This window comes from Achromobacter sp. 10T422 (assembly GCF_056394065.1).
The window spans coordinates 54,996-111,699 of sequence record NZ_JBFTHD010000011.1; the positions used below are offsets into that span (position 1 = coordinate 54,996).

Here is a 56,704-nt window from a genome sequence, read left to right on the forward strand (position 1 = left end):
CTCGTCGAATTTTCATGAAATGCGGCACACGCTTGCACGCACGATGCCGCTAGAGAATTCTAGGCAGCGGCACGCTGAAAACGATGAAGCCGCGTAAACATCGCGTAAATCTGTGTCCCCGATTTGTGAAGCTGCGTAAAGCGGCGCCCTGCCCCAAACGCCGACATCGGTAAAATGCGCCCAGATTTTGTTTTCACAGGTTGTCATGCAATACCGAGTCCGCCCTATGCTGGCCAGCGACGTGGACGGCATTTTGGATGCCCAGACCCTGGCCTACCCCGACTTTCTGCTGGAAAGCGCGGCCTTCTTCCTGAACCGCCTGGCACTGGCGCCTGCTTATTGCTGGGTGGCCAGAACGCAGGACGACGACACCCTGCTGGGTTATCTGATTTCCTACCCCTGGGATGCCGGGCTGCCGCCCGCCTTGGACGTGGCGCTGACCACGTTGCCCGCGCAGGCCGACCACTGGTTCCTGCATGACTGCGCCGTGGTGCCCGCGGCGCAAGGCCTGGGCGTGGGCCAGGCGTTACTGCGGACCGCGGCGTCGGCAGCGATGGATCACGGCTTGCGTCGCGCGAGCCTCGTGTCGCTGGAATCCGCCGTGAGCTATTGGCTGCGCCAGGGTTACCACCCGGTCGCAGAACAGGGCGAGCGCTTGGCCGCCGAGCTGGCCGACAAGCTGGCGGGCTACGGTCCGCAGGCCCGCTACATGGGCCGGGCCATTCCGCTTTAACCCCTTCAATTACGCGGCTCCCGCCACGCGGGAGCACGCGCGTTGCCCCGTCCCTATACATTGCGGCCTGCGTGGCCGTAAGATAGGCGCACATTTCGAATGATGTGGCGGCAACGGTTCCGATAGTCTGAATTGCGGCGCCCTGTCTGGGGCGCGAAGGCCCATATGATTTCGCTTTCGCCCGTTCAATCCCTGCTGGCTTGCTGCCTGGTACTCGTCGTTGGACGCGTGCTGACCACCAAGATCGGTATCCTGGCCCGCTACAGCATTCCCGACCCCATCGTGGGCGGCCTGCTATTCGCCGTCATTGCGTATCTGCTGTCGAACTGGGGCGGCGTCTCGGTCTCGCTGGAGACCAGCATCCGGCCCACGCTGCTGCTACTGTTCTTCGGCAGCATCGGGCTTACCGCCAACCTGAAGCTGCTTGCCAAAGGCGGCCCGCGCCTGATCGCATTCCTGCTGGCGCTGATTCCCTTCCTTGTCTTGCAGAATGCCGTGGGTCTGGGCATGGCCTGGCTGCTGGACATGCATCCGCTCATGGGCTTGCTGGGGGGCACGATCACCTTGGTGGGCGGACACGGCACCGGTGCGGCCTATGCCACGCGCTTTGCCGACTTCAACAATATTCAGGATGTGATGGCGCTGGCGATGACGTCCGCCACGCTGGGGCTGGTGCTGGGCGGCGTTGTCGGAGGCCCGGTGGCCGAATGGCTGATGCGCCGGCACAAGCTCGCCGGCAGCCTGGACCATCAAGCCCAGGCGGCGCAATCGGGGCAAGCCCCCGCCGCCCTGGCAGAGGAAGCTGCGCCGTCCACCGCCGGCTCGTACATCGTGTCGCTGACGGCGGCGTTCGTGTGCCTGGTGTTCGGCGGTTATCTTGCGATGCTGGTTGAAGACGCGCCTGTCAGCCTGCCGAACTTCCTGTGGTGCCTGGCCACCGGCGTGATCATCCGCAATGGCGGTGCGCGCCTGGGGCTGAAACTGGATGACCGCGCAACCGAGATCATCGGCACGATTTCACTGTCGCTATTCCTGGGCATGACGATGATGACGCTGGACTTATCCAGCGTTGCCCGCCTGGCAGGTCCGCTGGCGCTGATGCTTGTCGTGCAGACCTTGTTCTGCGCGCTGTACGCAGCTTGGGTGGTGTTCCGCATTCTCAAGAGCGATTACGAAGCGGCCATCATGTCGGCGGCATTCTGCGGCTTCGGCCTGGGCGCAACCGCCACCGCGATTGCCAACATGCAGGCGCTGACACGCCGGCACGGTCCCGCGCCGGAAGCGTTCATCGTGGTGCCGGTCACGGGCGCATTCCTCGTCGACATCCTGAACGTGATCGTGCTGACGTCCTTGATCTCCTTGCCGTTCGTGGGAGGGATGTGAGCATGGTCCACTTCAAACGCTATCTGCTGATTGCGCTGTGCCTGCTGCTGGCCGCCTGCGGCCGCGCACCAGACACGGATGCGTTGCGCGCCGATGTCGAGCGCGTGCTTGCCTCCACTTACGGCGACGGCCTGTTCCGCATCACCGAACTCAAACGCATGGGCTCGGCGTCCGACAGCACCGCGCCCGCTGGCGAAACCCGCCGCGTGGTCTATTACGACGTCGAGCTGGGCGTGGGCCGGGATATCGCGTTGGGCGCCTGGGACCAGCCGGGTGCGGCGTCGCTGGTGACCTTGCTGGGCGCAGGCCCGCGCAGCATCAGTGGCGTGAAGTCTGGCGGCAATCAGGCGGGTGACCGTATCGTTGCGCACGCCAGCGCCATCTACCGGCAGGAAGGCGATGACTGGAAGCTGGTGACGCCGGCCGGCTTCAAGGCGGCCGAAGCCCCCTCGCTGGATACCGGTGCCCCCCCGCCCGTCACCAAGCGGCTGCTGGACACGCTGGATCAGATCACCCATTCGGTCGCCTACAGCGCCTCCAGCACCGCGCAACACGTGGTGCAGCAGGAGCTGGAGCGCTCGGTGGCGCGTATCAATGGCCGGCTGGCCCGATTGCAACAGGGCTACCCGCTGGCGGGCGGACCGGACCGCGGCGAGTACTTGGCCTTTGCCCGCGCATTGAGCGCGGTGGCGCGCACCCATCAGATCCGTGTGGCGCCATTGATTACCAGCGGCGGCGCCGAGAATATTGCGCTGCTGCGTAGCGGCGACGCCGTGGTCGGGCTGGCCCAAGGCGACACCGCGCGCATGGCTTACGAAGGCCGTGGCCCGTTCGCGTCGGAAGGCCCGTTCACCGGGCTGCGTGCTCTGGGCAGCCTGTATCCCGAACTTGTCCACGTCGTCGTGCGCGACGATCCGGCGCTGCGCACCATCCGCGACCTGAAGGGCAAGACCATTGCGCTGGGGCCGGAAGGGTCCGCCGTGCGCGCCACGCTGGAAAACGTGCTGGCGGCCCATGGCCTGCAAGCAGGGCGCGACTACAAGATCGCGGACACGCCCTTCGCGGCGTCGCTGCCAGCCTTGCAAGCGGGCACGGTGGATGCCGCCGCGCAGGTCATCGGCGTACCCGCCACGCCCCTGCGCGACGCGCTGACCCAGGCGAAATTGAAGCTGCTGCCGCTGGACCCGGCCGCCATCAAATCGCTGACGAAGGCCGATGCCGACCTGATGCCGCTGGAAATTGCGGCGGGCACGTATCCGAATCAACCGGAACCGATTCCCACCATCGGCACCGCGGCGCTGCTGCTGACCACGGCCAACCTGACCCGCGACGAAGCGCTGATGGTGGTGCGCGCCGTCTACCAGACCGGCCAGGACCTGCTGGCTGCCGGCTCGACGCAAGGCGCGCAGGTCTCGGTGACCAATGCCCGGCGTGGGCTGACCGTGCCGTTGCACGACGGCGCCGAGGAAGGTTTGGCCGCGCTGGAGCACGCCAAACCGAGTTGATGCCGGATGCGCTTATGATTGCGCTCCTAATCAGGAATTCCCATGAATAAATTTGATCTCCAAAAGAACCAGGCCCTGAAGCTGGCCAGCCAGTTGAAGCAGTCCTCCACGCCCGACCGCTTCGGCACCGCCTCGCAAGCCCCCGACCGCCGCGAACAGCGCAAGCTGGATCAAGCCGCCGGCCTGGTGCCGTTTCCGCTGAAAGTGTCGCAAGCCCATGCTGACAAGCTGCGCGCCCTGGCCGCCGAACGCGGTGTGTCCACCAACGACATCGTGGCCGAGCTGCTGCAGAAGTCGCTGGGCGAATAAGCGCAATGCACATCTGGGTCGATGCCGACGCCTGCCCCGGGGTCATTAAAGACATCCTGTTTCGCGCCTCGCAGCGCTGGCAGGTACCGCTGACCCTGGTCGCCAACCAGATGCTCTTCACGCCGCCTTCCCCGCTCATCCGCGCTGTGCAGGTGCCACGCGGCTTTGATGTCGCCGATGCGCATATCGTCGAGCGCGCGGAGCCGGGCGATCTCGTGATCACTGGCGATATTCCGCTGGCGGCTGAAGTGCTGGAAAAAGGCGCGATGGCGCTCAACCCGCGCGGCGAACGTTATTCGCCAGAGACCATCCGGGAACGGCTGGCGGTGCGGGACATGATGGAAGAATTGCGCGCAAGCGGCGTGGACACGGGCGGCCCGCCGTCATTCAGCCAGGCCGACCGCAAGGCGTTCGCCAATCAGCTGGACTCGCTGCTCGCGCGGCTCAATAAAAAGTGATGTAGGCCTTGTACAGGATGGTGCCGAGGGCCGTAATCAGGCCCACGCCCATCAGGCCCATCCCCAGATTGCGGTCTCGCAGCCCGAAACCGACCAGCATCAGCGCCACGCCCGTGACGACAATGATCAACATGGTATTGGTGTGGGCATCCATGGAGGTCTCCTGTTGGCCATTCTTTTGGCCATTCTTTTGGCCACGCACTGTCTTCGTTATCACCATGATAGGCAGGGTGATCGTCCAATGACATGCGCTGCGACGCAATCGCGAAAGCTCGGTTTGCGCCACATCAAGAGATGAGCCCGCGATGACCCCGAGATGATCCCGCGATGACCCCGGAATCAATCCGAAGAAGGCTCCGGAAAACAAAAAAGCCAACCGATTAAGGTTGGCTTGATTGCTTTGCACCCCCGGTGCGGCTTGTCGACAACCCATGGCGCTCGTTTCAGTTCATTCATACAACCCGTGCTCTTTCGAACACGCTTATACAAACTTAACTTCACTACACCTGCGTTGTCTTCCAAGGGTCTTTGGTGGGTGGTACAAGTTTCGAACTTGTGACCCCTGCCGTGTGAAGGCAGTGCTCTACCACTGAGCTAACCACCCTGAAAGAGGCGAAATAATAGCATGTTTTTTAAAACGTGCGCAAGTCGCCTTAGAAAATTATTTATGCCGCCGCGACCGGCGCATCCATCTTGCGCCACACGCACTCGCCGCCCACCGATTTGTCCAACGCCGCCAGATAGGTTTCGTGCTCGGCGAGCTCGGCGTCGCTGGCCTTCAGCACCACCAGGCCCGACGCATCGAACTTGGCCAGCACTATGCCATTGCTGCCTGCGCCATCGTTGTCGTCCACATCGATCAGCAGCGCGTCTTGCCCGCGCGTCATGGCCAGCCAGACTTCCGCCAGCAACTGCGAGTCAAGCAATGCGCCGTGCAACGTACGGTGCGCATTGGAAATCCCGAAGCGGTCGCACAGCGCGTCCAGCGAATTGCGCTTGCCCGGGAACAGCGAACGGGCGTGCAGCAGCGAATCAGTGACCGTCTCGCAGTAGTCGGTGATCGGGCCGCGGCCCGTCTTCGCCAATTCGGCGTTGAAGAACTTCACGTCGAACGCGGCATTGTGCGCGATGAGTTCCGCGCCCTGGATGAACTTGACGAATTCGTCCGCCACATCAGCGAAGCGGGGCTTGTCGGACAGGAATTCCGTCGTCAGCCCGTGCACCGCCAAGGCCTCGGGGTCGCTGTCTCGGTCCGGGTTCAGGTAGATGTGCAGGTTGTTGCCCGTGGACATCCGGTTGACCATTTCCACACAACCGATCTCAACGATGCGATGACCCTGGGCAGGGTCCAGTCCGGTGGTTTCCGTGTCAAAGATGATCTGGCGCATGACTTATTCCGACGCTGCATTGGCCGAAGCCGGCGGCGTGTGGGCGCCCGGCGGGTGGGCCGGGGGATGCTCTGCGCTGCCGGCATGGCCGGGTTTCTTGCGTGCGGTGGCAATCAGCGTGTAGGCCACCGGCACGACGAACAAGGTCAGTAGTGTACCCAGCATCAGCCCGCCGACCAGAACCCAGCCGATCTGCTGGCGAGATTCCGCCCCCGCGCCCGTGGAGAGCGCCAGCGGCACCGTGCCCAGCACCATGGCGCCCGTCGTCATCAGAATCGGGCGCAGGCGCAGCACGCTGGCCTCGGTGACGGCGGCGAACAGCTCACGGCCCTCGTCGCGCAATTGATTCGTGAATTCCACGATCAGAATGCCGTGCTTGGTGATCAGCCCCACCAGCGTGATGAGCCCGATCTGGCTATAGATGGACAGCGTGCCGCCCGTGAGCCACAGCGCCAGCAGCGCGCCCGTCATGGACAGCGGCACGGACAGCATGATGATGAACGGGTTGCGCCAGCTTTCGAACTGCGCGGCCAGCACCAGGTAGATGAAGGCCAGCGCCATGCCGAAAACCAGATAGATGCTGCCGGATGAATCGCGGAATTCGCGCGACTGCCCGTCCAGGTCGGTAATGATGGTGTTGGGCAAGACATCACGCGCCACCTGATGCATGTGCGTCAGCACTTCACCCAGCGCGTAGCCCGGCGCAACGGCGGCGTCGATCTTCACTGCGCGCAGGCGGTTGAAGTGGTTCAGCGACTGCGGCGACACGCCTTCATGCACGCCCAGCAGGTTATCCAGCTGCACCATGCTGCCATCACGCGCCCGCACGTAGATGCCCGAAATATCGGTGGGGTTGGCGCGGTCGCGCGGCGTCACCTGCACGATCACGTCGTACTGCTCCCCCTCGTCCTTGTAGCGCGTGACCTGACGGCCGCCCAGCATCGACTCCAGCGTGCGGCCCACGGTATCCACATTGGCGCCCACGTCGGCCATCTTGTCGCGGTCCACCCGCACGCGCAGCTCAGGCGTGTTCAAGCGCAGGTCCGTGTCCAGGTTGAGCAAGCCGGGATATTTGCGCAGCTCGGTCAGGAATACTTCGGTCAGGCGCGACAGTTCCGCATACGACGCCTGGCTCATGATGATGAATTCCACCGGCTTGGATCGCGCAGACTGCCCCAGCGACGGCGGGTTCGTCGGGAAGGCGCGCACGCCTGGCAGCGACGCAAATTGCGGCTGGAGTTGCTGGGTGATGGCCTGCTGCTTGCGGTCGCGTTCTTCCCACGGCTTCAAGCGCAGGATGGCGGTGCCGTCCGTCACGGTCGGAAAACCCACCGTGACCTGGCTGCCGCTGGCTTCCGGAATTTGCGAATAGAACTTTTCGATGCCCAGCATGCTGTCCAGCGTGTAGTTCAAGGTGGCGCCTTCGGGCGAGCTGACAATGCCGAACACCACACCGCGGTCTTCGATAGGCGCCAGTTCGCTCTTGACCACCTTGAACAGCACGCCGCTGCCGGCCGCCACGGCCAGGCCGATCACCACCACCAGCCAGCGATGGCGCAACGACGCGCCCAGCAGGCGGCGGTAGCCGTTGCTCAGTGCATTGAGCCAGCCTTCGATCAGGTTGTACCAGCGGCTATGGCTGCTTTCATGGCGCAGCAGCACGGAACACATCATGGGCGTCAGCGTCAGCGCCACAAAGCCCGACACCAACACCGCGCCCGCCAGCGCCAGCGCAAATTCGATGAACAGCCGCCCCGTGCGCCCGGTGGCAAACGCCAGCGGGGCGTACACGGTGACAAGCGTCATCGTCATGGCGACCACCGCAAAGCCGATTTCCTTGGAGCCGCGCAGCGCCGCTTCCTTGCGCGGCATGCCCTCTTCGATGTGCCGGTAGATGTTCTCCAGCACCACGATGGCGTCATCCACCACCAGGCCAATGGCAAGCACCATCGCCAGCAGGGTCAACGTGTTGATCGAAAAACCGAAGAAGTACATCAGCGCACACGCGCCCACCAGCGACACCGGAATCGTGACGATGGGGATGATGCTGGCGCGCAGGTTGCGCAGGAAAAAGAAGATCACCAGCACCACCAGAATGATGGCTTCGCCGATGGTGTGGAAGACGGAATCAATGGAGCGTTCGATGAACACCGACGAGTCATAGGCAATGGTCAGCTTCATGCCGGCCGGCAGCGTCTCGTTCAAGCGCTCGACTTCCTGGCGCGCGGCCTTCGACAATTCCAGCGGGTTGGCGGTGGACTGCCGGGTCACGCCGATGTTGATGGCGGGCTTGCCGTTAAAGCGCGACAGCACGCGGTCGCTGGCGGCGGCGATTTCCACTTTGGACACGTCACGCAGCCGGACCGGATAGCCCTTCACGTTGGCCACGATCACGTCTTCGAATTGCGCGGGCGTTTGCAGGTCGGTGGATGACACCACCGAAAATTCCCGAGCGCGCGATTCAATGCGGCCCGCCGGAATTTCCACGTTCTGGCTGCGCAGCGCCGCTTCCACGTCCTGCACGGTCAGGCCGTAAGCGGCCAGCTTGTCGCGGTCGACATAGATGCGCATGGACGGCAGGCGTTCACCAAACACGCGGACTTCTGCCGCGCCCGGCAACACGGACAACCGGGTCTTGATGTAGCGGTTGATGTAGTCAGACGTCTGGATGGCCGAGAACGATCCCGATTCCACCGCGATGTAGATGATGGGCTGGGAATCGGCTTCGACCTTGCCGATGATGGGCTCGTCGATTTCGTCGGGCAGGAAACGCCGGGCGCGCGAAACCTTGTCGCGCACTTCGGCCGCCGCCGCGTCCGGGTTGCGCGACAGGTTGAACTTGATGTTGATCAGGCTGCGTTCGGAACGGCTGCGGGACGTCATCACGTCCACGCCCTCGATGCCCGCCAGCTGGTCTTCCAGCGGCTTGGTCACCTGGGACTCGATCACCTCGGGCGAGGCGCCCTTGTAAGTGGTGTCCACCGACACGATGGGCTCGTCGATCTTCGGATATTCGCGCACCGTCAGCCGCGAGTACGAGATCAGGCCGATCAGCACGATGATCAGCGATAGCACCGACGCAAACACCGGCCGCTTGATGCAAGTTTCCGAGATACGCATTGCGTCACCGCCAAGAAAAAATGTGAGCCGGCCTCACGTGCCGCTGCCGACGACGTTCACGGCCGCGCCGTCCGTCACGCGCTGTATGCCCGCCACCACGAGCTGATCGCCCGCCGCCACGCCGGTCAAGATTTCGACGCGGCCTTCACGGCGTTCGCCGATGGTCACTTCGCGCCGTTCGGCGCGGCCATCCTTGACCCGGTACACGTACTGGGTCTCGCCCGAGGGCGACAACGCCGCTTCCGGCACCACCAGCGCCTTGTCCTGATTGAACAGCAATTGCACGCGCGCGAACATGCCCGGACGCAGCACCGAATCCTTGTTGTCGACGGTGGCGCGCAGCAAAATCGAGCGGCCGCCCGCATCCACCAGCGGGCTGACGGCGTAAACAAGGCCCTGGCGTTCCTGGCCCGGCAGCGCGTCCAGACGCAGCGTCAGCTGCTGGCCAACGCCCACCTTGCTCAAATACATTTCCGGCACGCGGAAGTCCACTTTCAGCGGGTCGATGGCTTCCAACGGCGCCAGGTCCTGCCCTTGGTTCACGTAGTCGCCCACGGACACGCTGCGCAGCCCGGCGATGCCGCCGAACGGCGCCGAAATCGTCATCTTGTCCAGCCGCGCCTGCGCCAGCGCCACGGCGGCTTCCTGAACTTTCAGCGTGCTGGCGGATTCGTCGCGGGCCTGCTGGCTGACGAACCCTTTGCCCTGCAATTCCACGGCGCGCCGGTAATGGCTCTGCGCCAGCGTCAGGTTGGCGCGCGCCTGTGCGAGTTCGGCGCGCGGCACGGAGTCGTCCAGCCGGATCAGGGTCTGGCCGCGGGTAACCGGCTGGCCTTCCTTGAATTCAATCGACTGGATGCGGCCCGCCACTTCCGGGCGCAACACGACGGACTCGTCGGAACGCAGGCTGCCCACGGCCGACAGGCCGCGCGCAAACGGAATTTCTTTGACGGAAGCCACTTCGACCCGGACGGGAGCGGCGGGGGTGACCTGGGTTTTGGCGGCAGTTTGGGCAGGAGCTGCCCCGGGCGCGAGCCATCGCGGCACAAAAACGCCCAATGCGGCCCCCGCGGCCAACCCGGCCGCAACGGCGGCCAGCAGTACAGCTTTTTTCATGCGCGAATGTGGCGGTGATGCGGCGCGGACCGGATTTCCCCACTAGGACGACGCCGCAGGAACTGGAATGAGGGATGGCACTGTAGCACCCGAATTTACATACTGGAACAATCCAGAAGCCGGATGAAAGAACTAAATCCGCCCCTCAAGGCGGATTTCAGGGTATATCCCGATGCCGTCAGGCCCGCCGGGCCACTTCCACGCCCATATTGGCCAACTGATCCGCGCGTTCGTTGCCGGGGTCGCCGGTATGCCCGCGCACCCAGCGCCAGGACACCTGATGACGCTGGACTTGATCGTCCAGCGCTTGCCAAAGCTCGGCATTCTTGACCGGCTTTTTATCGGCCGTCATCCAGCCGCGGCGCTTCCAGTTCGCCAGCCATTCCATCATGCCCTTCATGACGTACTGGGAGTCGGTGTGGATGGTGACGACGCAGGGGCGTTTCAACGCGCGCAGGCCTTCGATAACCGCCAGCAGCTCCATGCGGTTGTTGGTGGTCTGGAGTTCGCCGCCGTGCAGGGTTTTCTCGTGGCCGCCGGCACGCAGCAGCACGCCCCAACCGCCCGGACCCGGGTTGCCCTTGCAGGCCCCGTCGGTCCACATTTCCACTTTCTGGTCGTTCGGTTTGTTGTCCTGCATGGTGCTGCTTTGTAATCCTTGTTCGTGCAAAGTAAATATCCGGGCGCAACGCCCATCAGGGGAATGCCGGGCCGGCCCGCAAGAGGGTTACTGGCCCGCCCTTCATGACTGGCCCGCCCTTCATGACGGGTCGACAGCGTCATCCGCCTGGCGGTTGACCACCACCGATGCGGCGCGCGCCCGTTTGGGCTTGGTCTTCCAGGCGGGGCCGATGATACGCATGCTGGCCACGCGCTTGACGGCCGACACCATATAGACCGCCCCGCCCACGCTCCACCAGCGTGCGCCGGCCGACTCCAGAAAGCCCCAGCGCTGCAACCATTTTTCGCTGCGGCAGGCGGGCGCGTAGCAGCCAAAACTGCTTTCCTCGACTTCCAGCGACAGCAGCTTGAACCAGTCTTTCAGACGCGGCAGCGACACCTGGGCCGATGGCGGCTGGGGCAGCCAGGGTTCCATGCCGGGCATGCGCGTGCGCGCGCCCCACATGCTCCAGGGGTTGAAACCCGAAATCACCACCCGCCCTTCGGGCACCAGCACGCGTTCGACTTCGCGCAGCACGTTGTGCGGGTCCTGTGTGCATTCAAAGGCATGCGGCAGGATCAGCAGGTCGACGCTTTGGGATTCGAACGGCAGCGCTTCGGGTTCGGCCAGCACCACGCGAGACTGCCAGTTGGCGATGCTTTCCGCCGTCGGGGTCTCGGTGCCTACATAGCCCTTGAAAGGCATGCGGTTGGCGCGCAGCAGGTTCATGTCGGCCATCCCGACCTGCCAGGCGTAATATCCGAAGACATCCGCGACAGCCGCGTCAAACTGGGCCCGTTCCCAGGCCAGGGCGTACTGCCCCGGTGGCGTCTGGAACCATTCGGCCAGTTCTACAATCGGCGGTGTTTCTTCTGCCACGTTCTATTCCTTCGAATCTCATGCAAGCCTTGACCGCCCCCGCAGGCGGCCGCGAGCGCCATGCCGCGGTCTTGCCTCTACCCGCTTTCTCTGACAACTACATCTGGGCCATCGTCCACGGTGAAAACGCCGCCGTGGTGGACCCGGGCGAAGCCGGTCCGGTACTGAAATGGCTCGAGCAAGAAGGCTTGAGGCTGCGCGCCATTCTACTCACGCACCATCACGGCGACCATGTGGGCGGTGTGCATGAATTGTCACGCATCGGGGACCTTACCGTATACGGTCCGGCGCGGGAACGGCTGCCGCGCTGCGACGTGCCGCTCTCGGAAGGCGACCGCGTGCTGCTGCCTGAACTGGACCTGGACTTGGGCGTGCTGGACGTGCCGGGCCACACCGCCGGCCACATCGCGTACACCGGCCGGGCGGCCGGAATAGAACCCGTTTTATTCTGTGGCGACACCCTGTTTGCGGGCGGCTGCGGCCGGCTTTTCGAGGGAACTCCTGCGCAAATGCATGATTCCTTGGAAAAATTTTCCGTTTTACCGCCAGATACACAGGTTTTTTGCGCACACGAGTACACTCTAGCGAACTTGCGCTGGGCATTGGCTGTGGACCCCGCCAACCGCACCCTGCAACAGTGGTATCAGCGAGCCCAGCAACTACGAGCAGAAAGTCTTCCCACGCTTCCGTCGACCATCGGTCAGGAACGCGAGACGAACCCGTTTTTGCGCACGCAGCAAGTCGACGTCATCCGAGCCGCAGCCAGCTGGGCCGGACGCAATCAACCTACGCCGGTAGAGGTCTTCGCCTCCCTGCGTGAATGGAAGAACGATTTCAAGTGACCGCCTGATGAATCTATCCCGACTCCTTCTGCCACTCATGTTGGCAGTCCTCGCCGGTTGCGCAGGAACMAAAGCCCCCGATAGCAAGAACCTCACCACCAATTCCCAAGGGCGTTACATCGCCCGGGATACGTCCCGAACGGTTGACCTGACCAACCCGCCGAGCGACGCCTGGGACCGCATCCGCCGCGGTTTCGCCATCCCCAACCTGAACACCGACCTCTCGCAGCAGTGGACCGACTATTACGCGTCCCACCCCGAGGCCGTTCAGCGCATGGCCGAACGCGCAGGCAAATACCTGTACTTCATCGTTGACGAGATCAACCGCCGCGGCCTGCCGACGGAACTGGCGCTGCTGCCCTTTGTGGAAAGCGCCTATAACCCGACCGCCCTGTCGCGCGCCCAGGCCTCCGGCCTGTGGCAATTCGTGCCGGCCACCGGCACGCACTTCAATCTGAAGCAAGACTGGTGGCGCGACGAACGCCGCGACCCCATCGCGTCGACCAACGCCGCGCTGGACTATCTGGAAAAGCTGTTCGAGATGCAGGGCGACTGGTACCTGGCGCTGGCGTCCTACAACTGGGGCGAAGGCTCGGTGCAGCGCGCCATGGCCAAGAACGAAGCGGCCGGCCAGAACACCGACTACCTGTCGCTGAACATGCCGGATGAAACCCGCAACTATGTGCCCAAGTTGCAGGCCATCAAGAACATCATTGCCGACCCGCAGCGTTACGCGGTGGCGCTGCCCCCGGTGGGCAACACGCCGTACTTCGTGACGGTGCAGAAGAACAGCGACATCGACCTGGAAATTGCCGCCAAGCTGGCCGAAATGCCGCTGGACGAATTCAAGGCGCTGAACCCCTCGTTCAACCGCCCGGTCATCCGTGGCGATCACGGCCCGACCCTGCTGCTGCCGGCCGACCGCGTCGAAATCTTCAACGCGAACCTTACGAACTACAAGGGCGACCTGAGCGCCTGGAAGATCTACCACTCGCGCCGTGGCGAATCCTACGCGTCGATCGCCAAGCGTTTTGGCGTGACGGAGTCCAAGCTGCGTGAAACCAACGACATCGGCTCGCGCCAGAAGGCGGCCTCGGGCCAAGCGCTGCTGGTGCCGGGCGAACCGGGCACCGGTGGCGTGCAACTGGCGTCGCTGGCGGCTCCGGTGGGCGCTCTGGAGCAGGCGCCTTCCGACAACAAGGCCGTGGCCCCGCGTGGCCGCGCCGCGCCGGCGCCCGCCGCCCGCGTGGCCAGCGCCCGCCCGAACGTGCGCACCCACAAGGTCCGCCAGGGCGACACGCTGTTCTCGCTGGCCAAGCAGTACGGCACCACGGTTGACGCGCTGCGCTCGCTGAACAACCTGAAGGGCAGCGCGCTGAAGGTCGGCACGGCCTTGCGCGTGCCGGGCACCAACGCCCGCGGCTGACAGACCCGACTGACGGGCGCGGCTGACAGGCTCGACTGACAGCAGCCGCCTGCACGAACTCGACGGCGCCCCACCCGGGCGCCGTTTTTCCAAGCACGCGAAGCCGCCAAACTCCTTAAAATAGGCGGTCTTTTCGCAGGAAAAAAATCAAAGGAACAAACATGGGCTTTCTCGCCGGCAAGCGCATCCTGGTCACCGGGGTGCTTTCGAACCGATCCATCGCCTACGGCATTGCGCGCGCCTGTCACCAGCAAGGCGCCGAACTGGCGTTCACCTATGTGGGCGACCGCTTCAAAGACCGTGTGAGCGAATTCGCCGCCGAATTCGGCAGCAAGATCGTGCTGCCCTGCGATGTGGCCGAAGACAGCCAGATCGAAGGCGCGTTCACCGAACTGGCCCAGCACTGGGACGGCCTGGACGGCCTGGTGCACTCGATCGGCTTCGCCCCGCGCGAAGCCATCGCCGGCAACTTCCTGGACGGCCTGTCGCGCGAAGGCTTCCGCATCGCCCACGACATCTCGGCCTACAGCTTCGCCGCCATGGCCAAGGCTGCGCTGCCGCTGATGGAAGGCCGCAATGGCTCGGTACTGACGCTGACCTATCTGGGCGCCGAGCGCGTGGTCCCCAACTACAACACGATGGGCTTGGCCAAGGCGTCGCTGGAAGCCAGCGTGCGCTACCTGGCCACGGCGCTGGGCCCGCGCGGCATTCGCGCCAACGGCATTTCGGCCGGCCCCATCAAGACGCTGGCTGCTAGCGGCATCAAGGACTTCTCGGCCATCCTGAAGTTCGTGGAATCGCAAGCGCCGCTGCGCCGCAACGTCACGATTGACGATGTCGGCAACGTCGCCGCCTTCATGCTGTCGGATCTGGCCGCCGGCGTGACGGGCGAAATCACCCATGTGGACGCCGGTTTCTCGACCATCGTCCCGGGCATGGAAGACTGATCGCCTGGCGAGGCGGGGCGCCAAACGCCCCGCCTCGCCGTTCTTTCCAGCGGTTCTTTACAGCCGTTCTTTACAGCCGTTCCTTCCAGCAGTTCCTTCCAGCCGTTCCTTCCAGCCGTTCCTTCCAGCCGTTCCTTCCGGCCGTTCTTCCCCGCCGGTCTTTCCCGGCCGTCTTCCCAGCCAGGCTGCTCAGGCCGGCCGCACGATCAGCGTGGACACCTGCACATCCACCGCCGTCATCAGTTTGTGGATCGGGCATTTCTCTGCAATCCCCAGCAGCTCGTCGATCTGCGCATCAGACAGCTCGCCGTGCAGCGTCAGCTTGGCCGTCAGCCGGTAGATGCCCTTGCGTTCCTCGCCGGCGTCGCGCACCACTTCCACCCCCACCGATTCCAGCGGCAACCCCTTGCGCTGCGCGTAGACCATCAGGGTCATCGCCTTGCAGCCGCCCAGCGCGGTGTCGAAATAATCATGCGGATCAGGGCCTTCGCCTTGCGGCTGCGGCATCGCCAGCGGCAAGTCGTGGCCTTCGGCCGTCGCCGTGAATTGCAGGGTATTGGGCGCATTCTGACGGACGCGGATGCTCATGGATCACTCTCCTTGGGTGGACGCCCGGCGCGGGCGCCCCAGCCCCCGTTGTAGCACCCGCCGACGGGTTTGCTTACTGACAGAAACCTGAACTTATCGCGATGATGGGTGTCGGATATCCCTATCCGCATTCATGCACACATAAAGAGGGACTCATGAGCGCCAGACAACTACTGGATCAACTACTGCAATCGGGCCAAGGCCTGCTTTCCGACGCCACCAACCGCGTGCAAAGCGCAACCGGCGGTGCAGGCAATGGCGGCAAAGGTTCCTTTCTGACCGGTTTGGGCGGCGGCGCCTTGGGCGCGGGCGCGTTAGGCCTGTTGATGGGCAGCAAGAAGGCCCGCAAGATCGGCGGCAAAGTCGCCATGTATGGCGGCATGGCCGCACTCGGCGCGCTGGCGTATCGCGCCTACGGCGACTGGCAACGCAATCAGGCAGGCGGTGCGCCGGCCACCCCGCCCCAAACGCTGGACCGCCTGCCCGCGCCCGAGGCCGAACAGCACAGCACCGCGGTGCTTACCGCCATGATCGGCGCGGCCAAGGCCGATGGACATATCGGCCCCGAAGAACGCGCCTTGTTGGAAACGGAATTGTCCAAACTGTCGTCCGACGCCCAGGACCAGCGTTGGCTGGAAACCGAACTATCGCGTCCGCTGGACCCCGCTGCAGTGGCGAAGTCAGCGCGCACCCCGGAAATGGCGGCCGAGATGTACCTGGCCAGCCTGCTCGTCGTGGACGAGGAAAGCTATATGGAACGCGCCTACCTGGACGAACTGGCGCGCCAGCTCAAGCTGGAACCCGGCCTGAAGGAAAAGCTGGAACAGCACGCCAAGACGGCCGTGGCCTGACGGGCCTGGGCGGGCCACGCCTTACCGGCAGCAACTCACCGGCCGCACCTGGCCGGTCGCGCCTGGCGGGTCGCACTTGACTGGTCACGCCTCGCCAGCCACACCTGGCCCGCCGCGCCTCGCCGGCCGCACCTGCCCGCCGTCCCCCCATCAGTCCGCCCGCAACCCAATCGCGTCGGTCAATGCCGTATACCGGTCGATGTCGGCATTGATCATCGACTGGAATTCCCGCGGCGTGCTGCTGGCCGGCGTGAAGCCCTGTTCCCGCAATGACGCCTGCACATCTGGCCGACGCACGATCTTCGCCACGGCGGCATTCAGTTTTTCGACGACGGCAGGCGGTGTGGCGGCCGGCGCCAGCAGGCCATGCCACTGATCCAGCGCAACTCCCGCAATACCTTGTTCGGCCACGGTGGGCACGGTCGGCATCAGCGGCGAACGTGCAGGGGAAGTCACTGCCAAAGCGCGCAGCTTGCCAGCGGCAATCAGCGGTGCGGCGCTTGATGCCGTCACGATGCCCATCCCCACCTGCCCCGCCGTGACATCAGTCAGCGCCGGCCCGCAGCCCTTGTACGGCACGTGCTGCAACACCGCGCCGCTGGATCTCGCCAACATCTCGCCCGCCAAATGCTGCGGCGTACCGTTGCCGCAGGAGGCGAACGGCAAGGGCTTGCCCGGCAGCGCCGCCGCCAGCGCATCATCCAGCTGCACCAGCGGCGACGCCGCAGGCACCACAAAAACGGAAGGCACGAACGCCACGTTGATGACTGCGGTGAAATCCCGCTTGGGCGAAAAGCCCAGGTTCCGATACACGCCGGGGTTGATCGCAAACGAGCTGTTCACCATCAACAGCGTATAGCCGTCAGGCGGCGCTTCCGCGACGATGCGCGCGCCGATGTTGCCACTGGCGCCGGGGCGATTTTCCACCACCACGGGCTGGCCCAGTTGCTCTTGCAGCGAGGCGCCAATACGCCGCGCCAGCAGATCGGTGCCGCCGCCAGGTGGAAAGGTCACGACGATTGTGATCGGATGCGTGGGGAAGGATGCATCGGCAACCGCTTCACCCGACGGCGAATTGCCGCAAGCCGCCAGGGACAGCGCCGATAGTGCAAGAGACGATCGAAGCAGACGTTTCATGATGGTTCAGGCATCCAGGCCGATATCGAGCACCTTGGCGCTGTGGGTCAGCCACCCCACGGCGATCTGATCCACGCCGGTGGCGGCGACAGCGGCGGCCGTATCCGGCGTGATGCGGCCCGAGGCCTCAGTGATCGCGCGGCCGCGCGACATGGCCACGGCACGGCGCAGATCGTCCAGGCTCATGTTGTCCAGCAACACCACATCCACGCCCAGCGACAGCGCCACCTCAAGCTGCGCCAGCGTGTCCACTTCAAGCTCGATCTTGACCATGTGGCCAACGCCCGCGCGCGCACGCTGCACGGCGGTGGCGACATCCCCCGCCAGCGCGATGTGGTTGTCCTTGATCAGCACCGCGTCATCCAGGCCGTAGCGGTGATTGCTGCCGCCGCCCACGCGCACCGCGTACTTCTGCACAGCCCGCAGGCCCGGCATCGTCTTGCGGGTGCAGGTCACGCGCGCACCGTAGCTGGAGATCGCCCGCGCAATCGACGCGGTGGCGCTCGCCACGCCGCTCAGGTGGCACAGGAAGTTCAGCGCCACGCGCTCGGCAGTCAGCATGGCGCGGGCGTTGCCGCGAATACGCGCAATTTCCGTCCCCGGCGCCAGATCGCAGCCATCACGCTGCGACACGATGAATTCCAGGCTCGGGTCCATGGCGCGAAAGGCCAGCCGGGCCAGATCCAATCCGGCCAGCACCCCTTCCTGCCGCGAAACCAACCGCGTTTGCGCGATCGCGTCCGCCGGCACGATGGCGTCCGTCGTCAGGTCTCCCGCACGCCCCAAGTCTTCCAGCAGGGCCGCGCGCACCAGCGGCTCCAACATGACGTCGGGCAAGGGCGGAACAGCCAGACGGGAGGCGGTCGAGGGCGCTTCGGCTTTAATGCTCATTTTGAGTATTTGTGAGTTAAAAAAAGGCGCGCAAGGATTGCGCACCACTTATGCTAAAGACGAGCATAAGCACTGTCAAGCATCAAAGTGCACGGGACAGGGGCAGTTTGCTGCCAGCAATGGCGCGCTCGGCCAGCACATCGCGCCGGAATCGGAACAGCTTGGCCGGCCGGCCGGTGGTGCCGGTTGCCATCTCGCCCGTCTCTTCAACGAGCGCCTGCTGTTCAATCAGACGGCGGAAATTCTGCTTGTGCAGACCGCGCCCCGCCAGCGCCTCGACGGCCAATTGCAACTGCAGCAAGGTGAACTCGGCCGGCATCAATTCAAACACCACGGGCCGGTATTTGATCTTGGCCCGCAAGCGCGCAATGCCGGTCGCAAGAATGCGCCGATGATCATGGCGCATAGGCTCGCCCGGAAGCACAGCTTTGCCGCCGCCGCGCCGTGCGGCCTCGGGCACCAGCCCGGCTTCGAACAGCAGTTCGTAGCGTTGCAGCACCATGTCCTCGTTCCACGCGGCCCCCTCCAGGCCGAACGTGATCGCGGCGCGCTGATGACGGCGCGTGCGCACCGCCAGGTCGGCGCTGGCCTCGCACCACTGCGCCAACTGCGGCACGATCAAGTCCTCGACCAGCGCAGGCGTACCGGCCCGCCGGTCTTCCCAAGGGAAATAGCGATACCAGTCCTGCCACCCGACTTGCGCCACGCCGGTCTCGCCCGCTTCGCGCGTCAGGCCCAGGTAACTGACCGACATGACGCGCCCGCCCGACTCATCGGAGCGGTCGCCATCGGCGAAGGTATAGAGCTGTTCCACATAGCCCAGCGGATGATGCGTCTGGGTCTCTACCCAGGCGCGCAACCCGGCCTGCAAGGACCGATGCGACAACTCGAAAGGCCCCGCCGGCAGAGCGCGCGCATCATCCGTCGTCAACACGCGCGGCTCGCCGTTGGTCACGGCGACCAACACGGCGACGAGTTCAGCATGGACAGAGCGTTCGACGGATTCGGTCAAAGTGGGCGGGGAAATAAGGTTGGACAAGCGCTGGCCGCTAAACCGCGAGGCGCGCGAAATTATAAGGTTCTGGCCCTGCAACAGCCGCTTGCAAACGTGACAGCCGCAATGGCCGCGACGCGCGCTCCGAGACCTAAGATGAAAGCAGATATCCAGGCGCGTCGCCATCCTGGGACGCCCGCAAGCGGAGCAAGCGCCATGTTGAAAACTGCACCTGATCCCCAAGCCGTGGACAAAACCGCGGAAGACAAACCCCGCGCGCCCGTCGACCCGCGCAAAGGCACGGAAACGCTGCCGATGCCCGACCAAAGCAAACAAGTGGCGGGCATGCCACGCGATGGGCGCGCCATCGCACAACCTGGTGAACCCGGCGTCATCACACCCGAGGACGATGTGCTGGACACCTCATACGAAAACCGCAAAGGCTAAGCCCGGCGCAAGGGCTTGATAATACCCGAGCCGCTTCCTGCGGCGCGTGAAGGGGCGAGGCCGCAAGGCCCGCCCCGGCATTGGACAAGCAAGGTACGGGAAATAGGCCCACGCCTATATCAAGGCCGCGAGCCCATCCCTACACTGCAACGCTTCTCAGGCCCGCCGGGCCGCTGCCTTAGCGATCTCCAATGTTCAAGAATTCCTTTTCCCGCGTTCTCGCGGCGATGCTGTTTGTCGCCCTCTTTCCCGTCAGCCAAGCGCATTCCATGGGCATCCAGCCCGAAACCTCCGTGGTGCTCGTGGACGAAGCCACCGGCGAAGGCACGATCGGCATCAAGAACACCGGCGATGAGCCCGTGCTGTTGGTGTCCATGATCGAACATATTCAGGAAGACCAAGACGACTGGGTCACGGTGTCTCCGCCGGCCGCAGTCCTTGCCCCAGGCAAGACGCAATTGGTGCGCTTCCTGTTGACCAACGACAAGCCCTTGAGCGCGCAACGCATGAAGCGCGCCGTCTTCGAAGGCATCCCGCAATCTGGCGAGCAGACCAACAAGCTGCGCCTGACCATTCGCCAGGATCTGCCGCTCATCGCATTGCCCAAGGGCGTCGCCGCCGACAACGCTCCCTGGAAGAAGCTCGTCTGGGCGGCCCAAGACGGCAAGCTGACGGTGCGCAACCCCAGCCCCTACGTCGTTCGGATGGACCAGCAAGTCCACGTGCAGCCTTCGAACCAGCCGCTGATCCTGCCCAAGACCTACGTGTTGCCAGGCGAAACGCTGGAACTGCGCGCAGCAGGCGCCGGCTTGCAAGGCGAGACGACCGTGCGTCTGTATCCCGCCACCGTCTATGGCTATCAAGTCTCGTCTTTCGACGCACCGATCAAGCGCTGAAAATGCCACGGCCCAATTTGGGCGTGTCGAGCTTGATGATGGCTACCTCGTTCCGTCTGCGCGCCCGCGCGGCTTGCAGTGGCGCCTTTGCCGCCGCAAGCCTGATGCTCTGCGCGCACGACCCTGCAAGCGCACAGCCCGAAGGCGGCGGATTTGACCTCGAAATCCTGAAGAGCCGGGGTTTGAACCCCGCCATCGCCTCGCACTTTCAGAACGGCGCGCGTTTCCTGCAAGGCGTTCACACGGTGAGCATCTCCGTGAACGGCCGCCCGATGGGCCGCGCTCAAGCCACGTTCGACACCCAAGGCAAACTGTGCCTGACCCATGATCTGCTGACGCTTGCTCAGCTGAAGACGCCCCAGGAACAAGGCGGCGACGCGGCCCCCTGTCCTGACGCTTTCTTGCGTGCGTGGCCCACGACAACCATCGACTTGCAACCCGAGCGCATGGCGGTGGAAATCGTGGCCCCGCCCGGCGCCGTGGCCAAGCGTGAAAGCACCGTGTCCTATCAATCGGGCGGGCGTGCCGTCATCCTTAACTACGACGTGCTGTCCAGCCAGACCCGCCACCTGAGCGGCGCGAATCGCTATCTGCAGGCATACACAGAATTCGGCCTGAACGCGAACGACTGGATTCTTCGCAGCAACAACACCTACTCCAGCGTGGGCGGAAAGTCGACGTGGAACCATCTCGACGCCTATGCGCAGCGCACGTTCCACACGAAGGAAACCACCCTTCAAGCGGGGCAAATCAACCTGCAGGGCGCGTTGTTTGGCGGCGTTCCCGTCAACGGCGTTCAACTGTTTCCCGAGACCGCGCTGCAAACCCGGACGCAGGAAGGCGCGCCTATTTCAGGCATCGCCCACACCCAGGCGCGGGTGGAAGTCTTGCAAAACGGCATACCCCTGGCATCAACCATCGTGCCGCCAGGCCCCTTCACGCTAAGTGACGTGGTGCCGCGTTCGCTGACCCAAGATATCCGAGTCGTCATTCACGAGACCTCGGGCGAAGTCCGCGACTTCATCGTTCCAGCGGCCGCGTTGCAAGTCGACCGGCTGGGCGCCCCCGTCGGCTTTAGCGGCGGACTGGGCATGTTGCGCCAGACCGGCTTCTCGAATAGCGGCGCCACCCCTGTCGCATCGGCCGAGTATGGCGTCTCGCTGGGCTCTCGCGCCAACTTGACCGCGGGCGGCATGTTCAGCCGCGATTACCGCGCGATTGGCGCACGCGCCGACGTGATTCTGCCTGCCAGCGCTCAGGCAGCGCTGCAAAGCCAGTGGTCCCACAATGCCCATACGGGTCGCAGCGGCGCGCAGTTTCTGCTGTCGGGTTCCGCCATGTTGCTGCCCGGCTTGTCCTCGAACGTCTCTTTATTGCGGCGCACGGACGGCTATAGCGATATCCAAAGCGCGAGCGAAACTCGCCCCCTGCCGCACGACGATCCTCGGGCGCCTCTCTATCGCGACGACCGCGTCAAACAGCAACTCAGCGCCGGGCTGGGCTGGAGCCATTCCACCCTGGGCGGCTTCAGCGCGAACTACAGCGAATCCCTCAATACGCGGGGCCACGCATCGCGGCGCGGCATGTTGAACTGGGGCAAGACCTTTCACCGCACGAGCGTGTCTCTGTCATTTGAACGCGATGTAGGTTCCAGCCATCGCAATCAAGGCAGCTTCATGTACTTGAACCTCAGTTTTCCGCTGGGCAAGCAAAGCGTCAGTGCGTCCATGCAGCGGCAGGACAACGGCACCAGCTACGGGGTCAATACCAGCGCGGCGATTGATGACCGCACCACCTATTCGCTCTCGGCCTCCTCCAACTCCAACGGCCATGCCAGCTACGCGGGCTCGCTCGGCGTTAACTCCGCCTTCACGCAACTCAACCTTGCCGCCAGCAGCTTCAGCGGGGGATACAGTCATTCCACACGCGTACGCGGTGCGCTCGTCGGCCATGCGCAAGGGCTCAGCTTCTCGCCCTATCGCGTGCAGGACACGTTCGCCATCGCATCGGTAGGAGACTTGTCCGGCGTGCGCCTGAATACGCCCTCCGGCAGCGTCTGGACCGACCCCTGGGGCCGGGCCGTCATTCCCTCGTTACCCGCCTACCGAGACGGACAAATCCAGGTGGCCACCGCAACGCTTGCGCGCAACGTGGACCTGATCAATGGCCGTTACGGCCTGGAGCCCGCGCGCGGCTCGGTATCGGCCATCGATTTCGCGGTGGTGAAAGTGCGCCGCACCTTGTTGACTGCAACCTACCCTGGTGGAGAGGTCGTACCCAAGGGCGCCGCCGTACTTAGCGCCACCGGTTCGTTCATCACGCTCGTAGGCGGCGGCGGTCAGATATTCCTGCCAGATGCTCAGGCGCTTGCCGCGCCGCTGACCGTGGCGGCGGCTGATGGCGCCAGATGCGAACTCCTGTTCAACCTGGCGGCATCCCCTGACCTGGATGCGCTGTACGAGCGCGCGCAAGCCACCTGCGAACCGCAGTCGAATCCTGACAACGCCCCACCCGCCACAGAGGAAAATGTATGACGCCCACTCGCCGCACACACTCCACGCCGCGCCTAGCCGCGTTGATGATGACGGCCTGGCTGCTGACAAGCAGCCAGGCGGCTGCTTCGCAACCGGCCCGCTTGTCGCCCGGCCCGGCCGTGCCGTCGCAGGTTGGCTGTCAGATCAGCGTCGGCCAGAGCGTTGTGGACTATGGCAGCTTCACTGCGGGCCAACTGACCTTTCTTGAAGGCCGCCGCTACGTGCTGCAACCCCGCACGGTGCCGCTGACGATTCATTGCCCCACGCCTCGCCCCCTGGCCTTGCGCGTCACGGCGCCCACCCGCAATGACGGTGCGGCGCGTTTTGCCCAGGCGGGTGAGCTGCGGGTGGTGCTGAGCCAGGGAAGGATAGACGGCCAGGACACGCGCCTGATCAATCTGGAGATTCCTCACCACGGTCCGCAAACCCAAGTCGCGCTGCGCCCGGGCGATGTCGCTGTCATGGAACACGGCCGCAGCGGACGCACGTTCACGGCACAGATCGATCTGACGCCAGAAGTCAGAGACACCGATGTTCGCGTCCATGACCAGACTGAATGGTCTACCACCCTGCTTTTCGAATTGCTGGATGCCGAGCGCGCTACGGCGCGTTAAGCGGCGCCGCGCCACGGTGCGTCAAGCAACGCGGCACTCCACGCACTACAAGATCCCGCGCAGTTTGAACAAGGCGTTGTCTGTCGTCACACCCAGCTTTCGATAGGCGGTGGCCTTCTGGGCGCTGATGGTCTTGGGGCTGCGTCCGAACTTGGCCGCAATCTCCGAAATGGTCATCCCTTCCAACAAGCAGCGGATCACTTCGCGCTCGCGTGCAGACAAGGACGCGCCATCGAACAGGTCGCACTCGGCTGGCTGCAGTTCTTGAGGTGCAGTGGTGGCGCCCGAAAGCAGGTAAGTCATTTGGTCATCGCAGTACGTGCCACCCGCCGCGACCTTGCGCACGGCGCGTACGATTTCGTCTGCGCCGCCCCCCTTGCCCACGAAGCCATGTGCGCCCGAACGCAGGGCAAGCGCCACCGTGGCGGGGTCATAAAGGGCGGACAGCACCAGAATGCGAGCTGCGGGAAACTTGATGCGCAACGTCTTGATCAACGAGATGCCATCCATCTCGGTCGGGCCTAACGAATAGTCGATCAGCAGCACATCGGCCAACTGCGTGCTCGACGCCAAGATCAGGTCGCGGCTGGACTCGTACTCGCCCAAGACGACGATGTCGCGATTTTGCGACAGGTAGGCGGCCACCCCGGCCCGCACTACCGGGTGGTCATCAAGTAGGGCGATACGCAACGGATGAATTTGAGACGCTAACAATATGGAATTCCAAGACAAACCTAAGACTTTCCACGGCTGTTCGCTAAGCGCAAAACCAGCGTGAACAATAGTAGCGCAGCCATCTGCGCGCCCCCAGTAAAGATTAGGCCCACGCCTATATACCGGAAGCCGGCCATTTCCTAGAGTGTGTGGTTTACCCCCCCACATCTGAACTGGATGGCCATGAATCACTCAGCACGAACCCCGCACGCTCTGCGCTACCTCTTAGCCGCGAGCTTTTTGATTACTGCAACGGCCCAAGCGGCCACCTCTGCGGAACTGAAGGTCACCGGCCGCATCACGCCGCCGTCATGCGACCTTACGCTGGATGGCAATGGGCATCTGGATTTTGGCGAGCGTGCATTTAACACGCTCAGTCTCGACGGCACCAAGTTGAACGAAAAGGCCATCGGCCTGCAAGTCACCTGCGATGGCGCCACCCGTGTCGGGTTGCATGTTGTAGACAACCGCGCCAGCAGCAAGGTTCTGAAGGCTGCGCTGAACGCCAACGCGTGGGGCAGCTCCAACGCGCTGATCACTGACGACTTCATCTATGGGCTGGGTTCGGTCACCGGCGCCGGCGACACCCAGGTACCCATCGGCGGCTACATGTTTGGCTTCAAGGATGCCGACGTTACCGCGAACGGCTCCAAAGCCTACGTTGTCTACAGCGCCGACAAGCGCAACTGGAAATTCGACGTACCGCAGCGCAATTACCTCAGCCCCAATTTCACGTACTCCTTCGTGATCGGTGCTCCCAGCGCAAGCAACTACACGCCTATCGCCATTACCGCCCTCAATGGCGCGCTGACCGTCGTCCCGACGATCAACCGCTCCGGCGACTTGCCGACCAGCAGCGCCATTGCTTTCGATGGCAGCGCCACCATTTCGCTGATCTACCTGTAAAGACAACGCGGATGGCGCTCTGAGGAGCCCTCCGCGGTCGGTCACCGAAATCCGTGCGGAGGGCCTTGTGGAGCCCTCCGCTGTCGATCACCGAAACCCGTGCAGTCCGACAAAGCGTCTCCCAGGAGCCGCCCGCGCCGCGTCCTGCTTCGCGCTCGCCACGGCCACATCGGATCGTTGCTGCCATGACCCGGCATGCCTGGCAATTAGGAACGTTCATGACAACCCATCTCAAACTCGGCATTGTGCTTGCCGCGCTAACGGCTGCTGCACCCGCTATCAGCGGTAACAATCTCACCATCACTGGGAAATTGACTCCGCCCGCGTGCAACGTCCATTTTGGCAGCGACTCAACGTTCAACTTCGGCGTTATTGCGTTTAACGCGCTGGACAACAACGGCACGAAGCTTGACGGAAAAGACGCTGCCCTGCAGATCGATTGCGGCAGCCCCACGCGCGTCAGCGTTGTCGCCCAAGACAATCGTGCCGGGTCCGGCATCACCATCCAGGAAGCCCCCAGCCTGAACTGGCCGTACCAAAACCCCGAGAACGGCCCCAAATATTCCTGGGGCCTGGGCTTTGCAGACGGCAATCACATCAAGACGGGAGCCTTGATCGTCCTGATCAACCCGCCCACCACCACCATCGACGGCACGCCCTTGACCCAGGCAGGTGCGCAAAAGATCATCGCGCGGCCCACGGGCAGCAGCAGCTGGTCAGTCGCGTCATCGCATTACTCGGTCAACCTCAGCCCCAACTTTGAATATTCATTCGGCGCGGCGGGTGGCCCCCCCGGACGCATTACGAATGCCAAAGTGGCGCTCGGGCTTGCCCCCCTGATCGGGCAACCGGCAACCTTGCCCTCCGCGGACGAAATCCCCCTGGACGGCTCAATCACATTCACATTGCGCTACCTGTAGCCGGAATTTGGACTTTTAAAAGAGAGCGCTTTGCGCCAGCTCCTATGATTAAAAATCTGCCTCACCTATGCGCCTGCCTCGCCCTGACTGCGGTCGGCGGCGCCCAGGCCAACACTACGCAAACCAACCTTATCGTGGGTGGACAGATTACTCCGCCCGCTTGCAACGTCAGCGTCGATGGTGCAAGCGGGGTCGATTTCGGCGATATCCCGTTTCGAACCCTGGACCCAGACGGCACTCTGCTCAAAGAACAGCACCCCCGCCTGGAGATTGCCTGCGGCGGGCCAACACGCGTGGCGTTCACGGCACAGGACAATCGCGCGAACTCCACCATTACGCACCAGGAAGCGATCGCAGCGGGCCTGAAATGGCCCTACCAAAACCCCGAAAACGGCATGCCTCATGCGTGGGGGCTGGGCCGCATCGATGACGTCAAGATCGGCGCAGCAGTGCTACTGATTCGCCCCKAAGCCTCTCTGATTGACGGCAAGCCGCCCGCCGTCGACACCATGCAGATTTTGGCTCGCGCGGCTGGCAGCTCGTCCTCCTGGCCGGTTCATTCGGCTCAGGACAGCATCAACCTGAATTTGGTGGATGAGTATTCATTCGGCGCCCCGGCTGCCGCCGCAGCCATCACGAATGCATCGGTCAGCCTGGCGGTTCTTCCGCTGCTGAACAAACCGGCCGCACTACCCATCGCAAAAGAGATTCCGATAGACGGCTCGGTCACCTTCACGCTGCGCTACCTCTGACGCCGCCCCTTCGCGACGACTGACCGCCAAGCCGTATCAGGCGCATGCAGCTATACCGCAAGGCGGCCAGTTCCAAGACTGCGTGCTTCTTCCCCTTTTGACCCTGGATGTTCATGAATTATCTGGCACGATCCCCACACGCGCTGCGCTGCCTTTTTGCCGCGAGCGTTCTGATAACCGCAACGACTCAAGCGGCCCCCTCGGCAAACCTCACGGTCACTGGCCGCCTCACACCGCCATCATGCGACCTCACTCTGGACAGCGACGGCCAGCTGGACTTCGGCGAGCGGCCCTTCAACTCGCTCGCTCCCGATGGCACCAAAGTGGGCGAAAAGGCGATCGGCCTGCAAGTCACCTGCAACGGCGAAACCCGAATCGGGCTGCGTGTTGTCGATAATCGCGCAAGCAGCAAAGTGCCTAAGGCGGATCTGAACGTCAACGCCTGGGCTACCCCTAGCTCCATCATCACAGACGATTTCATCTACGGACTCGGAACCGTTGCTGGCGCGGATGACGCCCAAATCCCCATCGGGGGCTACATGTTTGGGTTCAAGGACCCCGACATTATGGTGAACGGCTCCAAAGCCTCCGTTATCTACAGCGCCAACCTGCAAACCTGGCGAGCCGACATCCCCTCGCGCCATTACCTCAGCCCCAATTTCACGTACTCGTTCGTGATTGGAGCCCCGGGCGGCGGCAACGGCACACCCGTTCCGATCACCTCGGTCAATGGTGCGCTGACCGTCGTCCCGACGATTAACCGCAGCAGCGCATTGCCGACCGGCACCGACATTGCTTTCGACGGCAGCGCCACCATTTCACTGGTCTACCTGTAACGCCTGTGGCCACGACGGCGCGGCAAACAAAAGGCCCCCGAATTCGATGAATTCGGGGGCCTTCATATTCTGGCGGACAGAGGGGGATTCGAACCCCCGATACGCTTTTGACGTATACACGCTTTCCAGGCGTGCGCCTTCAACCGCTCGGCCACCTGTCCTTGTCGCTTGCTGATGAACGCAACATCAACACTTCACTATGCGTAAACCAGCATTGCGAAATTTGCGAATCCGCGATTCTAGCAGATTCTGGGTAGCGGACACAAGCGAGCCCAACGTGAAAAGAAAAAGGGACGCCCTGAGGCGTCCCGGCTTCCATCATCCGGCCTTTACATCGACGCTGGCGCTTCCTGCTCACGGTAGGAACTGATCGTGCCGTCCGGCTCGGTCTCTTCCAACCTGACCTTGAAGCCCCAAAGCCGCGCCAGATGCTTCATTACCTGTTCGGCATCGTCACCCGCCAGCGGGCGGCTCCGGCTCTTCAAATGCCGCAACACCAACGAGCGGTCGGAGTCGCGGTTAAAGCGCACCACTTGGATGTCCGGCACCTGATTGTCGCGATTGTGCTGCGCGGCGAGCAGACGGCGGATGTCGCGGTAGCCCTCATCGTTATGAATGGCCGCGACTTCCAGCTTCGGATTCGATTGATGATCTGAAATGGCGAAGAAGCGGAATTCGCGGATCAGGCGCGGCGACAGGTACTGCGAGATGAAAGACTCGTCCTTGAAGTTGCGCATGGCGAAGTCCAGCGTCTTCAGCCAATCGCCGCCAGCAATGTCCGGGAACCAGCGGCGGTCTTCGGGCGTGGGCGCTTCGCAGATACGGCGAATGTCCGACATCATCGCAAAGCCCAGCGCATAGGGGTTGATGCCGCCATAGCCGCGCTCGTCAAAGCCGCGTTGGCTGACCACGTTGGTGTGGCTTTGCAGAAACTCCATCATGAAGCCGTCGTTCACCAGCCCCTTTTCGTGCAGGCGGTTCAGGATGGTGTAGTGCCAGAACGTGGCCCACCCTTCGTTCATGACCTTGGTCTGCGTTTGCGGATAGAAGTACTGGGCGATCTTGCGCACGATGCGCACCAGCTCCTTCTGCCACGGCGCCAGCTTGGGCGAGTACTTCTCAATGAAGTACAGCAGGTTTTCTTCGGGCTCCGGCGGGAAGACCGACGCATCCACGCGCGTGTCCTTGTCTGCTTCAAGACGCGGCAGCGTGCGCCACAAGTCGTTGTATTGCAGACGCGCGTGTTCCTTGCGTTCGGCCTGGCGCGCGGCCTCTTCCTTGAACGACATCGGCGCCGGCCGCTTGTAGCGGTCAACCCCGTGATGCGACAGCGCGTGGCAGGAATCCAGCAACGCTTCCACCGCATCGATGCCGTAGCGGTCTTCGCACGACATCACGTACTTGCGTGCAAACACCAGATAGTCCAGCACGCCATCCGCGTCCGTCCATTGGCGGAACAGGTAATTGCCCTTGAAAAACGAGTTGTGCCCATAGCACGCGTGCGCAATCACCAGCGCCTGCATCGTCATGGAGTTCTCTTCCATGAGATACGAGATGCAGGGGTTGGAGTTGATGACGATCTCGTACGCCAACCCTTGCATGCCGCGGCGATAGTATTGCTCGTTGCGGATGAATTCCTTGCCGTACGACCAGTGCGGATAGCCAATAGGCAGGCMCGCCGAGGCATAGGCGTCCAGCATCTGTTCCGAAGTGATGACTTCGATCTGGTTCGGATAGGTGTCCAGCCCATATTCCGCAGCGACCTTGGAGATCGCGTCGTCATAGGACTGGATCAGTTCGAACGTCCATTCGGAACCCTGGGAAATCGGCCGAGCGCCGCCAGCCGATCCCGGCTCTACGAGAGCACCCACGATGGCATTCATGCGGTTTCCTTCTTGAACAGGTCATGGAACACGGGGAAGATTTCGCCGCGATCACAGATGCGCCGCATGACGAAATGCGGCTCCAACTTCTGTTCATACTCCGCCCACAGGCTGCTCTTGCGAGCCTCTTGCGAGTCGGGAATTTCGATGTAGGCGAAATACCGGGTCGACGGCAACAGGTGTTCCGCCAGGAAGCGCGCGCTCTTGCCCGCGTCGGCGCCAAACGAATCGCCGTCGCTGGCTTGCGCCGCGTACACGTTCCACGCCGAGGGCGGATAGCGCTTTTCCAGAATTTCGCGCATCAGCTCCAGCGCGGACAGCACAATCGTGCCGCCGCTCTTGGGGTCGTAGAAGAACGTCTGCTCGTCTACTTCCTCGGCGTTGTCCGTGTGCCGGATGAAGACCAGGTCCACGTGCTCGTACTTGCGCGACAAGAACAAGTACAGCAGCGTGAAGAAGCGCTTGGCCAGGTCCTTCTTGCCTTCGTCCATGGACCCGGAGACGTCCATCAGGCAGAACATGACCGCGCGCGCCATCGGAATGGCGACCGACACGCGGTTGCGATAGCGCAAGTCCAGGTCGTCCAGGAACGGCACGCGGGCAAGACGCTCGCGGCAGTCCTCGACGTCTTGTTCCAGCGTGCGGATCTCGGCGGCGGGCGCACCCGCCGCGCGAGCCTTGGCAAGCGCTTCCTCGGCATCTTCAAGATCTGCGCGCGCCTTCACGTTCAGCGACACCCGCCGCGCCAGCGAAGACTTCAGCGTGCGGCTGATGCTCAACATGCTGGGCGAACCGGTGGTGGTGTAGCCCGCGCGCTGCCATTTCTTCTGGCTGACTTCGCCCAGCTGGTTGCGCGCCAGATGAGGCAGTTCCAGATCCTCGAAGAATAGGTTCAGGAATTCGGCCCGAGACAGGCTGAAGGTGAATTGATCTACGGCTTCACCCTCGCCCGGCTCCGAGCCGCCTTCACCCTGCCCGCCCTGCGGCCGGTCGATGGTGTCACCCTTGGCAAATTCACGATTACCAGGGTGCACCATCTCGCGGTCACCGCCCGATCCGTGCCGAAAGGTCGGCTCGGAAATATCTCGGGCGGGCAGGTTGATCTCTCCGCCTTGATCCATATCCTGAATCGAGCGGTCACGGATCATCCCGTGCACCGCCTTGCGGATCTGGTCCTTGTAGCGCCGCAAAAAACGCTCGCGGTTGACGGCGCTTTTATTGCGCCCGTTAAGACGGCGATCGATCAGTGAATTCATGATTCACCTCGCTCAGGAAGACTTCCTCACGCGGAGGTACCACTCGCACAGCAGCCTGACCTGCTTTTCCGTGTAGCCCTTTTCCACCATGCGATCCACGAAACTCTGGTGTTTCGACTTGTCCTCGGCCGAAGCCTTGGCGTTGAACGAAATCACCGGCAGCAGATCTTCCGTGTTCGAGAACATCTTCTTCTCGATCACTTCGCGCAGCTTTTCATAGCTGGTCCAGGTCGGGTTGCGGCCGTTGTTGTTGGCGCGCGCCCGCAGCACGAAGTTCACGATCTCGTTGCGGAAGTCCTTCGGGTTCGCAATACCCGCTGGCTTTTCAATCTTTTCCAGCTCGTCGTTCAACGCGCTGCGATCGAAGCTTTCACCGGTTTCAGGGTCGCGGAATTCCTCGTCCTGAATCCAGCAATCGGCAAACGTCACGTAGCGGTCGAAGATGTTCTGGCCGTACTCGGAATACGACTCCAGGTAAGCCGTCTGGATTTCCTTGCCGATGAACTCCGCGTAGCGCGGCGCCAGGAAGCCTTTGATGAACTCCAGGTAGCGGCGGCGAATTTCTTCGGGGTAGTCCTCGCGGCCGATCCGTTGCTCAAGCACATACATCAGATGCACGGGGTTCGCGGCCACTTCCGTCTGGTCGTAGTTGAAGACGCTGGACAGGATCTTGTACGCGAAACGCGTCGACACCCCGTTCATGCCTTCGTCCGTACCGGCGTAGTCCTTGTATTCCTGCAAGGCCTTGGCCTTCGGGTCGACGTCCTTCAGGCTTTCGCCGTCGTACACGCGCAGCTTCGAATAGATGCTGGAGTTCTCGGGTTCCTTCAGGCGGGTCAGCACCGAAAATTGCGCCATCATGTCCAGCGTTCCAGGTGCGCAAGGCGCCTTGGACAGCGAGCTGTGATGCAGCAGCTTTTCGTAGATGCGGACCTCTTCCGACACCTGCAAGCAATACGGCACCTTGACGATATAGATACGATCAAGGAACGCTTCGTTGTGCTTGTTGTTGCGGAAGGTCTGCCATTCGGACTCGTTCGAGTGAGCCAGAATCGCGCCGTTGAACGGAATCGCGGAGAAGCCCTCCGTGCCCTTGAAGTTGCCTTCCTGGGTGGCCGTCAACAGCGGATGCAGCATCTTGATCGGGGCCTTGAACATCTCCACGAACTCAAGCAAGCCTTGGTTCGCCAGGCACAGGCCGCCGGAATAGCTGTAGGCGTCCGGATCGTCTTGCGAATGGCGATCGAGTTTGCGGATGTCGACCTTACCCACCAGCGAAGAGATGTCCTGATTGTTCTCGTCGCCCGGCTCGGTCTTGGCGATGGCGATCTGACGCAGCACCGACGGGTTCAAGCGCACGACACGGAACTGTGAAATGTCGCCGTCAAACTCCTTCAGGCGCTTGACCGCCCAAGGCGACATGATGCCCGTGAGGTAACGCCGCGGGATGCCATATTCCTTTTCAAGCGTGTCGCCGAAGCGTTCCGGATGGAACAGACCCAACGGCGATTCGTTGACCGGCGATCCCTTCAAGGCATAGATGGGATAGCTTTCCATCAGCGCCTTCAGCCGTTCCGCGATGGACGACTTGCCGCCGCCGACAGGGCCCAACAGATAGAGGATTTGTTTGCGCTCTTCCAGCCCCTGAGCGGCATGTTTGAAGAACGCGACGATCTGACCGATCACGTCCTCCATGCCGTAGAACTCCTGGAACGCCGGATAGCGCCGGATGGTCCGGTTGGAAAACAAGCGGGAAAGACGTGGGTCGTTGCGCGTATCCACGGTTTCGGGTTCGCCGATCGCCGCCAGCATGCGCTCAGCGGGGCTGGCGTACGCCATGGGATCGCGTTTGGCGAGGTTCAGATATTCCTCAAGGGAAAGCTCTGACTCCTGCTCTCTTGCATACTGCGACTTGAAGCCTTCGACGATGTTTTGCACGGAAACCTCCTACAACACGCGAAAAATTCAGCACATCCCTACGTGTCCCCATTGTGCCTTAGTGCTTGCGCTTTACTAGACAAACTCGCGATAAGCACTGTCGGCCAGGTGTTATGTTGCTTTCGCCACACATCATCCATGAAGCACGTTGGGGCCTTTTCCATTTAGGCTGCATCCGGCGGACACAAGTTCCGTCAGGGAATGCAACTTACGTGAATAAGTTAACTCGCACGCCTTCAGCTTATCGCTATGGCACGCACGCCTGGTGCGGCCGCACATGAAATGGTCAGCAATGATTTGAAGGGATGAGCGATATCCCGGTGGATTCTTATGATTCGGGCGTTAACCCGATGCGCCCGCTATGCGATGGCAGCGGACGGTCTGAACGGCCCCTTGGGATTGCGTTCAGCAGCGTGCCGGTTCGGTTGTGAAAAAGCGCCGATATCGCGGCACGGGAATCCGTGGTGACGAGGGCGCGTGGCACTTTGCGGTGATGGCCGTAAGCACGTATCGCCAAGTCATGGGCCTATGCTAAAGCCAATTGACCGTTTTGTGGCAATTCATTTGGCACATCACCCAAAATAGTGATACGGATTTTCATCATGAAAATTCGCGCGTGTGAATCGCTCGCAAACTTGATGCAATTGCCACGTTGAATACGACGCGAATCATCCACAACACGACATGCAATCACTGAATTAGCAGCCGATGAAGCAGAGTGCTAGCATCTCTCGCTTTCTGACTACACACCTTGATTCGCAGCGTCATGTTGCTTCGCTTGTGGCACGCATTCGGCTTGACCAGGAACCGCGCATTGCCTGCGGCCAGACTCACCGCCGCCGCAGCTTTCGCCATGGTTTTGATGGCGCTGGGAGCTTGCGGGAAGCCACTTCCAGACCTGCCGAATGATGCGTACGTATGGCAACGGCGTTGGACGCCGGCGGTGCAGGAAGCGCTGGCGGCAAGTGCAGATGCCGTGCGAACCTGGCGCGTGCTGATCGCCGAGATGAGCGCTGGCGGCAGATGGATCGATGCCCGGCCTGACGTGAATGCGCTGGCGGCGTCACAAAAACCGGCGGTGATGGTGTTGCGTTTGGATGGACGCGTCGATGCGCTGAACGTTGACGAAACGTTGGTGCGAATTGCCGCGACAACCCTGGCCTGGCGCGCAGCCGGCGTGCCGCTGGCCGGTGTTGAAATCGATTACGACTGCGCAACATCGAAGCTTGCGGCCTATCGCGGCTTTCTGACGGCGTTGAAAAACCGCCTTGAACCAGGCACGCCGCTATCAATTACCGCCTTGCCAACATGGTTAAACAGCCCCGATCTCGACGCCTTACTGAAGGTGCCCGATGAGTCGGTGTTGCAGGTTCACGCCGTACTGAACCCGACACAAGGCTTGTTTGACGCCAAGCGCGCACAGGCGTGGATCAGCGCTTTTGCCGGCCGCACGCAGCGCCCTTGGCGGATTGCATTGCCAACGTATGGCAGCCGTGTCTCGTGGGATGACGACGGCAACATCATCGCAATCGAAAGCGAACGGCCCACGTTGACCACCGCAACCCGCGCCAGCGAACTCGTCGCCGCGCCCGCTGCCATGGCGGCTTTTGCCGAGCAGATCCGCCAGGATCGGCCCGCGGGATTGGCCGGCATGGTCTGGTTTCGCCTGCCCACCGCACTCGACGAACGCGCATGGAGCCTGGCGACGTGGCGCGCGGTATTGACGCGCCAATCATTGCAAGCGGAGCTTAACGTCTTCGCCCAACGCGCCACAACCGMGGGGACGCTTGACCTGGTGTTGTCCAACACCGGCAATGCCGATGCAACGCTGCCCTTCACCATCCGTTGGGACGGCATTTGCCGCGCCGCCGACGGCATCAATGGTTACACGCTTGAGCAAGACAACGCCGGCTGGTATCTGCGTCGTGCGCATGACGGCCTGCTGCGCGCCGGCAGCCTGCGCAATATCGGCTGGATACGCTGCGACACGCCACCCACCACTTTCCATGCAAAACCGTAAAACCATCGCTCGAATTGCCCTGTTGACCTGCGCCATCGGCGCTGGAATCGTCGTTGCCTGCGGGCCGGACTTTCCCGCGCAGTTGCTGGACGACCGCGCGGGCACGCTACGCAGCACGCCTGCCAATTCGTTCAGTTATGAGGCATCGCGCTTGGTGGTGCCGGCTGACGCGTTACGCGCCCAGGAATTACGAACGCTGCCGGGCGGCAACGATAGGCAGGACGCCATTCCCGAAGACTTCGATCCCGCACTGAGCCCCGCGCAGCACGCCACGGCGCGCAAGATGCGGCAATTGCCCGACGGCGATCAGGCTTATGCGGCGGGCGCCGCGCTGCCAGAGGCCGTGCGTTTATATACCGCTGCCGCCGTCGATATCCTTGCTGCCGCGAACGACGAGACCAACGTGGCCGTATCCCGCGCCAGAGCACGCCTACACGCGATTCTTGCGCTGCCGGGCAACGAAGGCGCTGCGCGCAGCGTCTGGGCTGCCTACATGCTGGCCGAGCTGGAAAATGGCGCATCAGCCGCAATGCCCGTCGACGCCACGCCTCCGGGGCCGGCTTCTGCCGCTTCCACCGCTTCCGCCGCTTCCACCGCTTCTGCCGCTTCCACCGCTTCCACCGCTTCTGCCGCTTCCGCCGCTTATGCCCGCGTCCGCCAATTGGCGCGAGACGGCGCGCCTGACCCGTGGGGACTCGCCATCGCCAGCTTTGGCCAAGAGGCACGCGGCTTGCTGAGGGGCTCGCAAGGAGGCTGCACGTACGAGGATTTCCAGTCAGCCACCTCGTGCGCGGATGCCATTCCTGCCACCGCGTTGAAGCATGCTATCCAGCTGTATGCCGAGCAGGCCGCGCGGGGCTCCAGCAGCGGGCAGGCATCACTGCGCCTGATCGCCAGCTGGGCGTTGGATGCACCCGCCCGTGCCGTCCGACTGATCGACGACCCGGTCTCGCAACGCTTGCTGGTGGCCTATGCGCTGGCGCGGGTGGGCGACATCGTCGACGGCAATCCCGACAGCGCCTATGACATTTTCGCCACGTATGAAGTGAACGGCCAACGGGGTTATGCAGATGCAGCCGCGTTGGCAGGCAGGGGAAATGTGACGCCCAACCCGGCGTTGCAGGTCCTTGCCACCGCGCTGGCCAAGCAGGATGTGAGCAGGATTCAGAACGCGGATCGCGTGGCCGCGTTAGCGTATCGGGTCGGTCGCTATGACCTGGCGCAACCGTTGGCCGAGCGTCTGGACACCCCGCTAGCTTGGTGGATTCGCGCCAAACTGGCGATCCGTCGGGGAGACATGGCCGCCGCGGCGCAAGCCTACGCACGCGCCGCAAGCAGCTTTCCGAACGCCGACGAGCACAGCATCGACGCCCCCGGCATCGCCCGGCTAACGGCCGAGCGTGGCGTGTTGGCGCTGTCGCGCGGCCAGTACGTCGAAGCGCTGGACTTGCTGCTGCACGCCAACGATCCGTCTGCTGCCGACTTGCCAGAAGGGGGTTGGCTCCAGTCGCCCTATTGGAACGACGCGGCGTATGTGGCCGAGCGCGTGCTGACGGTAGATGAGCTCAAGCATTACGTGGATCAGCACGTGCCCGCATCCGCCATGCCGGCCACCCCGCCGGGCTTTCTGCAATTCGACTACCAGCGCTTCTACGAGTGGGCGGTGAAGCACCCCATTCCCGATGGCGACCGCCTGCGCCTGCTGCTCGCGCGCCGTCTGATGCGAGAAGGCCGCATGGACCAGGCGCTGGCTTACTTCCCCTCTGACGCGGATGCCCGTTTCGCGGACCTGACCGATGATGCGGCCGGTGTCTGGCGCGTTAGGCCTTCCAGCCGCCACCAAAAGGTCGAGGAGTACATTGCAGCCCTTCACAAAGCGGGCAACGCATGGGGCCGGACAGCACGGGCCGAAGCCTGGTTTACCGCCGCGCGCCTCGCGCGCCGCAATGGCTTGGAGATCATGGGTTACGAACAGGACCCCGATTTCGCGGTGTATGACGGCAACTACACCTACGGCGCGGGCCGCAGCCCCGAACCCTGGCGCCAGTCGGCCGGGGCCGACGCCAGCCAGACGCCGGATACACCCGCCCAACGCGCCGAGGCGGCCTTGCCGGGTCCGCTGGTCACGCCCGAAGAACGTCAACGATTCGCCGCCAGCGAAGCGCGCCCCTATGCCCGCTTTCACTATCGTCAAATCGCGGCCGACCACGCGCTGCAAGCGGCCGGGCAATTGCCAAACCGCTCCCAAGCTTTCGCTGCCGTGCTTTGCCAAGGGGCGCGCTACATCATCGACGACTCGCCCGACCGCGCCTCGGCAATCTATCTGCGGTATGTGAATCAAGGCGCCCAGGTGCCGTTCAGCGGCACGTTCGGCCGCGAGTGCGCCGAGCCTGATTTCCGGGCGGCCGCCTGGTTCCACTACACACAAGCCTGGAAGGCATGGGAACGCTTACGGCGCGATCATGCCGGCTTGCTGCTTGCGATGGGCTTGTTGGTGATTGTTGCGGGCGGGGGATGCGTGTTTGCCTGGCGCATGCCTAAACGCACCCCCAAGCGCACCGCCAAGCCAACACACGAGAAAACGCAGGCCTAGGTCAGCGCCGGCAACGCCACGCGCTGCATCAATTGCTGCCACGTGCCTGCGACCCGGGCACGCAGGCGCAGGTCCGCCCCCAAGCGCGCCGTGTCGATGAATTCGTATCGGCGCGCCGCATCCAGATGTTCGAGCATCGGCAGCCGCACCATTCCCGCGGCGTCACCCAGCAGCACCGGCGCCAGATAAAGCAGCAGCTCATCCACGCATCCAGAGGCCACCAGCGCGCCGCTCAATCCCGCACCGGCCTCAACATGGACCTCGTTGAACTGCTCTTTTGCGAACCAGTCCATCACGCCGGGCAAGTCCACGCGGCCTGGCTCCTGGCCAGGCAGGACGACGACTCGGGCATTCTTGTCGGCCAGCCGTGCGGCTTTGGCGGCATCTTCACGGGCCGTAAACAGGATGACTTCCGCGCCGTCAAACAGGCGAGCGTCCTCGGGAATCTCGAAGCGGCCATCCACGACCGCTTTGCGCGGTTGGCGCGGCGTGTCCACCCCGCGCACATTGAGTTGCGGATCGTCTTTCAGGACGGTGCCCATGCCGGTCAGCACCACGCAGCTGCGCGCACGCCAGCGGTGGCCATCCACGCGGGCCTCGGGGCCGGTAATCCATTGAGACATGCCGTTATGCAAGGCGCTGCGGCCATCAAGCGACGCCGCCATCTTCATCCACACCCAGGGCAAGCCGCGGCTCATCCGCGAAATGAAGCCGGCATTGATAGCCAAGGCCTCTTCGGCGCACACACCGGTTGTCACCTCGATGCCGGCGGCGCGCAAACGGGCCAGCCCCTGCCCGTTGACCAACGGATTCGGGTCGCCAATGGCCACGACGACTCGCGCGGGTTTGGCGGCCAGCACCGCATCCACGCACGGCGGCGTGCGGCCAAAATGGCTGCACGGTTCCAGGGTGACGTACATCGTGGCCCCCTGAACCGCTTCCTGGCGGGCCTGAGCGTCCCGCAGGGCGCAGACTTCGGCGTGCGGCCCGCCGGGGGGCTGCGTCGCACCCTCGCCCAGCACGCGCCCATCGCGCACGATGACGCATCCCACACGGGGGTTGGGCGCGGTGGTGTAGAGCACGCTCTCGGCCAGCGCCAGGGCGCGTCGCATCCAGAAGATATCGTCGGGTTCGCTTGGGGTCGTCATGGCAGGAATTGTATGTCCGGGCCTGGATGACGTGGTGCAACCCGGCGCTGCCGGAAGGGGTATGCTTAACGAATGTCCGTTTTGGGCCGCCAGGTGGCTTGGGACGATCTCGCGCGGGCGGGACTTCCGTTTCAGAATAGCGCTACACCTGCTGATATCCCAGGCCCGGAGGCCGAAACATGAAACAAGCACTGATCGTCATCGACGTACAAGATTCCTTCCGGCAACGTCCGTTTTGGGATGAAACCGAGTATCCGGCTTTTGTGGAACAGATCCAGGGGCTAATTGATTCGGCAACGGCCCAAGGCATTCCGGTGCTTCAGGTGTTCCACATCAGCCCATCCACAGACCCCGCCAACCCGTTCTCGCTGGCTTCAGGCCACGTCAAGACGCTTGAGGAAGTGCGCATTGCGCCCGCCGCCGTGTTCCACAAAACGGTGCATTCCTCGCTGTACGCCAAAGACGCCAACGGCGCGACCCTGCATGATTGGCTGCGCGACAACGGCATCGAAGGCATCATCGTCAGCGGCATTCGCACTGAACAGTGCTGCGAAACCACGTCGCGGCACGCCAGCGACGCCGGCTTCAAAGTCGTGTTTCCCACCGACGCCACGCTGACCTTCGCCATGCAAAGCCCGTCAGGCAAGCACTACACGCCCGCCGAAATCCGCGACCACACCGAACTTGTGCTGCAAGGCCGCTTTGCCCGCATCGTGCGCGCCGCCGACGCGCTGGCCGCTTGACCCATCGGAAAGCCGCATGATTCCCGTGTACTTTGTGCTGCCGCGGGGCATCGTTCTGCTGGACCTTGCTGGCCCGGCAGAGGCTTTCCGGGTGGCCAACAAGCTGTGTCCCGGCACGTTCGAGCAGCATTTCTGCGGCCCGTCGAAAGAGGTGGAAAGCGGCATTCCCGGCCTGCATCTGGCGCACATTCAGCCGCTGCCTGCCGCCTTGCCGCCACAGGCGCTTGTCATTATTTCCGGCGTGGTGGGTAAACACACCCGGCTGGACGACCCCGACGCCCACGCCATCATCGACTGGCTGGCCCAGCGCCATCCCGCAGACGAGTTCACGCTGATGACGGTCTGCGCGGGCGCGCTATTCGCGGCATCGGCCGGGCTGACGCGCCAACGCGACTGCACCACCCACCATTCCTGCCTGGAACAACTGGCCAGCATCGACCCCAGCGCCCGCGTGCACGACAACCGCATCTTTGTTGAAGATGGCAACCTGGTCAGCAGCGCCGGCATCACGGCCGGCATCGATCTGGCGCTACATATGGTGTCGCGCCATTGCGGGCCGCGCGTCGCCAGTGAAGTCGCGCGCGACATGGTGGTCTATCAGCGCCGCGCAGGCACGGATTCCACGTTGTCGCCCTGGCTCGAGCACCGCAGCCACATGCACCCCGGCGTGCATCGGGTGCAGGATGCCGTGGTGCGCAACCCGGCCGCGCCGTGGTCCGCGCAATCGCTGGCAGACCAGGCGCACACCAGCGCCCGCCACCTGACGCGGCTGTTTCGCGAACACGCCGGCTGCACGCCGATGGATTACCTGTATCAAATCCGCGTGGCGCTGGCGCGCGACCTGCTGCGCGAAACCCGCTTGGACCTGGAGCGAGTGGCGGAAAAATCCGGCTTTGGCTCGGCGCAGCACATGCGCCGCGTTTGGCGCAAATTTCAGCCGCTTACGCCCAGCCTGGCGCGGTCGGCGCCCATGCAATAACGGCGCTGCGGCACACCCGTGCCAAAACGAATCGCGCCGCCGCACACGTGCCAATACGAATCACGCCGCCGCAGCGCCCGAGCCAAAACGAATAACGGCGCCGCAGCGCCGTTATGTTCCTGCCAAATGCCCAGCCGGGGCTTTTATTCCTTGCGCAGCTTGCCCGGCAACAACGGCCCCTGCATTTCGCGGATGGCTTCAACGAATTCGCCGATGTCCTCAAAGCTCTTGTAGACGGACGCAAAACGCACGTACGCCACCTTGTCGAGCTTGCGCAGTTCGTTCATGACGAGTTCGCCGATCTGTTCGGACGGCACCTCGCGCAGCCCGCTTGCCAGCAACTGTTCTTCGATGCGCGCCACGGCGGCATCCACGTCTTCCGTGCTGACGGGGCGCTTGCGCAACGCCAAGCTCAAGCTGGCGCGGAGTTTCGTCGGGTCGTAGTCGCTGCGGCTGCCATTGCGCTTGACGATGGAAGGCATGGCAAGTTCCACCCGTTCATACGTGGTGAATCGCTTGTCGCAGGATAGGCAGCGGCGACGGCGACGGATGGCGTCGCCCTCTTCCGAGACCCGGCTGTCGACAACCTGCGTTTCGGCATTGCCGCAAAATGGACACCGCATGTGTGTTCCCTAAAGGCACGGATTGCAAAAAACAAGCATATTGTAACGATGCGCCGCTCGGGAAGCGCCAATACGGGCTAATTCGTCCCCAATATCCAGGACGGAATCGGTGGAGGATAGCCGCTGCCGCCACGAAAGCAAAGGGACGGCGCCTGACGGGGCCGTCCCTTTGGTCTGGCCCTGGCGGGGGATATCCCGCCGGGCCGATATCAAAACCGCTTACTTCGCGCCGTAAACCGGCAGGCGCGACGTCAGTTCATTGACGCGAGCGCGCACGGCGGCGATGTTGGCTTCGTCGCGCGGGTTGTCCAGCACGTCGGCGATCAGGTTAGCGGTGAGTTCAGCGTCGGCTTCCGTGAAACCACGCGTAGTCATGGCCGGCGTGCCCAGACGGATGCCGCTGGTCACGAAGGGCTTTTCCGGATCGTTCGGGATGGCGTTCTTGTTGACCGTGATGTGGGCCTGGCCCAGCACGGCTTCCGCTTCCTTGCCCGTGATGCCCTTGGCGCGCAGGTCAACCAGCATGACGTGGCTTTCGGTACGGCCGGAAACGATGCGCAGGCCACGCTTGACCAGCGTGTCGGCCAGCACCTTGGCGTTCTTGACCACTTGTTGCGCGTAGTCCTTGAAGCTGGGTTCCAGCGCTTCCTTGAACGCCACGGCCTTGCCGGCGATGACGTGCATCAGCGGGCCGCCTTGAATGCCGGGGAAGATCGCCGAGTTGATGATCTTCTCGTGCTCGGCCTTCATCATGATGACGCCGCCGCGCGGGCCGCGCAGCGACTTGTGCGTGGTCGACGTGACGAAGTCAGCGTGCGGGACCGGGTTGGGGTAGGCGCCGCCAGCAACCAAACCGGCGTAGTGGGCGATGTCGACCATGAACAGCGCGCCGTTTTCACGGGCGATGCGGGCCATGCGTTCGAAATCAATGTGCAGGGCGTAGGCCGATGCACCTGCCACGATCAGCTTGGGCTTGTGTTCTTTGGCCAGCTGTTCGACTTGCGCGTAGTTCAGGACTTCGTTTTCGTCCAGGCCGTACGAGATGAAGTTGTACAGCTTGCCCGAAGCGTTGACCGACGCGCCGTGCGTCAGGTGGCCGCCTTCAGCCAGGCTCATGCCCAGCACGGTGTCGCCCGGCTTCAGCACGGCCATGTACACGCCCTGGTTGGCCTGCGAACCCGAGTTCGGCTGCACGTTGGCGGCTTCAGCACCGAAGATCTGCTTCAGGCGGTCAATGGCCAGTTGCTCGACCATGTCCACGTACTCGCAACCACCGTAATAGCGCTTGCCCGGGTAGCCTTCGGCGTACTTGTTCGTGAGCTGCGTGCCCTGGGCTTCCATGACGGCCGGGCTGGCGTAGTTCTCCGAAGCGATCAGCTCGATGTGCTGCTCTTGGCGAACGTCTTCCTTCTGGATGGCGGCCCAAACGTCCGGGTCAGCCTTGGACAAGGTGAGGTTGCGGTCAAACATGACGGGGGATTCCTGAGGCGGTAAGAGAGGAGAAAGCAGTGTCGGGGGTAAACCCGAAGAATTCTTGTAGTTTACCCCGTCAAGCGGAATCAATTGCCGCCAAAATGCGCCGAAGGCGAGCAAAATACGGCGGACGGGCGCGAAAACCACGCCATCGCGCGGCGCCCGAAAACCGCTTTCAACCCGACTTGAGAAACTTTCATGCAAAGCGCCACACTCATAACCTACTCGCTAGTAGCTGCCGCCAGCGTCATCAGCCCAGGCCCCGCCACCATGCTCGCCATTCGCAACGGCGCGGCAGGCGGGGTGCGCGCCGTGGTGCCCTCCACGCTGGGCAACGTGACCGGGCTATTCCTGCTGTCGGCCGCGGCCATGCTGGGGCTGGGGGTGGTGCTGCAATCGTCCGCCATGCTGTTCATGGCGTTGAAGGTGGCGGGCGCCGCTTACCTGATCTATGTGGGCCTGCGGCATCTGATGGGCCGCGCCCACATTGCGCCGCCAGAAGCCTTGGCCGCCAACCTGCCGCCACGCCGCGCGGGCGTCCTGTATCTGGAGGCCACTTTCGTCGCCGCCATGAACCCGAAACCCATCCTGTTCTTTACGGCCTTGTTCCCCCAGTTCCTGAACGCACAAGAGCCGTTGCTGCCGCAGTTCTTCGTTCTGACCGGCATCTTCATGGCGATGTCTCTGGTGTCGCTCTTGACCTATGGCGCCTTGGCCCGGCGCGCCCGCAACGCGCTGCGGCGTCCCCGCATCGTCGTGTGGCTCAACCGCCTGGTCGGCTCGATCTTCGTCGCCTTCGGCATAGCGCTGCTGCGTCTGAAGCGATCCACCGTTTGAGGCCGGCGATAGCCGGAAATAAAAAAAGGCCGCAACGATTGCGGCCTTTTTGATTTGGCGTAGCGGATTACGCCGATGTCGCCCCGATCTGCTTGGGAGCAAGTTTCGGGTTGAGGGTATACGTGCCCGTGACCGAAGCGTGCGCCAACACGTGCTTTTGCATGGCGCGCAATGCGTCTTCGCCAGTGAAAGAGCCGTTCAGATTCAGGCTGGGCACATCCAGCGCGTACAGCGTGAAGATGTAGCGGTGCACGATGGAATCGTTCCAGGGCGGGCACGGGCCGTCGTAGCCGAAGTAGTCGCCGCTCATGTCGTGGTCATTGGCGAACCATGACGAATACGAGTTGATGCCCTGGCGCGCATCCATCGGCGCCAGCGGGCCGCCTTTGCCACGCGGCGTGATGCCGTTGGAAAAGGCGCCTTCGTCGATCTCGCGAAGGTCGGCGGGCAGATCGACCAGCACCCAGTGGAAGAAATCCACACGAGGCAAGCCGGCCGGCACTTCGCGGCCTTCCTGGTTGACATCATCGGGGCGCGACGGCACGTCGGGGTCATGGCAGATCAACGCGAACGACTGCGTTCCCGCCGGGACATCGTCCCAGGAAAACTGCGGGTTGTTGTTGTCTGCCAGCGCGACGTGCGATTGCGCATCGATTTTGCCGAACGCGTAGCGTTCCGAAATCGACTCGTGATCGGAAAAAGACAAACTCGAAAGTTTCATGTCGTGCTCCTTGAAGTGCCGAGAAAGGCGTCCCTGCCTCTGTCTGTACCCTCAGCGTATCAAAACTTCGCAATTATGGGTTCAAGTTAACACGCGCAAACTTGCGCTTGCCCACCTGTACGACGTAAGTCCCAGCGGGCAATTGCAACGATTTATCTTCAACCCGGTCGCCGTTGACGCGCACGCCACCCTGCTCCACATTGCGTTGCGCTTCCGAGCCAGAGGCGACCAGACCCGCTTCGCGCAGCAGCTTCAGGATGCCCACCGGCGCACCGCCGATGTTCACTTCGGGCATGTCTTCTGGAATGGCGCCATCGCGGAAACGGGCCTCGAAGGAAGCCAGCGCCTCGTCGGCGGCCTTGGCGGAATGGAAGCGAGTGATGATTTCCTGAGCCAGCATGACTTTCGCATCACGCGGGTTGCGTCCGCCATCCGTCTCTTGCTTGAGAGCGGCGATGTCTTCCAGCGAACGGAACGACAGCAGCTCGAAGTAGCGCCACATCAACGTGTCGGAAATCGACATGAGCTTGCCGAACATCGAATCGGGCGACTCCGAAATGCCGATGTAGTTGCCCTTGGACTTGGACATTTTCTCGACCCCGTCCGTACCCACCAGCAGCGGCATCGTCAGGATGCACTGGGGCTCCTGGCCATACTCCTTTTGCAGCTCGCGCCCAACCAGCAGGTTGAACTTCTGATCGGTGCCCCCCAGCTCCAGATCGGACTTCAGCGCCACCGAGTCATAGCCCTGCATCAGCGGATACAGGAATTCATGCACCGAAATCGGGATGCCGCCCTTGAAGCGCTTGGTGAAGTCCTCGCGTTCCATCATGCGAGCCACCGTATAGCGCGAGGCCAGCTGGATCATGCCGCGGGCGCCCAGCGGATCACACCATTCAGAGTTGTAACGGATCTCGGTACGGGCCGGGTCCAGCACCAGGCTGGCCTGCGCGTAATAGGTCTTGGCGTTCGACTCGATCTGCTCGCGCGTGAGCGGCGGGCGGGTGCTGTTGCGGCCGCTGGGGTCGCCAATGGTCGACGTGAAATCGCCAATCAGGAAGATGACGTTGTGGCCCAAGTCCTGCAGCTGGCGCATCTTGTTCAGCACCACGGTGTGGCCCAGGTGGATGTCCGGCGCGGTGGGGTCCAGCCCCAGCTTGATGCGCAGCGGCACGCCAGTGGCGCGGCTCTTGGCCAGCTTGCGGGCGAATTCGGATTCAACCAGCAGTTCATCGCAGCCGCGCTTAGCTATACGCAGATCGGCTTCAACTTCAGGAGTGATAGGGGCTTCAGAGGGAGACATGGCAGGGGGACCAAAGCGGCTTCAGCCGACAAAAAGGTGTAAAAAGTGACGAAAACTATCGAAAATTCTAGCCGAATCAGCTAGGATACCGCCCAATCATACGCAAATGCCATATATACGCAGTTGCGGTTCGGCCTACCACCCGTTGTTCACAAGATGCGCCCCGCGCCAGCCCTTGCCCCGGATTTCGTGGCGCGCGGGGGCCGTTCGTGTCACGCACCCTGCGAGCTCAAGCCACCTGAGAGGGTATCTTCACGATGAATCGTGGCCTCCACGAACTGGCGAGTAGCATCAAGCGCAAAGTTGCTGCCCTGTTTGCGCCCGTTGAGCCCAAGCCCCATCGCTCGGGACTTTTCCGTCGCACTCTTCTCGTCTCCGCTATTGGTCTGTTTGCTGGCGCCGCCGCCTTGGGCATGGTGCAGCAACCCGACCGTACCGAACTCCCCCCGTCCCGCATCATCCAGAGCGTTCTGCCCCTGACTGCCGAGCAAGTCGAAGTCAGCACGCCCAGCGCCGCGCCGTACATCAGCGAAACCCGCATCCGCGCGGGCGACACGCTGGCCGCCGTGCTGCAGCGCCTGGAGCTGGACGCCCCCAATTTGCAGACCTTCCTGACGCACGACGCCAGCGCCCGCAGCATTTACAAGCTGTACCCGGGCCGCTCGGTGCAAGCCGCCACGGACGAACAGGGCAACCTGATCTGGCTGCGTTACATCCACACCCCCGGCAATGAAACCGACGGCCAGGTCGTAACGCGCATGCTGCATGTGGCCCCCGCCGGCGACAGCTACAAGGCCGAGGAAGTCACCGAAAGCACCGAACGCCAGACCCGCGTTGCCGTGGGCACGATCAAGTCGTCGCTCTTCGGCGCGACGGACTCCGCTGGCATTCCGGACTCGGTCACCATGCAGATGGCCGACATCCTCAGCGCCAAGATCGACTTCCTGCGCGATCTGCGTCAGGGCGACCAATTCCGCGTGGTGTACGAAGTGCGTTCGCACGACGGCCGCTACGCCGGCGCCGGCCGCGTGCTGGCCCTGGAATTCATCAACGGCGGCAAGACCTACAGCGCCGTCTGGTTCAGCCCCGACGAAAAGAGCGGTTCGTACTACGACTTTGACGGCACCAGCCTGCGCGGCGCGTTCCTGCGCACTGCCCTGAAGTTCAGCCGTATCAGCTCGACGTTCGGCATGCGCATGCACCCCATCCACAAGACTTGGACGGGCCACAAGGGCGTGGACTACGCCGCGCCTTCGGGCACGCCGATCCATTCCACTGCGGATGGCACGGTTGAATTCTCGGGCTGGCAGAACGGCTACGGCAACGTCGTGATCGTGAAGCACCATGGCAAGTATTCGACGCTGTACGCGCACCAAAGCCGTATCGCCGAAGGCATCACCAAGGGCTCCAAGATCTCGCAAGGCCAACTGCTGGGCTACGTCGGTTCCACCGGCTGGGCCACCGGGCCGCACTTGCACTATGAGTTCCGCGTCGACAATCAGCCGATCGACCCGCTGTCGGTGGACCTGCCGGTCGCCCGCGCCCTGGAACCTGCGGAAGTCCGCGCGTTCAACCAGGCCGTGGCGCCGTATAAGCAGCAGATCCAACTGCTGACCGAATTCCAGCAGACCCTGCCCGACGCACTGACCAACGTGGCCAGCCGCTAACCGGCCCCATCAGTTATCGTCCCAAAAAGGCGGCCCGCGCATTTCTGCCGGCCGCCTTTCTTATTTTTGAGGCCGCCTGTGAACGCTACGCAAACCACCACGCACGGGAACGCAACGCTCTACATTGGCCTGATGTCCGGCACGAGCGTGGACGGCGTGGACGGCGTGCTCGTGCGCCTTGACGCCGATCAGCCGCCGCAGGTGCTGGCCAGCGCCAGCTTGCCCATGCCCGAAAACCTGCGCCGCGAGTTGCTGGCCTTGAACGTGTCAGGCGACGACGAGCTCGCGCGCGCAGCGTTGGCCGCCAATGCGCTGGCCCGGCTGTACGCTGATGCCGTCGCCACCCTGCTTCGGGAGGCGGGCGTTCAGGCCAGCGACGTGAAGGCAATCGGTGCGCACGGCCAAACGGTTCGTCACCGTCCGGACAGCGGCTACACCGTTCAACTGAATGCGCCCGCGCTGCTGGCGGAGCTAAGCGGCATCGACGTAATCGCGGACTTCCGCAGCCGCGATGTGGCGGCCGGTGGCCAGGGCGCGCCGCTGGTGCCACCTTTCCATGCGGCGATCTTCGGCGCGCAACATGGCCGCGCCGTGCTGAACCTGGGCGGCATCGCCAATGTGACATTGCTGTCCCCAGGCCAGGCCGTGCGTGGCTTTGACACCGGCCCGGCCAACGTTTTCCTGGACGGCTGGTGCCAACGTCACCTAGGCCAGCCTTATGACGCCAATGGCCGCTGGGCCGCCACCGGCAAGGTGTTGGCGCCACTGCTTGAGCAACTGATCGCCAGCGAGCCGTGGTTCGCCCTGCCTCCGCCCAAGTCCACCGGGCGCGATCTGTTCAACATGCAATGGCTGGATGACCGGCTGCGTGCATTTGACGGCCCCAAGCCAGCCCCTCAGGACGTGCAGGCAACGCTGCAACGGCTCACCGCCAGAACGGTCGCCAACGCCATCGACGCAGCCGCTGCGGCCACGCAAGAGGTGTTTGTATGTGGCGGTGGCGCCCGCAATGCCGGACTCATGCGCGAACTGGCCTATTGCCTGCAACGCCCGGTGCAGCCCACCGATGCACTGGGCGTGCCCGCCCAGCAAGTTGAGGCACTGGCCTTCGCATGGCTCGCGCAAGCGTTCGTTGAGCGACGGCCCGCGGGGTTGCCTGCGGTCACTGGCGCGCGCGGCGCTCGCATCCTGGGTGCGCTGTATCCGGCGTGAAGTCGCCGGCGTGAAGTGGCCGACTTGCAGCGGCCGGTTTGCAGCGGTCGGCTTGCAGCGGCCGACTTGCAGCGGCCGGTTTGCAGCGGTCGGCTTGCAGCGGCCGACTTGCAGCGGCCGGTTTGCAGTGGCCAGCGCCTTGCGTCCGGTCAGCACCAAACAAAAAGCCCTTCGGCATGCCGAAGGGCTTTTGTTTTCCTGCTCAGGGTGATTACACCGAGAACGAGGAACCGCAGCCGCAGGTGGTGCTGGCGTTGGGATTGCGGATGACGAACTGCGCGCCTTCCAGGTCTTCCTTGTAGTCGATTTCGGCACCGACCAGATATTGGAAGCTCATGGGGTCAACCAGCAGTTGGACACCCGCCTTGTCCAGCACGGTGTCGTCTTCGTTGACGACTTCGTCAAACGTGAAGCCGTACTGGAAGCCCGAACAGCCGCCACCTTGGACAAACACGCGCAGCTTCAGATCAGGGTTGCCTTCTTCGGCCAACAAGTCCTTCACTTTGGCGGCAGCCGAGTCGGTAAATACCAAGGGCACAGGCGGGGCGGCCTGGAGATCGACGGTTTCGGTTACTGCATTCATGGTTCACTCCTGGCCGGATCGGCCATATTTCGGTGAGCGGCAACGGCGCTCGCATAGCGTCACTATAGCGCAGGGCTTGACTAGACTCAAAGTTCCAGTTTCACGCTGCGGGATGCTCGAACGGTTTCCCCCTCGAGCACGCTGACGGTGACGCTTTCGGGGACAAATCCCTCAGGCACTGCCAAGATGCCCTGGCTGCGCTGATATTGGTCGAATTGCAGGGCCAACGACGCGGCCGACGTGGATTCTCCGGTAGCGGTCACCGGGCCCACTTCCGCCTTGACCTGCATGGGCGCCAAATCGACCGTTACGGTTTCGCCCTTGAGCACGCCCGTCGCCTGGAAACGCAAGGCGCCCGCAAACGGCGTTCCGCCATTGCGGCCGCTGCGCATCAGCAACACCTTGTAGCGCAGCCCGCCGCCTTCGCGGTCGATCTGCACCCCACGGATATCGACAGAGCCTTCCGGCCCGGCGGGCAGCAGCTGTTCATAGAAAGCCAGTTGGTCGCGCACACGGCCGACCTCGGCCTGCGCCGCACGCAACTGGGTTTCGAGTTCCTCGCGGGCGGCGCGCTCGATGACGAGCTCGCCATCCGCGGTGTCCAACTGGCCTTGGGTGTAGCGCAACTGCGTGGCTTGCTGGCGCATGGCATCCGCCTGCGCCTCGGCTTGCTGCGTACTGATCACCACGGCGTCCTGCGGGCGGGCTTGTCGCATGGCATGGAAATAGCCCGCCGAACCGCCAAGCAACACGCCAACGAGCAAACCCGCGATCACACGCAGCCACCCGCCTGCGGGGCGGGGTTGCGAGGGAACGGGAGCGTCAGTTGGCATAAAGCGCGCAGGGCGAGCGGCGCGTAGCCCCTCGCCCTTACGAGGCATCAGGGCAGAATCGCCACCTGATCCAGACCTGTCGATTCGGCAATGCCGAACATCAGGTTCATGTTCTGGACGGCTTGGCCGGCCGCACCCTTGACCAGGTTGTCTTGCACGACCATGACGATCAGTTGATCACCATTGCCCGGACGGCTGAGCGCAATGCGCAGATTGTTCGACGCACGCACCGAACGCGTTTCAGGCAGGCTGCCGGCAGGCATCACGTCAACGAAGGGCTCGTCGGCGTAACGCTGTTCGAACAGGGCTTGAAAGTCGGTGTCGCGCGCTTCCGGCAGGATGCGCGCGTAAATCGTGGAGAACATGCCACGGATCATCGGCACCAGATGCGGCACGAACGTCAGGCCAACCTTGCCGCCCGAGATCTTTTCCAGCTGCGCCACGATTTCAGGATGATGGCGGTGACCCGACACGCCATAGGCCTTGAAGTTGTCGGACGCTTCCGAGAACAGCGAGCTCACTTCCGCCTTGCGGCCAGCGCCCGACACGCCCGACTTGCAGTCGGCGATCAGCGTTTGCGCATCGACCAGCGACTTGCCGCCTTCCAGCAGCGGGGCCAAGCCCAGCAGCACCGTGGTGGGATAGCAGCCGGGGTTGCCGATGACACGCGCCTTAGCAATGGCTTCACGGTTCAGTTCCACCAGACCGTACTGGGACTCCGCAAGGATGTCCGGGCAAGTGTGGGGGATCTTGTACCAACGTTCAAAGGTGGGGATGTCTTGCAGGCGGAAATCAGCGGCCAGGTCGATGACGCGGGTGCCCGCGTTGATCAGTTCCTGGGCTTGCGCCATCGCCACACCGTGGGGCGTGGCGAAGAACACCACGTCGCAATCCGTCAGGGTGGCCTTTTCCGGTGCGGAAAAAGCCAGCTTCACGCGGCCACGCAGGTTCGGATACATATCAGCAACCGGCAGCCCGTCTTCCTTGCGGGACGTGATGGCGGTCAATTCCACATTGGGATGCTGCGACAGCAAGCGCAGCAGCTCGACGCCGGTATAACCGGTGCCGCCGACGATACCAACCTTGATACGGGTGTTCGATGCTTGGGCCATGATGATGTGCTCTTCGTAGAACGAGGCTAGATTGTATCGCTCGAAAAAGGGGTCATGCGGCACCGTGCCAAATTTGGTGCACTAACCCCGTTGTCCGACCTGACGAGGGCGCGCAGAGTTCCGCGCAAGGCGTCCCGAGCGATTGCGCGCGAGACGCCCAAAAACAAAAAACCCGCCGAAGCGGGTTTTTTGCAGCAACATTAACGCTTGCTGAACTGCTTGCGACGACGCGCCTTGCGGAAGCCGACCTTCTTACGTTCGACTTCACGGGCATCGCGGGTCACAAAGCCAGCTTGCGACAGTGCGGGCTTCAGGGTCGCGTCGTAGTCGATCAGGGCACGCGTGATGCCGTGACGGACTGCGCCGGCCTGGCCGGTTTCACCGCCGCCGTGGACGTTGACTTTGATGTCAAACGATTCCAGGTGGCCGGTCAATTCCAGCGGCTGGCGCACGATCATGCGACCAGTTTCGCGGGCGAAGAAATCGTCGACGGGCTTGCCGTTGACAACGATCTTACCCGTGCCCTTCTTGATGAAAACGCGAGCCACCGAAGTTTTGCGACGGCCGGTTCCGTAATTCCAGTTACCGATCATGGCGTTTCCTTAGATATCCAGCGTCTTGGGCTGCTGGGCGGTGTGCGGGTGCTCGGCACCAGCATAGACCTTCAGCTTCTTGATCATGGCGTAGCCCAGAGGACCCTTGGGCAGCATGCCCTTGACGGCCTTCTGAATGGCGCGACCGGGAAAACGCTCTTGCATTTTCTCGAAGTTCGTTTCGCGGATACCGCCCGGGTACGTGGTGTGGCGGAAGTACTTCTTGTCCTTCGCCTTGGTACCGGTAACGACGATATCGGAAGCGTTGATGATGACGATGTAATCGCCAGTATCAACGTGCGGCGTGAATTCAGGTTTGTGCTTGCCACGCAGACGACGTGCGACTTCGCTGGCCACACGACCGAGGACTTTGCCCTTGGCGTCGATCACAAACCAGTCACGTTGGACTTCATGCGGCTTGGCCACAAAGGTCTTCATGATGGTTCCTAAGAATAAAAAGTTCTTGCTGGCCAGAACATCTAACCAGTGTTCTTTCCCCAACTGGGCAAAAACCTGATGAACCGCAACCCAAGGATTCGGTTCGGGGGTTTTACCTTTATCGACGTCCCGCCTAAGCGTTATTACCCGCCCGTGCAATGGTCAAAATGAGGGAAAGCCTGAAATTCTAACACGGTTGCTCAAAAAATGGGCAAACGGAAAGACGTCAGGCGGTGGCTGGCCGCAAGCCATGTTGCAGCCAGCGCACATGCAATTCGGGGACAAAACCCCGAAGCAAGGGCGCGATCAGGCGCCCAGATAGGCTTCCAGCACGCGGGGGTGGCCCAGCAGTTCGCGGCCCGTGCCCGTCAGCGCCATGGCGCCGTTTTCCAGCACATAGCCGCTTTGCGCGATCTTCAGCGCCTGGCGCACGTTCTGCTCCACCAGGAAAAGCGTCAGGCCGTCGGCGTTGATGGCCCGCAGGGAACGGAAAATTTCCTGCACGACGATCGGGGCCAGACCCATCGACGGCTCATCCAGCAGCAGCAGGCGCGGCTTGGCCATCAAGGCCCGGCCGATGGCCAGCATCTGCTGTTCGCCGCCCGACAGGTTGCCGGCGATACCCGTGATCCGCTCTTTCAGGCGCGGGAACAGGTTGAACACGTATTCCAGATCGGAACCCACGTTCTTCAAGCCACGGCGATAAGCGCCGAGTTCCAGGTTTTCCAGCACCGTCATCGTGGTGAGGATGGCCCGGCCTTCCGGCACCTGCACGATGCCGCGCGCCACCAGTTGGTGGGGCGCCAGGTTCGTGATGTCTTCGCCTTCGAACAGGATGCGGCCGCGCGCCTTGGGCAACAGGCCCGACAGCGCCAGCAGCGTGGTCGATTTGCCGGCGCCGTTGGCGCCAACGAGGGCGGTGATTTCTTTGGCGTTCAGGTCCAGGTCGATGCCGCGGACGGCTTCGATATGGCCGTAGTTGACCTCGAGTCCGCGGACTTCCAGCATCGCGCTCATCGTGCAGCCTCCGCGCAATGCGCTACGGTATTCGTCTTGGGAGCGGCCCGGCGACTCATCGTGCAGCCTCCGCTTGTTCGGTGTCTTCGTCATCTTCGCGGCCCAGATAGGCCTCGATGACCTGCTCGTTGTTGCGGATCTCGTCAGGACCGCCGCAAGCGATGATCTTGCCGAAGTTCAGCACCGCGATGCGTTCGCACAAGCCCATGACGAAGCGCATGTCGTGCTCGATCATCAGGATGGTGTAGCCGCGATCACGGATGGCCAGGATTTCGCGCATGAGTTCGGCGCGTTCACCGGTGTTCATGCCTGCGACCGGCTCGTCCAGCAGCAACAGCTTGGGCTCGGTGGCCAGCGCACGCGCCAGCTCCAGGCGGCGCTGTTCGCCGTAAGACAGGTTGTCGGCCAAGTCGTTGGCCTTGTGGTCCAGACGCATCCACGTCAGCAGTTCGTGCGCGCGTTCGCGGGCGCGCTTTTCGTGCTCGCGGTAACCCGGCAGACCCAGCAGCAGGCTGGGGAAACCGTAGTTCATGTGGCGATACGCGCCCACCACCACGTTTTCCAGCAACGTCATCTCTTTGAAGAGACGGATGTTCTGGAACGTGCGGGCGATGCCCATGCGCGTGATGCTGTGCGGCTTCTTGCCCAGCACGCTTTCGCCTTTGAACGTGATGGTGCCGCCGCTGGGCGGCAACAGGCCGGTGATCAGGTTGAACACCGTGGTCTTGCCGGCGCCGTTGGGGCCGATGAGACCGAAGATCGAGCCTTCGGGCACGGACAGGCTGACGTCATGCAGCACATGCAGGCCGCCAAAGCTCTTGGAGACGGATGAAAGTTCAAGCATGGCGCTTGCCTCCCTGGCCGCCTTGGCCTTGACGCATCCAGCGCTTGAAGCGCGCCGGGTCCCAGATGCCTTGCGGCAGGAACAACACAATCACCACCAAAATCACTCCGTTGGCGACCAGGCGCAAATCCGCAAAGCCGCGCAGCAGTTCGGGCAACACCGTAATGATGAAGCTGCCCAGCACGGGGCCCGCCAGGCCGCCGATACCGCCCAGGATGGCCATGGTCAGGATTTCAACGCCACGGTCGAAACCGTATTCATTGGGACCGATGAAGAAGGTCAGGTGCGCGTTCAACGCGCCCGCCAGACCCGCAATCATCGCGCCGGCGACGAAGGCCAGCATCTTGTTGGCGCGCACGTCGATGCCCATCAGGCCAGCCGCCGTTTCGTCGCCACGGATGGCGTCGAACGAGCGTCCGATCTTGGAGGCGCGAACGCGCCACAACACGAACAGCACGATGACGACCGCCAGCACCACATGCCACCACTGCGTCAGTTGCGGAATGCCGTTCAAGCCCAGCGCGCCGCCGGTGATCGATTCGGTGTTCAGGATGGTCACGCGCACCACTTCGCCGAAGCCCAGCGTGGCCATGGCCAGATAGACCCCGGACAATCGCAAAGTCGGCAAGCCGATCAGCGCCGCCACCAGCGCGGGCGCAGCCATGCCCCCGGCAAGCGCGACCGTGAACGGGGCGTCGTAGTTCATGGTGAGCAGCGCGGCGGCGTACGCCCCGATGCCCATGAAGGCGGCGTTGGCCATGGCCAACATGCCGCAGGCCAGGGTCAGCCAGATGGAGAGGGCCAGCAAGGCGTTGGTGCCCAGCGTGAGCACCAGGTTGCCGTAGATGGCCCAGAAGTTTTCGAATCCGCTCATTCTTTAAGCCTTGCGTTGAACCACTTTGCCGAACAGACCTTGCGGGCGCACCAGCAGGATCAGGAACAGCAGGCCGAAAGCCACCGCGTCGCGCATGGTGGAGCCGATGTAAGCCACCGACAGCACCTCGGCGAAGCCCAGGAAGAGACCGCCCAGCATGGCGCCACGGATGTCGCCCATGCCCCCCAGGATGATGACCGCGATGCCCTTGTGCAGCATCGGCTGGCCCATCAGCGGGAACAGCGCATTCGAGTACAGCCCGATCAGCACGCCCGCCACACCACCCAGCGCAGCGGCGGCGAACGAGGTCGTGACGAACAGCTTCTCGACGTTGATGCCCAGCAGCCAGGCGGCCTTGGGCGATTCGGCGATGGCGCGCAGCGCGCGGCCAAATTGGGTGCGGCGCATGACGTACATCAGCACGGCCATCAGCGCGAACGACAGGAAGATGATGCCCAGTTCGATCACGGTGAGGTGCAGGCCGGCGACTTCAATGACTTCCTCGGGCACGGTGCCGTGCGGAAAGCGCAGGTTGCTGGCGCCGAAAATGCTTTGGGCGCCGTTATTCAGGATGATGCCCACGCCAATCGTGGCGATCATGGGAATCAAGTGGGGGGCGTTGCGCTTGCGCAGCGGCTTGAGCACCAGGTAGTCGATGATGACGCCGGTGAAGCCAGCCACAAAGAACGCGACCATCAGCGCCGCCCACAGGGGCAGGCCGAATTGCTGAACGACGAACAGTGCCGCGTAGGCGCCAACCATGAAGACGGCGCCGTGCGCCAGGTTGATCACCCCGAGCACGCCGAAGATCAGCGTGAAGCCCAGCGCGAACAGTGCATACACACAGCCCAGCGACAAGGCATTGACGAATTGTTGTTCGAACATGATGGGACTTTCCAAATCAAAAGCGCCTTGCGAACGGCGGCGGCGCCGTCCGCAAGGCGCATCCCCCCGCGCGGGGATGTGTACTGCTTACTTCTCGATGACGTACTTGCCGTCCTTGGTCACGCTGACGATCGGCGCCTGGTCGGCGTCGTAGCCGGCGGGCTTGCCAGCGCGGTCGTTGGCTTGACGGAACTTGAACGGGCCGGTGGCGCCGGTCCAGGTTACGGACGGCAGGGCATCGCGCAGGGCTGCGCGGTCCTTGGGCAGATCGCCAGAGATCTTGGTGTTCTTCAGCGCCTGGGCCACGATGTACATGGCGTCATACGACTGAGCGGCGAACTGGTCGGGCGAACCGTTGAACTTGGCCTTGTAGGCGTCGATGAACTTGACGTTCTCGGGGGCCTTGTTCTCGATCGACCACGGGCTGCCGATCCACAGATTGTTCGATGCGCCGCCCGGGGCCAGGTCGAAAATCTTGACCGAGTTCATGCCGTTGCCGCCGATGACCGGCACGTTCAGGCCCAGTTGGCGGGCCTGCACCATGATCGGGGCGCCTTCGGCCAGCAGTGCGGACAGCACGATGGCGTCGGGGTTGGTGCCCTTGATCTTGGTCAGCTGAGCCTTGAAGTCCACGTCGCCCTTGGCGAACGTTTCGGTCGTGGTGACCGGGATCTTCTGGTCTTCCAGGGCCTTCTTGAAGTTGTCGTAGCCGCTCTTGGTGAAGACGTCGTCGTTACCGTAGAGCACCGCCACGTTCTTCAGGCCGGTCTTGGCCTTGACGGTGGAGATGGTGGCCGGCAGCACGTCGGCTTCGGTGACCGAGTTGCGGAACACGTAGTTGCCGATGGACGTGATGCCGTCGGCGGTGTTGGACGTGCCAAAGGCGACCGTCTTGGCGGCTTGGGCGATCGGGTCGGCGGCTTGGGCCGAGTTCGACAGCGTCGGGCCGAAGACCATCAGGACGTTGTCCTTGAAGATCAGTTTCTTGAAGACGTTGATGGCTTCTTCTTTCTTGCCTTGTTCGTCCTCGACCACCAGCACGAGCTTGTTGCCGTTGATACCGCCCGCAGCGTTGATTTCGTCAGCGGCAAGCTGGAAACCATTGCGGATTGACACGCCATATTGAGCGGCGCCGCCGGACAGGGCTTCTGCCACACCCAGCTTGATGTCAGCCGCGTGCGCAGCCGGGACGATACCGGCGGCGATCAGCGCGGCCAGCAGCTTCTTGGTCTTGGATTGCATGGTTGATACCACCCTAAAGTCTGTCTCGGAATATTGGTAA

53 protein-coding genes and 2 tRNA genes are annotated in these 56,704 nt (G+C 63.0%); 24 read left to right on the plus strand and 31 right to left on the minus strand.

Going from position 1 to position 56,704, the window contains the following annotated elements; genetic code table 11:
- Window positions 1-226: 226 nt before the first annotated feature.
- The 5 genes from AC1DB0_RS26440 to AC1DB0_RS26460 all read left to right on the plus strand — a co-directional run bounded on the left by AC1DB0_RS26440 (window position 227) and on the right by AC1DB0_RS26460 (window position 4,388).
- Window positions 227-733 (plus strand): GNAT family N-acetyltransferase, encoded by a 507-nt coding sequence (locus AC1DB0_RS26440; protein ID WP_476758288.1) that lies wholly within the window; start codon window positions 227-229, stop codon window positions 731-733.
- Window positions 734-898: 165 nt separating this feature from the next.
- The gene (gene gltS, locus AC1DB0_RS26445; RefSeq protein ID WP_427944997.1) at window positions 899-2,116 is read left to right on the plus strand and encodes a sodium/glutamate symporter; all 1,218 of its coding nucleotides are present in this window, start codon (window positions 899-901) and stop codon (window positions 2,114-2,116) included.
- 2 nt (window positions 2,117-2,118) lie between these two features.
- Window positions 2,119-3,621 carry a TAXI family TRAP transporter solute-binding subunit gene (locus AC1DB0_RS26450; RefSeq protein WP_476758289.1) on the plus strand — a complete coding sequence of 501 codons (1,503 nt, stop codon included), beginning with the start codon at window positions 2,119-2,121 and terminating at the stop codon, window positions 3,619-3,621.
- Between the two features lie 42 nt (window positions 3,622-3,663).
- Window positions 3,664-3,930 (plus strand): hypothetical protein, encoded by a 267-nt coding sequence (locus AC1DB0_RS26455; RefSeq protein WP_054427321.1) that lies wholly within the window; start codon window positions 3,664-3,666, stop codon window positions 3,928-3,930.
- A 5-nt stretch (window positions 3,931-3,935) separates the two neighbouring features.
- Window positions 3,936-4,388: a YaiI/YqxD family protein gene (locus AC1DB0_RS26460; RefSeq protein WP_175171639.1), complete on the plus strand. Its 453-nt coding sequence runs from the start codon at window positions 3,936-3,938 to the stop codon at window positions 4,386-4,388.
- On the opposite strand, the gene AC1DB0_RS26465 is transcribed toward AC1DB0_RS26460, so the two are convergent.
- The 7 genes from AC1DB0_RS26465 to AC1DB0_RS26495 form a co-directional block, all read right to left on the minus strand.
- Window positions 4,375-4,542 (minus strand): hypothetical protein, encoded by a 168-nt coding sequence (locus AC1DB0_RS26465; RefSeq protein ID WP_175171640.1) that lies wholly within the window; start codon window positions 4,540-4,542, stop codon window positions 4,375-4,377. The genes AC1DB0_RS26460 and AC1DB0_RS26465 overlap by 14 nt on opposite strands.
- A 375-nt stretch (window positions 4,543-4,917) precedes the next feature.
- Window positions 4,918-4,992 (minus strand) — tRNA-Val (locus AC1DB0_RS26470).
- 61 nt (window positions 4,993-5,053) lie between these two features.
- Window positions 5,054-5,776, minus strand: coding sequence for a DNA polymerase III subunit epsilon (dnaQ, locus tag AC1DB0_RS26475; protein ID WP_054427318.1), 723 nt, complete (start codon window positions 5,774-5,776; stop codon window positions 5,054-5,056).
- A gap of 3 nt (window positions 5,777-5,779) precedes the next feature.
- Window positions 5,780-8,896, minus strand: a complete 3,117-nt coding sequence (locus tag AC1DB0_RS26480) for an efflux RND transporter permease subunit (RefSeq protein ID WP_054427317.1) — start codon at window positions 8,894-8,896, stop codon at window positions 5,780-5,782.
- 33 nt (window positions 8,897-8,929) lie between these two features.
- Entirely contained in the window at window positions 8,930-10,012 is a 1,083-nt protein-coding gene (locus AC1DB0_RS26485) for an efflux RND transporter periplasmic adaptor subunit (protein ID WP_054427316.1), read from the minus strand.
- A gap of 178 nt (window positions 10,013-10,190) precedes the next feature.
- Window positions 10,191-10,652 carry a ribonuclease HI gene (gene rnhA / locus AC1DB0_RS26490; protein ID WP_054427315.1) on the minus strand — a complete coding sequence of 154 codons (462 nt, stop codon included), beginning with the start codon at window positions 10,650-10,652 and terminating at the stop codon, window positions 10,191-10,193.
- Between the two features lie 120 nt (window positions 10,653-10,772).
- Window positions 10,773-11,552 (minus strand): class I SAM-dependent methyltransferase, encoded by a 780-nt coding sequence (locus tag AC1DB0_RS26495; RefSeq protein ID WP_054427314.1) that lies wholly within the window; start codon window positions 11,550-11,552, stop codon window positions 10,773-10,775.
- 20 nt (window positions 11,553-11,572) lie between these two features.
- Between AC1DB0_RS26495 and gloB the strand changes: the two genes are divergently transcribed.
- From gloB to fabI, 3 genes are all read left to right on the plus strand, one after another.
- Window positions 11,573-12,394, plus strand: a complete 822-nt coding sequence (gene gloB / locus AC1DB0_RS26500; protein WP_476758290.1) for a hydroxyacylglutathione hydrolase — start codon at window positions 11,573-11,575, stop codon at window positions 12,392-12,394.
- Between the two features lie 7 nt (window positions 12,395-12,401).
- On the plus strand, window positions 12,402-13,820 hold the full coding sequence (locus tag AC1DB0_RS26505; RefSeq protein ID WP_054427312.1) for a transglycosylase SLT domain-containing protein: 1,419 nt from the start codon (window positions 12,402-12,404) through the stop codon (window positions 13,818-13,820).
- Between the two features lie 161 nt (window positions 13,821-13,981).
- Window positions 13,982-14,767 (plus strand): enoyl-ACP reductase FabI, encoded by a 786-nt coding sequence (gene fabI, locus AC1DB0_RS26510; RefSeq protein WP_175171643.1) that lies wholly within the window; start codon window positions 13,982-13,984, stop codon window positions 14,765-14,767.
- A gap of 189 nt (window positions 14,768-14,956) precedes the next feature.
- On the opposite strand, the gene AC1DB0_RS26515 is transcribed toward fabI, so the two are convergent.
- A complete protein-coding gene (locus AC1DB0_RS26515) occupies window positions 14,957-15,355 on the minus strand; it encodes an OsmC family protein (protein ID WP_054427310.1) in 399 nt (132 codons plus the stop codon).
- 155 nt (window positions 15,356-15,510) lie between these two features.
- Between AC1DB0_RS26515 and AC1DB0_RS26520 the strand changes: the two genes are divergently transcribed.
- Window positions 15,511-16,206, plus strand: coding sequence for a tellurite resistance TerB family protein (locus AC1DB0_RS26520; protein ID WP_054427309.1), 696 nt, complete (start codon window positions 15,511-15,513; stop codon window positions 16,204-16,206).
- Between the two features lie 150 nt (window positions 16,207-16,356).
- On the opposite strand, the gene AC1DB0_RS26525 is transcribed toward AC1DB0_RS26520, so the two are convergent.
- The 3 genes from AC1DB0_RS26525 to AC1DB0_RS26535 all read right to left on the minus strand — a co-directional run bounded on the left by AC1DB0_RS26525 (window position 16,357) and on the right by AC1DB0_RS26535 (window position 19,246).
- Complete coding sequence (locus AC1DB0_RS26525; protein WP_476758291.1) at window positions 16,357-17,343, minus strand: tripartite tricarboxylate transporter substrate binding protein; 987 nt, start codon at window positions 17,341-17,343, stop codon at window positions 16,357-16,359.
- Window positions 17,344-17,349: 6 nt separating this feature from the next.
- Entirely contained in the window at window positions 17,350-18,234 is an 885-nt protein-coding gene (nadC, locus tag AC1DB0_RS26530; protein ID WP_175171645.1) for a carboxylating nicotinate-nucleotide diphosphorylase, read from the minus strand.
- Between the two features lie 82 nt (window positions 18,235-18,316).
- On the minus strand, window positions 18,317-19,246 hold the full coding sequence (locus AC1DB0_RS26535; RefSeq protein ID WP_054427376.1) for an NUDIX hydrolase: 930 nt from the start codon (window positions 19,244-19,246) through the stop codon (window positions 18,317-18,319).
- Window positions 19,247-19,444: 198 nt separating this feature from the next.
- Here AC1DB0_RS26535 and AC1DB0_RS26540 point away from each other — a divergent pair, with 198 nt between their 5' ends.
- The 4 genes from AC1DB0_RS26540 (at window position 19,445) to AC1DB0_RS26555 (ending at window position 23,719) form a co-directional block, all read left to right on the plus strand.
- Window positions 19,445-19,675 carry a hypothetical protein gene (locus AC1DB0_RS26540; RefSeq protein ID WP_054427306.1) on the plus strand — a complete coding sequence of 77 codons (231 nt, stop codon included), beginning with the start codon at window positions 19,445-19,447 and terminating at the stop codon, window positions 19,673-19,675.
- Between the two features lie 191 nt (window positions 19,676-19,866).
- The gene (locus AC1DB0_RS26545; RefSeq protein WP_054427305.1) at window positions 19,867-20,571 is read left to right on the plus strand and encodes a fimbria/pilus chaperone family protein; all 705 of its coding nucleotides are present in this window, start codon (window positions 19,867-19,869) and stop codon (window positions 20,569-20,571) included.
- A 2-nt stretch (window positions 20,572-20,573) separates the two neighbouring features.
- Window positions 20,574-23,105 (plus strand): fimbria/pilus outer membrane usher protein, encoded by a 2,532-nt coding sequence (locus AC1DB0_RS26550; protein WP_476758292.1) that lies wholly within the window; start codon window positions 20,574-20,576, stop codon window positions 23,103-23,105.
- Window positions 23,102-23,719, plus strand: a complete 618-nt coding sequence (locus AC1DB0_RS26555; RefSeq protein ID WP_054427303.1) for a DUF1120 domain-containing protein — start codon at window positions 23,102-23,104, stop codon at window positions 23,717-23,719. Before AC1DB0_RS26550 ends, AC1DB0_RS26555 begins: the two co-directional genes overlap by 4 nt.
- Before the next feature lie 45 nt (window positions 23,720-23,764).
- Here the strand turns inward: AC1DB0_RS26555 and AC1DB0_RS26560 are convergent, their stop codons facing one another.
- On the minus strand, window positions 23,765-24,409 hold the full coding sequence (locus AC1DB0_RS26560; protein WP_254600749.1) for a response regulator: 645 nt from the start codon (window positions 24,407-24,409) through the stop codon (window positions 23,765-23,767).
- Between the two features lie 201 nt (window positions 24,410-24,610).
- On the opposite strand from AC1DB0_RS26560, the gene AC1DB0_RS26565 reads away from it, so the two are divergent.
- The 4 genes from AC1DB0_RS26565 to AC1DB0_RS26580 all read left to right on the plus strand — a co-directional run bounded on the left by AC1DB0_RS26565 (window position 24,611) and on the right by AC1DB0_RS26580 (window position 27,847).
- Window positions 24,611-25,339: a DUF1120 domain-containing protein gene (locus tag AC1DB0_RS26565; protein WP_082387269.1), complete on the plus strand. Its 729-nt coding sequence runs from the start codon at window positions 24,611-24,613 to the stop codon at window positions 25,337-25,339.
- Window positions 25,340-25,524: 185 nt separating this feature from the next.
- Entirely contained in the window at window positions 25,525-26,259 is a 735-nt protein-coding gene (locus AC1DB0_RS26570) for a DUF1120 domain-containing protein (protein ID WP_175171648.1), read from the plus strand.
- A gap of 44 nt (window positions 26,260-26,303) precedes the next feature.
- Window positions 26,304-27,011, plus strand: a complete 708-nt coding sequence (locus tag AC1DB0_RS26575; protein WP_476758780.1) for a DUF1120 domain-containing protein — start codon at window positions 26,304-26,306, stop codon at window positions 27,009-27,011.
- A 113-nt stretch (window positions 27,012-27,124) separates the two neighbouring features.
- Entirely contained in the window at window positions 27,125-27,847 is a 723-nt protein-coding gene (locus AC1DB0_RS26580) for a DUF1120 domain-containing protein (protein ID WP_175171650.1), read from the plus strand.
- A gap of 70 nt (window positions 27,848-27,917) precedes the next feature.
- Here AC1DB0_RS26580 and AC1DB0_RS26585 read toward each other — a convergent pair.
- From AC1DB0_RS26585 to AC1DB0_RS26600, 4 genes are all read right to left on the minus strand, one after another.
- Window positions 27,918-28,008 (minus strand) — tRNA-Ser (locus tag AC1DB0_RS26585).
- Between the two features lie 168 nt (window positions 28,009-28,176).
- The gene (locus AC1DB0_RS26590) at window positions 28,177-29,730 is read right to left on the minus strand and encodes a SpoVR family protein (protein WP_476758781.1); all 1,554 of its coding nucleotides are present in this window, start codon (window positions 29,728-29,730) and stop codon (window positions 28,177-28,179) included.
- Entirely contained in the window at window positions 29,727-30,986 is a 1,260-nt protein-coding gene (locus tag AC1DB0_RS26595; RefSeq protein ID WP_054427296.1) for a YeaH/YhbH family protein, read from the minus strand. The genes AC1DB0_RS26590 and AC1DB0_RS26595 overlap by 4 nt, the downstream gene beginning before the upstream one ends.
- Window positions 30,987-30,998: 12 nt before the next feature.
- Complete coding sequence (locus AC1DB0_RS26600; RefSeq protein ID WP_391568539.1) at window positions 30,999-32,915, minus strand: PrkA family serine protein kinase; 1,917 nt, start codon at window positions 32,913-32,915, stop codon at window positions 30,999-31,001.
- A gap of 985 nt (window positions 32,916-33,900) precedes the next feature.
- On the opposite strand from AC1DB0_RS26600, the gene AC1DB0_RS26605 reads away from it, so the two are divergent.
- Both AC1DB0_RS26605 and AC1DB0_RS26610 read left to right on the plus strand, forming a co-directional pair.
- The gene (locus AC1DB0_RS26605) at window positions 33,901-34,944 is read left to right on the plus strand and encodes a DUF3142 domain-containing protein (RefSeq protein WP_476758782.1); all 1,044 of its coding nucleotides are present in this window, start codon (window positions 33,901-33,903) and stop codon (window positions 34,942-34,944) included.
- Window positions 34,931-37,537 carry a hypothetical protein gene (locus tag AC1DB0_RS26610; protein WP_476758294.1) on the plus strand — a complete coding sequence of 869 codons (2,607 nt, stop codon included), beginning with the start codon at window positions 34,931-34,933 and terminating at the stop codon, window positions 37,535-37,537. Before AC1DB0_RS26605 ends, AC1DB0_RS26610 begins: the two co-directional genes overlap by 14 nt.
- On the opposite strand, the gene ribD is transcribed toward AC1DB0_RS26610, so the two are convergent.
- On the minus strand, window positions 37,534-38,685 hold the full coding sequence (gene ribD, locus AC1DB0_RS26615; protein ID WP_476758295.1) for a bifunctional diaminohydroxyphosphoribosylaminopyrimidine deaminase/5-amino-6-(5-phosphoribosylamino)uracil reductase RibD: 1,152 nt from the start codon (window positions 38,683-38,685) through the stop codon (window positions 37,534-37,536). The genes AC1DB0_RS26610 and ribD overlap by 4 nt on opposite strands.
- A gap of 179 nt (window positions 38,686-38,864) precedes the next feature.
- Here ribD and AC1DB0_RS26620 point away from each other — a divergent pair, with 179 nt between their 5' ends.
- Together AC1DB0_RS26620 and AC1DB0_RS26625 are read left to right on the plus strand one after the other, a co-directional pair.
- On the plus strand, window positions 38,865-39,428 hold the full coding sequence (locus AC1DB0_RS26620) for an isochorismatase family protein (protein WP_175171653.1): 564 nt from the start codon (window positions 38,865-38,867) through the stop codon (window positions 39,426-39,428).
- A gap of 16 nt (window positions 39,429-39,444) precedes the next feature.
- The gene (locus tag AC1DB0_RS26625; protein WP_054427291.1) at window positions 39,445-40,407 is read left to right on the plus strand and encodes a GlxA family transcriptional regulator; all 963 of its coding nucleotides are present in this window, start codon (window positions 39,445-39,447) and stop codon (window positions 40,405-40,407) included.
- Between the two features lie 143 nt (window positions 40,408-40,550).
- Here the strand turns inward: AC1DB0_RS26625 and nrdR are convergent, their stop codons facing one another.
- Window positions 40,551-41,030 (minus strand): transcriptional regulator NrdR, encoded by a 480-nt coding sequence (nrdR, locus tag AC1DB0_RS26630; RefSeq protein ID WP_054427290.1) that lies wholly within the window; start codon window positions 41,028-41,030, stop codon window positions 40,551-40,553.
- Window positions 41,031-41,249: 219 nt separating this feature from the next.
- A complete protein-coding gene (gene glyA / locus AC1DB0_RS26635) occupies window positions 41,250-42,500 on the minus strand; it encodes a serine hydroxymethyltransferase (RefSeq protein WP_054427289.1) in 1,251 nt (416 codons plus the stop codon).
- 201 nt (window positions 42,501-42,701) lie between these two features.
- Between glyA and AC1DB0_RS26640 the strand changes: the two genes are divergently transcribed.
- Entirely contained in the window at window positions 42,702-43,340 is a 639-nt protein-coding gene (locus AC1DB0_RS26640; protein WP_346553310.1) for a LysE family translocator, read from the plus strand.
- A 67-nt stretch (window positions 43,341-43,407) separates the two neighbouring features.
- Here the strand turns inward: AC1DB0_RS26640 and AC1DB0_RS26645 are convergent, their stop codons facing one another.
- On the minus strand, window positions 43,408-44,061 hold the full coding sequence (locus tag AC1DB0_RS26645) for a YbhB/YbcL family Raf kinase inhibitor-like protein (RefSeq protein WP_476758298.1): 654 nt from the start codon (window positions 44,059-44,061) through the stop codon (window positions 43,408-43,410).
- Window positions 44,062-44,134: 73 nt separating this feature from the next.
- Complete coding sequence (tyrS, locus tag AC1DB0_RS26650; RefSeq protein ID WP_054427286.1) at window positions 44,135-45,364, minus strand: tyrosine--tRNA ligase; 1,230 nt, start codon at window positions 45,362-45,364, stop codon at window positions 44,135-44,137.
- A gap of 257 nt (window positions 45,365-45,621) precedes the next feature.
- Here tyrS and AC1DB0_RS26655 point away from each other — a divergent pair, with 257 nt between their 5' ends.
- Window positions 45,622-47,031 (plus strand): M23 family metallopeptidase, encoded by a 1,410-nt coding sequence (locus AC1DB0_RS26655; protein ID WP_054427285.1) that lies wholly within the window; start codon window positions 45,622-45,624, stop codon window positions 47,029-47,031.
- A 78-nt stretch (window positions 47,032-47,109) separates the two neighbouring features.
- Window positions 47,110-48,243: an anhydro-N-acetylmuramic acid kinase gene (locus AC1DB0_RS26660; protein ID WP_346553311.1), complete on the plus strand. Its 1,134-nt coding sequence runs from the start codon at window positions 47,110-47,112 to the stop codon at window positions 48,241-48,243.
- 211 nt (window positions 48,244-48,454) lie between these two features.
- Here AC1DB0_RS26660 and erpA read toward each other — a convergent pair whose 3' ends face one another.
- The 10 genes from erpA to AC1DB0_RS26710 all read right to left on the minus strand — a co-directional run bounded on the left by erpA (window position 48,455) and on the right by AC1DB0_RS26710 (window position 56,664).
- Window positions 48,455-48,826 carry an iron-sulfur cluster insertion protein ErpA gene (gene erpA / locus AC1DB0_RS26665; protein WP_006217313.1) on the minus strand — a complete coding sequence of 124 codons (372 nt, stop codon included), beginning with the start codon at window positions 48,824-48,826 and terminating at the stop codon, window positions 48,455-48,457.
- 86 nt (window positions 48,827-48,912) lie between these two features.
- Window positions 48,913-49,659, minus strand: a complete 747-nt coding sequence (locus tag AC1DB0_RS26670) for a DUF6776 family protein (protein WP_054427283.1) — start codon at window positions 49,657-49,659, stop codon at window positions 48,913-48,915.
- 47 nt (window positions 49,660-49,706) lie between these two features.
- Complete coding sequence (gene argC / locus AC1DB0_RS26675) at window positions 49,707-50,771, minus strand: N-acetyl-gamma-glutamyl-phosphate reductase (protein ID WP_054427373.1); 1,065 nt, start codon at window positions 50,769-50,771, stop codon at window positions 49,707-49,709.
- A 200-nt stretch (window positions 50,772-50,971) separates the two neighbouring features.
- Complete coding sequence (gene rpsI / locus AC1DB0_RS26680; protein WP_006217310.1) at window positions 50,972-51,364, minus strand: 30S ribosomal protein S9; 393 nt, start codon at window positions 51,362-51,364, stop codon at window positions 50,972-50,974.
- 9 nt (window positions 51,365-51,373) lie between these two features.
- The gene (rplM, locus tag AC1DB0_RS26685) at window positions 51,374-51,802 is read right to left on the minus strand and encodes a 50S ribosomal protein L13 (RefSeq protein WP_006217309.1); all 429 of its coding nucleotides are present in this window, start codon (window positions 51,800-51,802) and stop codon (window positions 51,374-51,376) included.
- A 306-nt stretch (window positions 51,803-52,108) separates the two neighbouring features.
- On the minus strand, window positions 52,109-52,819 hold the full coding sequence (locus AC1DB0_RS26690; RefSeq protein WP_054427282.1) for an ABC transporter ATP-binding protein: 711 nt from the start codon (window positions 52,817-52,819) through the stop codon (window positions 52,109-52,111).
- Between the two features lie 55 nt (window positions 52,820-52,874).
- Entirely contained in the window at window positions 52,875-53,663 is a 789-nt protein-coding gene (locus AC1DB0_RS26695; protein WP_441372314.1) for an ABC transporter ATP-binding protein, read from the minus strand.
- Window positions 53,656-54,537, minus strand: coding sequence for a branched-chain amino acid ABC transporter permease (locus tag AC1DB0_RS26700; RefSeq protein ID WP_054427280.1), 882 nt, complete (start codon window positions 54,535-54,537; stop codon window positions 53,656-53,658). The genes AC1DB0_RS26695 and AC1DB0_RS26700 overlap by 8 nt, the downstream gene beginning before the upstream one ends.
- Before the next feature lie 3 nt (window positions 54,538-54,540).
- Complete coding sequence (locus AC1DB0_RS26705) at window positions 54,541-55,422, minus strand: branched-chain amino acid ABC transporter permease (protein WP_046806103.1); 882 nt, start codon at window positions 55,420-55,422, stop codon at window positions 54,541-54,543.
- 87 nt (window positions 55,423-55,509) lie between these two features.
- On the minus strand, window positions 55,510-56,664 hold the full coding sequence (locus tag AC1DB0_RS26710; protein ID WP_054427279.1) for an ABC transporter substrate-binding protein: 1,155 nt from the start codon (window positions 56,662-56,664) through the stop codon (window positions 55,510-55,512).
- Window positions 56,665-56,704: the final 40 nt, after the last annotated feature.

Coding starts and splice junctions, on each gene's coding strand:
- argC (WP_054427373.1), bottom strand. CDS start 50,771: ATGGCCCAAGCATCGAACACCCGTATCAAGGTTGGTATCGTCGGCGGC.
- AC1DB0_RS26515 (WP_054427310.1), bottom strand. CDS start 15,355: ATGAGCATCCGCGTCCGTCAGAATGCGCCCAATACCCTGCAATTCACG.
- AC1DB0_RS26695 (WP_441372314.1), bottom strand. CDS start 53,663: ATGCTTGAACTTTCATCCGTCTCCAAGAGCTTTGGCGGCCTGCATGTG.
- gltS (WP_427944997.1), top strand. CDS start 899: ATGATTTCGCTTTCGCCCGTTCAATCCCTGCTGGCTTGCTGCCTGGTA.
- AC1DB0_RS26465 (WP_175171640.1), bottom strand. CDS start 4,542: ATGGATGCCCACACCAATACCATGTTGATCATTGTCGTCACGGGCGTG.
- AC1DB0_RS26550 (WP_476758292.1), top strand. CDS start 20,574: ATGCCACGGCCCAATTTGGGCGTGTCGAGCTTGATGATGGCTACCTCG.
- ribD (WP_476758295.1), bottom strand. CDS start 38,685: ATGACGACCCCAAGCGAACCCGACGATATCTTCTGGATGCGACGCGCC.
- erpA (WP_006217313.1), bottom strand. CDS start 48,826: ATGAATGCAGTAACCGAAACCGTCGATCTCCAGGCCGCCCCGCCTGTG.
- nadC (WP_175171645.1), bottom strand. CDS start 18,234: ATGAGCATTAAAGCCGAAGCGCCCTCGACCGCCTCCCGTCTGGCTGTT.
- AC1DB0_RS26555 (WP_054427303.1), top strand. CDS start 23,102: ATGACGCCCACTCGCCGCACACACTCCACGCCGCGCCTAGCCGCGTTG.
- tyrS (WP_054427286.1), bottom strand. CDS start 45,364: ATGTCTCCCTCTGAAGCCCCTATCACTCCTGAAGTTGAAGCCGATCTG.
- AC1DB0_RS26640 (WP_346553310.1), top strand. CDS start 42,702: ATGCAAAGCGCCACACTCATAACCTACTCGCTAGTAGCTGCCGCCAGC.
- AC1DB0_RS26655 (WP_054427285.1), top strand. CDS start 45,622: ATGAATCGTGGCCTCCACGAACTGGCGAGTAGCATCAAGCGCAAAGTT.
- AC1DB0_RS26540 (WP_054427306.1), top strand. CDS start 19,445: ATGTTGAAAACTGCACCTGATCCCCAAGCCGTGGACAAAACCGCGGAA.
- AC1DB0_RS26595 (WP_054427296.1), bottom strand. CDS start 30,986: ATGAATTCACTGATCGATCGCCGTCTTAACGGGCGCAATAAAAGCGCC.
- nrdR (WP_054427290.1), bottom strand. CDS start 41,030: ATGCGGTGTCCATTTTGCGGCAATGCCGAAACGCAGGTTGTCGACAGC.
- AC1DB0_RS26565 (WP_082387269.1), top strand. CDS start 24,611: ATGGCCATGAATCACTCAGCACGAACCCCGCACGCTCTGCGCTACCTC.
- AC1DB0_RS26705 (WP_046806103.1), bottom strand. CDS start 55,422: ATGTTCGAACAACAATTCGTCAATGCCTTGTCGCTGGGCTGTGTGTAT.
- AC1DB0_RS26610 (WP_476758294.1), top strand. CDS start 34,931: ATGCAAAACCGTAAAACCATCGCTCGAATTGCCCTGTTGACCTGCGCC.
- AC1DB0_RS26700 (WP_054427280.1), bottom strand. CDS start 54,537: ATGAGCGGATTCGAAAACTTCTGGGCCATCTACGGCAACCTGGTGCTC.
- AC1DB0_RS26645 (WP_476758298.1), bottom strand. CDS start 44,061: ATGAAACTTTCGAGTTTGTCTTTTTCCGATCACGAGTCGATTTCGGAA.
- AC1DB0_RS26460 (WP_175171639.1), top strand. CDS start 3,936: ATGCACATCTGGGTCGATGCCGACGCCTGCCCCGGGGTCATTAAAGAC.
- AC1DB0_RS26520 (WP_054427309.1), top strand. CDS start 15,511: ATGAGCGCCAGACAACTACTGGATCAACTACTGCAATCGGGCCAAGGC.
- AC1DB0_RS26455 (WP_054427321.1), top strand. CDS start 3,664: ATGAATAAATTTGATCTCCAAAAGAACCAGGCCCTGAAGCTGGCCAGC.
- AC1DB0_RS26485 (WP_054427316.1), bottom strand. CDS start 10,012: ATGAAAAAAGCTGTACTGCTGGCCGCCGTTGCGGCCGGGTTGGCCGCG.
- AC1DB0_RS26545 (WP_054427305.1), top strand. CDS start 19,867: ATGTTCAAGAATTCCTTTTCCCGCGTTCTCGCGGCGATGCTGTTTGTC.
- fabI (WP_175171643.1), top strand. CDS start 13,982: ATGGGCTTTCTCGCCGGCAAGCGCATCCTGGTCACCGGGGTGCTTTCG.
- AC1DB0_RS26620 (WP_175171653.1), top strand. CDS start 38,865: ATGAAACAAGCACTGATCGTCATCGACGTACAAGATTCCTTCCGGCAA.
- gloB (WP_476758290.1), top strand. CDS start 11,573: ATGCAAGCCTTGACCGCCCCCGCAGGCGGCCGCGAGCGCCATGCCGCG.
- AC1DB0_RS26440 (WP_476758288.1), top strand. CDS start 227: ATGCTGGCCAGCGACGTGGACGGCATTTTGGATGCCCAGACCCTGGCC.
- AC1DB0_RS26570 (WP_175171648.1), top strand. CDS start 25,525: ATGACCCGGCATGCCTGGCAATTAGGAACGTTCATGACAACCCATCTC.
- AC1DB0_RS26525 (WP_476758291.1), bottom strand. CDS start 17,343: ATGAAACGTCTGCTTCGATCGTCTCTTGCACTATCGGCGCTGTCCCTG.
- AC1DB0_RS26580 (WP_175171650.1), top strand. CDS start 27,125: ATGAATTATCTGGCACGATCCCCACACGCGCTGCGCTGCCTTTTTGCC.
- AC1DB0_RS26625 (WP_054427291.1), top strand. CDS start 39,445: ATGATTCCCGTGTACTTTGTGCTGCCGCGGGGCATCGTTCTGCTGGAC.
- dnaQ (WP_054427318.1), bottom strand. CDS start 5,776: ATGCGCCAGATCATCTTTGACACGGAAACCACCGGACTGGACCCTGCC.
- rpsI (WP_006217310.1), bottom strand. CDS start 51,364: ATGATCGGTAACTGGAATTACGGAACCGGCCGTCGCAAAACTTCGGTG.
- rplM (WP_006217309.1), bottom strand. CDS start 51,802: ATGAAGACCTTTGTGGCCAAGCCGCATGAAGTCCAACGTGACTGGTTT.
- glyA (WP_054427289.1), bottom strand. CDS start 42,500: ATGTTTGACCGCAACCTCACCTTGTCCAAGGCTGACCCGGACGTTTGG.
- AC1DB0_RS26710 (WP_054427279.1), bottom strand. CDS start 56,664: ATGCAATCCAAGACCAAGAAGCTGCTGGCCGCGCTGATCGCCGCCGGT.
- AC1DB0_RS26480 (WP_054427317.1), bottom strand. CDS start 8,896: ATGCGTATCTCGGAAACTTGCATCAAGCGGCCGGTGTTTGCGTCGGTG.
- AC1DB0_RS26670 (WP_054427283.1), bottom strand. CDS start 49,659: ATGCCAACTGACGCTCCCGTTCCCTCGCAACCCCGCCCCGCAGGCGGG.
- AC1DB0_RS26450 (WP_476758289.1), top strand. CDS start 2,119: ATGGTCCACTTCAAACGCTATCTGCTGATTGCGCTGTGCCTGCTGCTG.
- AC1DB0_RS26690 (WP_054427282.1), bottom strand. CDS start 52,819: ATGAGCGCGATGCTGGAAGTCCGCGGACTCGAGGTCAACTACGGCCAT.
- rnhA (WP_054427315.1), bottom strand. CDS start 10,652: ATGCAGGACAACAAACCGAACGACCAGAAAGTGGAAATGTGGACCGAC.